Annotated in this window: 49 protein-coding genes, 1 tRNA gene and 1 pseudogene (2 of these 51 cut by a window edge); 19 read left to right on the forward strand and 32 right to left on the reverse strand. The window is 59.3% G+C overall.

All coding sequences use genetic code 11. The features are described 5' to 3' along the window. Positions 1-470, reverse strand: partial view of a ComF family protein gene (locus AC07VO_RS09345; RefSeq protein WP_086944444.1) — the 5' portion only. It extends 271 nt beyond the left edge of the window; only the first 470 of its 741 coding nucleotides appear in the window; it begins with the start codon at positions 468-470; its stop codon lies beyond the left edge, outside the window. Between the two features lie 90 nt (positions 471-560). On the opposite strand from AC07VO_RS09345, the gene bioB reads away from it, so the two are divergent. The 10 genes from bioB to AC07VO_RS09395 all read left to right on the forward strand — a co-directional run bounded on the left by bioB (position 561) and on the right by AC07VO_RS09395 (position 12,990). Continuing rightward, positions 561-1,616 (forward strand): biotin synthase BioB, encoded by a 1,056-nt coding sequence (gene bioB / locus AC07VO_RS09350; protein ID WP_008008198.1) that lies wholly within the window; start codon positions 561-563, stop codon positions 1,614-1,616. A 120-nt stretch (positions 1,617-1,736) separates the two neighbouring features. Further along, entirely contained in the window at positions 1,737-2,915 is a 1,179-nt protein-coding gene (bioF, locus tag AC07VO_RS09355) for an 8-amino-7-oxononanoate synthase (protein ID WP_086944445.1), read from the forward strand. Further along, positions 2,908-3,639 (forward strand): alpha/beta fold hydrolase, encoded by a 732-nt coding sequence (locus tag AC07VO_RS09360; protein ID WP_018928818.1) that lies wholly within the window; start codon positions 2,908-2,910, stop codon positions 3,637-3,639. The genes bioF and AC07VO_RS09360 overlap by 8 nt, the downstream gene beginning before the upstream one ends. Continuing rightward, positions 3,632-4,444, forward strand: a complete 813-nt coding sequence (gene bioC, locus AC07VO_RS09365; RefSeq protein ID WP_018928819.1) for a malonyl-ACP O-methyltransferase BioC — start codon at positions 3,632-3,634, stop codon at positions 4,442-4,444. The genes AC07VO_RS09360 and bioC overlap by 8 nt, the downstream gene beginning before the upstream one ends. Continuing rightward, positions 4,441-5,121: a dethiobiotin synthase gene (bioD, locus tag AC07VO_RS09370; protein WP_018928820.1), complete on the forward strand. Its 681-nt coding sequence runs from the start codon at positions 4,441-4,443 to the stop codon at positions 5,119-5,121. Before bioC ends, bioD begins: the two co-directional genes overlap by 4 nt. A gap of 120 nt (positions 5,122-5,241) precedes the next feature. Then, the gene (locus AC07VO_RS09375) at positions 5,242-5,538 is read left to right on the forward strand and encodes a hypothetical protein (protein ID WP_018928821.1); all 297 of its coding nucleotides are present in this window, start codon (positions 5,242-5,244) and stop codon (positions 5,536-5,538) included. Between the two features lie 277 nt (positions 5,539-5,815). Beyond that, a complete protein-coding gene (locus AC07VO_RS09380) occupies positions 5,816-7,621 on the forward strand; it encodes a phenylacyl-CoA dehydrogenase (protein WP_007936490.1) in 1,806 nt (601 codons plus the stop codon). A 226-nt stretch (positions 7,622-7,847) separates the two neighbouring features. Beyond that, on the forward strand, positions 7,848-9,137 hold the full coding sequence (locus AC07VO_RS09385) for a GGDEF domain-containing protein (RefSeq protein ID WP_018928822.1): 1,290 nt from the start codon (positions 7,848-7,850) through the stop codon (positions 9,135-9,137). Between the two features lie 90 nt (positions 9,138-9,227). Beyond that, entirely contained in the window at positions 9,228-11,024 is a 1,797-nt protein-coding gene (locus AC07VO_RS09390) for an acyl-CoA dehydrogenase C-terminal domain-containing protein (protein WP_064620793.1), read from the forward strand. Between the two features lie 187 nt (positions 11,025-11,211). Continuing rightward, positions 11,212-12,990, forward strand: a complete 1,779-nt coding sequence (locus tag AC07VO_RS09395; RefSeq protein ID WP_018928824.1) for an acyl-CoA dehydrogenase C-terminal domain-containing protein — start codon at positions 11,212-11,214, stop codon at positions 12,988-12,990. Positions 12,991-13,215: 225 nt separating this feature from the next. Here AC07VO_RS09395 and AC07VO_RS09400 read toward each other — a convergent pair whose 3' ends face one another. Continuing rightward, positions 13,216-14,136, reverse strand: coding sequence for a LysR family transcriptional regulator (locus AC07VO_RS09400; protein WP_028940266.1), 921 nt, complete (start codon positions 14,134-14,136; stop codon positions 13,216-13,218). Positions 14,137-14,305: 169 nt separating this feature from the next. Here AC07VO_RS09400 and AC07VO_RS09405 point away from each other — a divergent pair, with 169 nt between their 5' ends. After that, positions 14,306-15,589, forward strand: coding sequence for an aspartate aminotransferase family protein (locus tag AC07VO_RS09405; protein ID WP_086944446.1), 1,284 nt, complete (start codon positions 14,306-14,308; stop codon positions 15,587-15,589). 169 nt (positions 15,590-15,758) lie between these two features. On the opposite strand, the gene AC07VO_RS09410 is transcribed toward AC07VO_RS09405, so the two are convergent. The 10 genes from AC07VO_RS09410 to AC07VO_RS09455 form a co-directional block, all read right to left on the reverse strand. After that, positions 15,759-17,591 carry a S9 family peptidase gene (locus AC07VO_RS09410; RefSeq protein WP_086944447.1) on the reverse strand — a complete coding sequence of 611 codons (1,833 nt, stop codon included), beginning with the start codon at positions 17,589-17,591 and terminating at the stop codon, positions 15,759-15,761. After that, complete coding sequence (gene pqqE, locus AC07VO_RS09415; RefSeq protein ID WP_173861131.1) at positions 17,557-18,699, reverse strand: pyrroloquinoline quinone biosynthesis protein PqqE; 1,143 nt, start codon at positions 18,697-18,699, stop codon at positions 17,557-17,559. The genes AC07VO_RS09410 and pqqE overlap by 35 nt, the downstream gene beginning before the upstream one ends. Positions 18,700-18,703: 4 nt before the next feature. Beyond that, positions 18,704-18,979, reverse strand: a complete 276-nt coding sequence (pqqD, locus tag AC07VO_RS09420) for a pyrroloquinoline quinone biosynthesis peptide chaperone PqqD (RefSeq protein WP_018928829.1) — start codon at positions 18,977-18,979, stop codon at positions 18,704-18,706. After that, entirely contained in the window at positions 18,976-19,728 is a 753-nt protein-coding gene (gene pqqC / locus AC07VO_RS09425; RefSeq protein ID WP_086944449.1) for a pyrroloquinoline-quinone synthase PqqC, read from the reverse strand. The genes pqqD and pqqC overlap by 4 nt, the downstream gene beginning before the upstream one ends. Positions 19,729-19,855: 127 nt before the next feature. After that, the gene (pqqB, locus tag AC07VO_RS09430) at positions 19,856-20,767 is read right to left on the reverse strand and encodes a pyrroloquinoline quinone biosynthesis protein PqqB (protein ID WP_086944450.1); all 912 of its coding nucleotides are present in this window, start codon (positions 20,765-20,767) and stop codon (positions 19,856-19,858) included. A gap of 84 nt (positions 20,768-20,851) precedes the next feature. Next, entirely contained in the window at positions 20,852-20,926 is a 75-nt protein-coding gene (gene pqqA, locus AC07VO_RS09435; RefSeq protein WP_009045898.1) for a pyrroloquinoline quinone precursor peptide PqqA, read from the reverse strand. Between the two features lie 156 nt (positions 20,927-21,082). Continuing rightward, on the reverse strand, positions 21,083-23,521 hold the full coding sequence (gene pqqF, locus AC07VO_RS09440; RefSeq protein ID WP_086944451.1) for a pyrroloquinoline quinone biosynthesis protein PqqF: 2,439 nt from the start codon (positions 23,519-23,521) through the stop codon (positions 21,083-21,085). Between the two features lie 107 nt (positions 23,522-23,628). Next, the gene (locus tag AC07VO_RS09445) at positions 23,629-24,423 is read right to left on the reverse strand and encodes a carbon-nitrogen hydrolase family protein (RefSeq protein WP_019650322.1); all 795 of its coding nucleotides are present in this window, start codon (positions 24,421-24,423) and stop codon (positions 23,629-23,631) included. A 12-nt stretch (positions 24,424-24,435) separates the two neighbouring features. Beyond that, positions 24,436-26,118, reverse strand: coding sequence for a flavin monoamine oxidase family protein (locus AC07VO_RS09450; protein ID WP_018928833.1), 1,683 nt, complete (start codon positions 26,116-26,118; stop codon positions 24,436-24,438). Positions 26,119-26,335: 217 nt separating this feature from the next. Next, the gene (locus AC07VO_RS09455; RefSeq protein WP_007980298.1) at positions 26,336-26,797 is read right to left on the reverse strand and encodes an Lrp/AsnC family transcriptional regulator; all 462 of its coding nucleotides are present in this window, start codon (positions 26,795-26,797) and stop codon (positions 26,336-26,338) included. A gap of 138 nt (positions 26,798-26,935) precedes the next feature. On the opposite strand from AC07VO_RS09455, the gene AC07VO_RS09460 reads away from it, so the two are divergent. After that, entirely contained in the window at positions 26,936-27,580 is a 645-nt protein-coding gene (locus tag AC07VO_RS09460) for a peptidase M41 (protein WP_018928834.1), read from the forward strand. 70 nt (positions 27,581-27,650) lie between these two features. Here AC07VO_RS09460 and AC07VO_RS09465 read toward each other — a convergent pair. Beyond that, positions 27,651-27,958: pseudogene (locus AC07VO_RS09465) on the reverse strand (DUF3077 domain-containing protein). 452 nt (positions 27,959-28,410) lie between these two features. On the opposite strand from AC07VO_RS09465, the gene AC07VO_RS09470 reads away from it, so the two are divergent. Next, a complete protein-coding gene (locus tag AC07VO_RS09470) occupies positions 28,411-28,605 on the forward strand; it encodes a hypothetical protein (RefSeq protein ID WP_018928835.1) in 195 nt (64 codons plus the stop codon). A gap of 125 nt (positions 28,606-28,730) precedes the next feature. Continuing rightward, positions 28,731-28,916, forward strand: a complete 186-nt coding sequence (locus AC07VO_RS09475) for a hypothetical protein (RefSeq protein ID WP_007936539.1) — start codon at positions 28,731-28,733, stop codon at positions 28,914-28,916. Between the two features lie 742 nt (positions 28,917-29,658). Here AC07VO_RS09475 and AC07VO_RS09480 read toward each other — a convergent pair. From AC07VO_RS09480 to rpsU, 7 genes are all read right to left on the reverse strand, one after another. Further along, positions 29,659-29,901 (reverse strand): hypothetical protein, encoded by a 243-nt coding sequence (locus AC07VO_RS09480; RefSeq protein ID WP_018928836.1) that lies wholly within the window; start codon positions 29,899-29,901, stop codon positions 29,659-29,661. 10 nt (positions 29,902-29,911) lie between these two features. After that, complete coding sequence (locus AC07VO_RS09485; protein WP_019580724.1) at positions 29,912-30,412, reverse strand: hypothetical protein; 501 nt, start codon at positions 30,410-30,412, stop codon at positions 29,912-29,914. A gap of 514 nt (positions 30,413-30,926) precedes the next feature. After that, a tRNA-Ile gene (locus AC07VO_RS09490) sits at positions 30,927-31,003 on the reverse strand. A 15-nt stretch (positions 31,004-31,018) separates the two neighbouring features. Next, complete coding sequence (locus tag AC07VO_RS09495) at positions 31,019-34,765, reverse strand: bifunctional diguanylate cyclase/phosphodiesterase (RefSeq protein ID WP_086944452.1); 3,747 nt, start codon at positions 34,763-34,765, stop codon at positions 31,019-31,021. A 123-nt stretch (positions 34,766-34,888) separates the two neighbouring features. Continuing rightward, positions 34,889-36,736, reverse strand: a complete 1,848-nt coding sequence (rpoD, locus tag AC07VO_RS09500) for an RNA polymerase sigma factor RpoD (protein WP_007936542.1) — start codon at positions 36,734-36,736, stop codon at positions 34,889-34,891. A 67-nt stretch (positions 36,737-36,803) separates the two neighbouring features. Beyond that, positions 36,804-38,771, reverse strand: coding sequence for a DNA primase (gene dnaG, locus AC07VO_RS09505; protein WP_086944473.1), 1,968 nt, complete (start codon positions 38,769-38,771; stop codon positions 36,804-36,806). A 483-nt stretch (positions 38,772-39,254) separates the two neighbouring features. After that, positions 39,255-39,470 (reverse strand): 30S ribosomal protein S21, encoded by a 216-nt coding sequence (rpsU, locus tag AC07VO_RS09510; RefSeq protein ID WP_002551877.1) that lies wholly within the window; start codon positions 39,468-39,470, stop codon positions 39,255-39,257. Positions 39,471-39,669: 199 nt separating this feature from the next. Here rpsU and tsaD point away from each other — a divergent pair, with 199 nt between their 5' ends. Beyond that, on the forward strand, positions 39,670-40,695 hold the full coding sequence (tsaD, locus tag AC07VO_RS09515) for a tRNA (adenosine(37)-N6)-threonylcarbamoyltransferase complex transferase subunit TsaD (protein WP_018928841.1): 1,026 nt from the start codon (positions 39,670-39,672) through the stop codon (positions 40,693-40,695). A gap of 23 nt (positions 40,696-40,718) precedes the next feature. Here tsaD and plsY read toward each other — a convergent pair whose 3' ends face one another. Beyond that, on the reverse strand, positions 40,719-41,288 hold the full coding sequence (gene plsY / locus AC07VO_RS09520; RefSeq protein ID WP_018928842.1) for a glycerol-3-phosphate 1-O-acyltransferase PlsY: 570 nt from the start codon (positions 41,286-41,288) through the stop codon (positions 40,719-40,721). A gap of 74 nt (positions 41,289-41,362) precedes the next feature. Between plsY and folB the strand changes: the two genes are divergently transcribed. Then, a complete protein-coding gene (folB, locus tag AC07VO_RS09525) occupies positions 41,363-41,716 on the forward strand; it encodes a dihydroneopterin aldolase (protein WP_018928843.1) in 354 nt (117 codons plus the stop codon). Continuing rightward, complete coding sequence (gene folK / locus AC07VO_RS09530) at positions 41,707-42,225, forward strand: 2-amino-4-hydroxy-6-hydroxymethyldihydropteridine diphosphokinase (RefSeq protein ID WP_018928844.1); 519 nt, start codon at positions 41,707-41,709, stop codon at positions 42,223-42,225. The genes folB and folK overlap by 10 nt, the downstream gene beginning before the upstream one ends. A gap of 79 nt (positions 42,226-42,304) precedes the next feature. Here the strand turns inward: folK and AC07VO_RS09535 are convergent, their stop codons facing one another. The 11 genes from AC07VO_RS09535 to AC07VO_RS09585 all read right to left on the reverse strand — a co-directional run bounded on the left by AC07VO_RS09535 (position 42,305) and on the right by AC07VO_RS09585 (position 56,484). Continuing rightward, positions 42,305-43,528 (reverse strand): multifunctional CCA addition/repair protein, encoded by a 1,224-nt coding sequence (locus AC07VO_RS09535; protein WP_086944453.1) that lies wholly within the window; start codon positions 43,526-43,528, stop codon positions 42,305-42,307. Between the two features lie 63 nt (positions 43,529-43,591). After that, positions 43,592-45,154: a SpoVR family protein gene (locus tag AC07VO_RS09540; protein WP_018928846.1), complete on the reverse strand. Its 1,563-nt coding sequence runs from the start codon at positions 45,152-45,154 to the stop codon at positions 43,592-43,594. Next, complete coding sequence (locus AC07VO_RS09545; protein WP_018928847.1) at positions 45,151-46,422, reverse strand: YeaH/YhbH family protein; 1,272 nt, start codon at positions 46,420-46,422, stop codon at positions 45,151-45,153. Before AC07VO_RS09545 ends, AC07VO_RS09540 begins: the two co-directional genes overlap by 4 nt. A 203-nt stretch (positions 46,423-46,625) precedes the next feature. After that, the gene (locus tag AC07VO_RS09550; RefSeq protein ID WP_007904259.1) at positions 46,626-48,548 is read right to left on the reverse strand and encodes a PrkA family serine protein kinase; all 1,923 of its coding nucleotides are present in this window, start codon (positions 48,546-48,548) and stop codon (positions 46,626-46,628) included. A 296-nt stretch (positions 48,549-48,844) separates the two neighbouring features. Further along, entirely contained in the window at positions 48,845-49,174 is a 330-nt protein-coding gene (gene glpE, locus AC07VO_RS09555) for a thiosulfate sulfurtransferase GlpE (RefSeq protein ID WP_018928848.1), read from the reverse strand. A gap of 33 nt (positions 49,175-49,207) precedes the next feature. Continuing rightward, complete coding sequence (locus AC07VO_RS09560; protein WP_019580733.1) at positions 49,208-50,089, reverse strand: symmetrical bis(5'-nucleosyl)-tetraphosphatase; 882 nt, start codon at positions 50,087-50,089, stop codon at positions 49,208-49,210. Next, positions 50,089-50,469 (reverse strand): Co2+/Mg2+ efflux facilitator ApaG/CorD, encoded by a 381-nt coding sequence (gene apaG, locus AC07VO_RS09565; RefSeq protein WP_018928850.1) that lies wholly within the window; start codon positions 50,467-50,469, stop codon positions 50,089-50,091. Before apaG ends, AC07VO_RS09560 begins: the two co-directional genes overlap by 1 nt. Positions 50,470-50,584: 115 nt before the next feature. Continuing rightward, on the reverse strand, positions 50,585-51,403 hold the full coding sequence (rsmA, locus tag AC07VO_RS09570) for a 16S rRNA (adenine(1518)-N(6)/adenine(1519)-N(6))-dimethyltransferase RsmA (RefSeq protein ID WP_018928851.1): 819 nt from the start codon (positions 51,401-51,403) through the stop codon (positions 50,585-50,587). Continuing rightward, on the reverse strand, positions 51,400-52,389 hold the full coding sequence (gene pdxA, locus AC07VO_RS09575) for a 4-hydroxythreonine-4-phosphate dehydrogenase PdxA (protein WP_019580736.1): 990 nt from the start codon (positions 52,387-52,389) through the stop codon (positions 51,400-51,402). The genes rsmA and pdxA overlap by 4 nt, the downstream gene beginning before the upstream one ends. Next, a complete protein-coding gene (gene surA, locus AC07VO_RS09580) occupies positions 52,386-53,702 on the reverse strand; it encodes a peptidylprolyl isomerase SurA (protein ID WP_138866396.1) in 1,317 nt (438 codons plus the stop codon). The genes pdxA and surA overlap by 4 nt, the downstream gene beginning before the upstream one ends. Beyond that, on the reverse strand, positions 53,683-56,484 hold the full coding sequence (locus tag AC07VO_RS09585) for an LPS-assembly protein LptD (RefSeq protein WP_086944454.1): 2,802 nt from the start codon (positions 56,482-56,484) through the stop codon (positions 53,683-53,685). Before AC07VO_RS09585 ends, surA begins: the two co-directional genes overlap by 20 nt. 130 nt (positions 56,485-56,614) lie before the next feature. Between AC07VO_RS09585 and AC07VO_RS09590 the strand changes: the two genes are divergently transcribed. Next, positions 56,615-57,634, forward strand: coding sequence for an aminoglycoside phosphotransferase family protein (locus tag AC07VO_RS09590; RefSeq protein WP_086944455.1), 1,020 nt, complete (start codon positions 56,615-56,617; stop codon positions 57,632-57,634). Beyond that, positions 57,631-57,671 carry the beginning of an N-acetylmuramate alpha-1-phosphate uridylyltransferase MurU gene (murU, locus tag AC07VO_RS09595; protein WP_086944456.1) on the forward strand. The gene runs 631 nt beyond the window's last position, so 41 of the gene's 672 nt are visible here — the first part of the coding sequence; the start codon lies at positions 57,631-57,633; the stop codon falls past the right edge of the window. Before AC07VO_RS09590 ends, murU begins: the two co-directional genes overlap by 4 nt.

The following is a 57,671-nucleotide window of genomic DNA, read 5'->3' on the forward strand; positions in this document are numbered from 1 at the left end:
TCGAGGCCGGCACTGAGCCAGCGGGCGAGCATCACCGCCTGGTTGAAACCCCGCTGTCGCAGCCGCTTGGGGGCCAGCGGTACCGGTATCAGCGCGTCGGGCCGATCCAGATCTTCATCGAAGCGATGTTGCAGGAACTGAGCAAGAAGTTCGGCGAGCAGGCGGCCAAACGGCCATTTTGCGCTGTGCTTGAAGCGGGTGATCAAACTGTCGACGGGAAAGCTGTAAGTCCAGGGCGCGGCGACTCGCTCGAAGGCTGGCGGTTGTTTCAGGCATTGGCCGCACGTCAGACCGGTGGCGGGCAAGGGCAGGGCGCAGGTGTGGCATTGGTCGTCCAGCCAGGGCAGCTCGGTTTCGCAGGCCATGCAGATCGGTATGGTGTCGTCTGCGACCTCTGAGCAGAGCAAACAGGATTGTTTGTTTTTTAACCAGATGTAAACCGGTCCTTCGTATCGTGGTTGACAGTGCATGAGTCTTCCTTAAATATGCCGAACATCCGTGTCGCGTCTGTGGGCATTCCATTCCCCAGTCGCTTGCCAAGCATAACCAAGGAATCGCCCATGAGCGCCAGCACCACTGCCACCCTGCGTCACGACTGGTCTTTGGCTGAAGTCAAAGCACTCTTCGTTCAGCCATTCAATGACCTGCTGTTCCAGGCGCAGACGGTGCACCGCGCGCATTTCGACGCCAATCGCGTCCAGGTTTCCACCCTGCTGTCGATCAAGACCGGCGCGTGCCCTGAAGATTGCAAATATTGTCCGCAGTCGGGTCACTACAACACTGGCCTGGAAAAAGAAAAGCTGATGGAAGTGCAGAAGGTCCTCGAAGAGGCTGCTCGCGCCAAGGCGATCGGTTCGACCCGTTTCTGCATGGGCGCGGCGTGGAAACACCCGTCGGCCAAAGACATGCCTTACGTGCTGGAGATGGTCAAAGGCGTGAAAGCCATGGGCCTGGAAACCTGCATGACCCTTGGTCGTCTCGATCAGGACCAGACCGTCGCCCTGGCCGAAGCCGGCCTGGACTACTACAACCACAACCTCGACACCTCGCCGGAGTTCTACGGCAGCATCATTACCACCCGCACTTACAGCGAGCGCCTGCAAACCCTGGCCTACGTGCGTGATTCGGGGATGAAGATCTGCTCCGGCGGCATTCTCGGCATGGGCGAGTCCCTCGACGACCGCGCCAACCTGCTGATCCAGCTGGCCAACCTGCCAGAGCATCCAGAGTCGGTGCCGATCAACATGTTGGTGAAAGTCGCCGGCACGCCGCTGGAAAATGCCGACGACGTCGATCCGTTCGACTTCATCCGCATGCTCGCCGTTGCACGCATCCTGATGCCGAAATCCCACGTACGCCTGTCCGCCGGTCGCGAAGCGATGAACGAGCAGATGCAGGCTCTGGCGTTCTTTGCCGGCGCCAACTCGATTTTCTACGGCGAAAAACTGCTGACCACCGCCAACCCGCAGGCAGACAAGGACATGCAACTGTTCTCGCGTCTGGGCATCCTGCCGGAAGCCCGCGAAGAGCACGCCGACGAAGTGCATCAGGCCGCCATCGAACAGGCACTGGTGGAGCAGAAGAGCAGCGAGCAGTTCTATAACGCTGCTGTTTAACCCACGCAAAACCCTGTAGGAGCCTGCTTGCTGGCGATAGCATCACCACGGTCTGTCTGATGACCGTGGTGATGCTATCGCCAGCAAGCAGGCTCCTACACTCTGATCTTCGAGGCCTGCATGTCTTTCGATCTCGCCGCACGCCTTGCTGCCCGTCGTGCCGAAAACCTTTATCGCCAGCGCCCGCTTCTTGAAAGCCCTCAAGGCCCGGAAGTGGTGGTCGATGGTCAGCCATTGCTGGCGTTCTGTAACAACGATTACCTGGGCCTGGCCAATCACCCGCAAGTGATCGAAGCCTGGCGCGCCGGCGCGTCTCGTTGGGGCGTGGGCGGTGGTGCTTCGCATCTGGTGATTGGCCACAGCGGCCCGCATCACGCGCTGGAAGAAGCCCTTGCCGAATTCACCGGCCGCCCGCGCGCACTGCTGTTCACCACCGGCTACATGGCCAACCTCGGCGCGGTCACCGCATTGGTCGGGCAAGGCGATACGGTGCTGGAAGACCGGCTCAATCACGCGTCGTTGCTGGATGCCGGTTTGCTGTCCGGTGCGCGTTTCAATCGCTATCTGCATAACGATGCGGCCAGTCTGGCCAACCGCCTTGAGAAGGCCACCGGCAATACGCTGGTGGTCACCGACGGCGTGTTCAGCATGGACGGTGACATCGCCGATCTGCCGGCGCTGGCGCGGGAAGCCAAGGCCAAAGGTGCCTGGTTGATGGTCGATGACGCTCACGGCTTTGGTCCGCTGGGCGCCAATGGCGGTGGGGCCGTCGAGCATTTCGGCCTGAGTCAGGAGGACGTGCCGGTGTTGGTTGGCACCCTCGGCAAGGCGTTCGGTACGGCCGGTGCTTTTGTGGCTGGCAGTGAGGAGTTGATCGAGAGCCTGATCCAGTTCGCTCGCCCCTACATCTACACCACCAGCCAGCCGCCGGCACTGGCCTGCGCGACGCTTAAAAGCCTGGAATTGTTGCGCAGCGAACACTGGCGACGTGAGCATTTGCAGGCGCTGATTCGCCAGTTCCGCCAAGGCGCCGAGCAGATTGGCCTGGAGTTGATGGACAGCTTCACGCCGATCCAGCCGATCATGATTGGCGATGCCGGGCGTGCGGTCCGGCTGTCGCAGATGCTGCGTGAGCGTGGCCTGATGGTGACCGCGATCCGTCCACCGACCGTGCCCGCCGGCAGCGCCCGCTTGCGCGTTACCCTGACTGCCGCTCACAGCGAGGCGCAGGTGCAGCTATTGTTAAGTGGACTGGCCGATTGTTTTCAACAACTGGGACCGGAGCCAAGCCATGCGTGATCGTCTGATTCTGCTGCCGGGCTGGGGTCTCGGGATTTCTCCGCTGGAACCCTTGGCGGCTGCCTTGCAAGGCCTGGATGAGCATCTGCGCGTCGAAATCGAACCACTGCCGGAACTGGAATCGAGCAACCTTGAAGAATGGCTCGATGAACTGGATTCGACGCTGCCCCAGGATGCCTGGCTAGGTGGTTGGTCATTGGGCGGCATGCTGGCATCCGAATTGGCGGCGAAGCGCGGTGACCGTTGCTGCGGTTTGGTGACCCTGGCGAGTAACCCTTCTTTTGTCGCCCATGAGCAGTGGTCGAGCGGGATGCCTGGCGAGACCTTCGACGCGTTTCTGGCCGGTTGCAAAGCCGATCCGGGCATGACGTTGAAACGTTTCTCGCTGCTGTGCACCCAAGGTGCCGCAGACCCGCGCGGGCTATCGCGGCTGTTGCTCGCTGGCGCACCGCTTTCGTCTCCATCGGTGCTGATGAGCGGCCTGGAGTTGCTTGCACAGCTGGATACCCGGCAAGCGTTGCAGGCGTTTCGCGGTCCGCAATTGCACTTGTTCGGTGGTCTCGACGGATTGGTCCCGGCCGAAGCGGCGGGGGATTTGCTGGCGCTGCTGCCGGATGTCGAAATCGGTCTGATTGAACAGGCCAGCCACGCGTTTCTTCTGGAAGACCCCCACGGTGTGGCGGGGGCGATTCAGGCCTTTTTGCATGAGTCCGGTGATGACTGATTTGTCCTTTCCCAACCTGCCCGGCGGCTTGCCCGATAAACGCCAGGTAGCGGCGTCCTTTTCCCGAGCGGCGGCGAGCTACGACAGCGTGGCCGAGTTGCAGCGCGACGTTGGCAATGAATTGTTGCGTCGCTTGCCGGAGGATTTTGTCCCGGGTCGATGGCTGGACATGGGTTGTGGCACCGGGTATTTCAGCCGTGCGCTCGGTGAGCGTTTTCCTGCCGGCAACGGGCTGGCCCTTGATATCGCAGAGGGGATGCTCAATCACGCCCGTCCCTTGGGCGGCGCCAACCATTTCATCGCCGGTGATGCCGAACGCTTGCCGTTGCAGGATTCGACCTGCGACCTGGTCTTCTCCAGCCTGGCGGTGCAATGGTGCGCGGATTTCGCCTCGGTGCTCAACGAAGCGTATCGGGTGCTGAAACCGGGCGGTATTTTCGCGTTTGCTAGTCTGTGTGTAGGCACGCTGTACGAATTGCGCGACAGCTGGCGTCAGGTGGATGGCATGGTGCACGTCAACCGCTTCCGCGAGTTCGGTGTTTACCAGCAGCTTTGCGCGGGCAGTGGCTTGAAGGTCATCAGCCTTGAAACACATCCACATGTGTTGCATTACCCCGATGTCCGCAGCCTGACCCATGAGCTCAAGGCACTCGGGGCGCATAACCTGAACCCCGGTCGGCCGGGCGGTTTGACCGGCAGGGCGCGAATCCTCGGCTTGATCGAGGCTTACGAGCAGTTTCGTCAGGCACAGGGACTGCCGGCGACTTATCAAGTGGTTTACGCCGTGCTGGAGAAACCCTTATGAGCGCAGCCTATTTCATCACCGGTACTGACACCGATGTCGGCAAGACCACCGTCGCCGCAGGTTTGCTGCATGCCGCGCGATTGTCAGGCTTGAGCACAGCGGCGGGTAAGCCGGTAGCCTCCGGGTGTGAGCTGACGCCCAAGGGATTACGCAACGCCGACGCACTGGCACTGCTGGCCGAATGCTCGATACCGTTGACCTACGATCAGGTCAATCCGGTCGCGTTCGAGCCGGCGATCGCACCGCATCTGGCAGCGCGGGAGGCTGGCGTGGCGCTGACCGTGCAATCGTTGCTGGCACCAATGCGGCAGGTTCTCGATCTGCAGGCGGACTTCACCTTGATCGAAGGCGCTGGCGGCTGGCGAGTGCCGTTGGCGGATCAAGACAATCTGTCAGACCTGGCCATGGCGCTGGATCTGCCGGTAATCCTGGTGGTTGGTGTGCGCCTGGGCTGCATCAACCATGCGCTGCTGACGGCTGAGGCAATTGCTCGGGATGGTTTGCAGTTGGCGGGGTGGGTGGCGAACATCATCGATCCGAAGACCTCGCGCCTGGAAGAAAACCTGGCGACGCTGGCCGAGCGCATTCCCGCGCCGTGCCTGGGGCGGGTGCCGAAACTCAAGTCGGTGACGGCCGAAGCGGTAGCCGAGCATCTACAGCTGGATCTGCTGGACTGACGTTTCTGGCGTGGGTTTTACCTATGATAAGGCACTGTGCCATTAGTGTTTTTGTCGGGCCTTTTAGCGGCGTGTCTGGTTCAATGGCCGCTGTTGATCCTTTGTAGGACGAGTTCTCCCATGGAAATCTCAGGAAACACCGCTTTCTATGCCGGTCTGAGCACTATTCAGACAGGGCAGAGCCGCGTCGATCAGGCTTCGGGACAGATCGCCAACAACACCATCGAGCGTTCGGTCACCAGTCAGTCCTCCGAGGTCCAGGTCGATCGTTTGCGCTCGGTAGACCGCAGCCAGCAATCGGATCTGGCCAGCAATGTGGTCGAGATGTCTCAGGGCAAGTTCCAGGTGGAACTTGGCGTCAAAGTCGCCAAGGCCTCCGATGAAATGCTCGGTACGTTGATCGATACCTTCGCCTGATTCCTCATTGAATTCACTACCCCAGCGCCGCGCCTGTTCGCGGCGTTTTTCTGCGTAAGTCCTTCTCCCTCAACTAATCTCTCCTACATGACGTGTTGCTCAATCAACGACGTTGCGCCACTGCGCGCCCAAGATTTTCATAGATCGAAGACGAACGGCAAAAGATCGGCGCTTGACAAGGTTTGGGCGTAAACGTATGTTTCAAACAACTGTTTGACCGTCACAACAAATCACCACGGTCGTTCATTCCCGGTTACATCAGCAGAGGTTTATCGCTATGCCTGACTACAAGGCCCCCTTGCGTGATATTCGCTTCGTTCGTGACGAACTGCTCGGCTACGAAGCGCACTATCAGAGCCTTCCGGCTTGCCAGGACGCAACTCCGGACATGGTTGACGCCATTCTCGAAGAAGGCGCCAAGTTTTGTGAGCAGGTGCTGGCTCCGCTGAACCGCGTGGGTGACACCGAAGGCTGCACCTGGAGCGAGTCGGGCGTTAAAACCCCGACCGGTTTCAAAGAAGCCTACAAGCAATTCGTCGAAGGCGGCTGGCCTAGCCTGGCCCACGATGTAGAGCACGGCGGCCAGGGCCTGCCGGAGTCTCTGGGCCTGGCTGTCAGCGAAATGGTTGGCGAGGCCAACTGGTCGTGGGGCATGTACCCAGGCCTGTCCCATGGCGCGATGAACACTATTTCCGAGCACGGCACGCCTGAGCAGCAAGAGGCTTACCTGACCAAACTGGTTTCCGGCGAATGGACCGGCACCATGTGCCTGACCGAACCGCACTGCGGCACTGACCTGGGCATGTTGCGCACCAAGGCCGAACCTCAGGCCGACGGCTCCTACAAAGTGTCCGGCACCAAGATCTTCATCTCGGCCGGTGAGCACGATATGGCCGACAACATCGTCCACATCGTTCTGGCACGTCTGCCGGACGCACCGGCCGGCACCAAAGGCATTTCCCTGTTCATCGTGCCGAAATTCCTGCCGAACGCAGACGGCTCGATCGGTGCGCGCAACGCTGTGAGCTGCGGTTCGCTGGAACACAAGATGGGCATCCACGGCAACGCCACCTGCGTGATGAACTTCGATGCGGCCACCGGTTACCTGATCGGCCCGGCGAACAAAGGCCTGAACTGCATGTTCACCTTCATGAACACCGCACGTCTGGGTACCGCGCTGCAAGGTCTGGCACACGCCGAGATCGGTTTCCAGGGCGGCCTGAAATACGCTCGCGATCGTCTGCAAATGCGCTCCCTGACTGGCCCGAAAGCGCCGGACAAAGCCGCTGACCCGATCATCGTTCACCCTGATGTACGTCGCATGCTGTTGACCATGAAGGCGTTCGCCGAAGGCAACCGTGCGATGGTTTACTTCACCGCCAAGCAAGTTGACATCGTCAAATACGGCGTCGATGAAGAAGAGAAGAAGAAAGCCGACGCATTGCTGGCCTTCATGACGCCGATCGCCAAAGCCTTCATGACTGAAGTCGGTTTCGAATCCGCCAACCACGGCGTGCAGATCTACGGTGGCCACGGCTTCATCGCCGAGTGGGGCATGGAGCAGAACGTTCGCGACAGCCGTATTTCGATGCTGTACGAAGGCACCACCGGCATCCAGGCACTCGACCTGCTGGGCCGTAAAGTGCTGATGACTCAAGGCGAAGCGCTCAAGGGCTTCACCAAGATCGTCCACAAGTTCTGCCAGAGCAACGAAGGCAATGACGCGGTCAAAGAGTTCGTCGAGCCATTGGCTGCGCTGAACAAAGAATGGGGCGAGCTGACCATGAAGGTCGGTATGGCGGCCATGAAAGATCGCGAAGAAGTCGGCGCAGCATCCGTGGACTACCTGATGTACTCCGGTTACGCCTGCCTGGCCTACTTCTGGGCTGACATGGCGCGTCTGGCGGCCGAGAAACTGGCTGCCGGCACCACTGAAGAGGCGTTCTACACCGCCAAGCTGCAGACTGCGCGCTTCTACTTCCAGCGCATCCTGCCGCGTACCCGCACTCACGTTGCAACCATGCTGTCGGGCGCCAACAACCTGATGGACATGAAAGAAGAAGACTTCGCACTGGGTTACTAAGCCCTACGCAGTCTCTTCACAAAGCCGCTGCTTCCTCGGAAGCAGCGGCTTTTTTATGCCTGACGCAAACGATCACGTCTTTAAATATTCCTGACTAAAACGCTAAGAAGAACGACTTTGCTGCCGTTAAAGAGGCTGCGATGTGACGCCTGTCACGTTGCACGTGCTTAGCTGCGCCAAATGCAGGCACAATGCCATCTTTGTTTGCCGGGTCGGAGCTTTACCCTTGCCGCGTTCTTCCGCTGTACGTTTCAGCCATTTTTTGCCATCGCTGCTGTTGTTGCTCGCGGGGCTTGCGGCTGCCTACGTCAAGGATCTCAACGTCTTCTTCACTTCGCTGTTCAACGTGCTGCCCACTCTGGTGCTGTTGCTCGGCGGTGCGTATTGCGCGGTTTATCGACGTCAGCGTGAACTGTTTCTGATGGTCACGGTGTACATCGCCTACTTCCTGCTCGACACCCAGACCGACTATTACCGCGACAACGGCAAGGTTCGTGAAGACGCCGCGGTGGTGTTCCATCTGTGCTGTCTGTTGTTGCCATTGCTGTTTGGCTTGTTCGCTGCCTGGCAAGAGCGTACTCACCTGTTCCAGGACATGGTGGCGCGTTTCGCTGTGTTACTGGCGTTCGGCAGTGTGGCGCTGGGGCTGGAGCAAAGTTACCCACAGGCGCTGCTGATGTGGCTGTCGGAGATCCGCTGGCCGGCGTTGCATGGTGCGTGGATGAGCCTGATCCAATTGTCTTATCCCGTGTTCATCGCCTCGTTCCTGTTATTGGCCTGGCAATACTGGCGCAACCCAAGACCCTTGCACGCTGCGCAATTGGTGGGGCTGTTGGGATTGTTCTGGATGTTGCCGAAAACCTTCATCCTGCCCTTCACCCTCAACATCATGTGCAGCCAGGTGATGTTGATGATTGCCGCCGCGGTTGCCCATGAGGCCTATCAGATGGCTTTCCGCGACGAACTCACCGGCCTGCCGGGGCGCCGCGCCCTGAACGAGCGCATGCAACGGCTGGGGCGCAATTACGTGCTGGCGATGAGCGACGTCGATCACTTCAAGAAATTCAACGACACCCACGGCCACGATGTCGGCGACCAAGTGTTGCGTCTGGTCGCCAGCAAGCTGTCGAAAATCAGTGGTGGCGGTAGGGCATATCGCTACGGCGGTGAGGAATTTGCCTTGGTGTTCGCAGGCAAGACCCTCGAAGAGTGCATGCCGCATCTGGAGGTCATCCGCGAATCCATTGCCACTTACAACATCCAGCTGCGCAATCAGGACAGCCGTCCCCAGGATGACCAGCAGGGGCGCCAGCGTCGCGCGGGTTCGGGTGCCTCGAGTGTTTCGGTCACCGTCAGCATCGGCGTCGCCGAACGCCTGGAACAACGCACCCCCGAAGAAGTGCTCAAATCCGCCGACCAGGCGCTCTACAGCGCCAAGGGGGCGGGGCGAAACTGTGTGATGGCCTTCGGTCAGAACCGCCGTGGCGCAGTGCGCATGGACGCCGCTGCGGGTTGAGTGATGATGGCGCATTCAGCGTCTGGACTGTGATTGTGAGGTGTGATGCACGGCAGTAGGTTTGGGCCATCTGCTGCCGGAGAAATGAACATGCCCGAGTACAAAGCTCCCCTGCGCGACATGCGCTTTCTGATCGATCACGTGTTTGATTTTCACAGCAACTACGCCGCGCTGGGGGCCACCGATGCCAGCCCGGACATGGTCAATGCGATTCTCGAAGAAGGCGCGAAATTCTGTGAGAACGTTCTCGCACCGCTGAACCGCAGCGGCGACGAAGAAGGCTGCCATTTCGACAACGGTGTAGTCACAACGCCTACAGGTTTCAAGCAAGCATTCGCACAATACGTGGAAGGCGGCTGGCATGGTCTGGCGGCGGACCCGGCTTACGGTGGCCAGGGCTTGCCAAGTTCCTTGGGGCTGGTCATCAGCGAAATGGTCGGCTCCAGTAACACGTCCTGGGGCATGTACCCCGGCCTGACCCACGGTGCGATGTCGGCCATCCATGCCCATGGCACTGAAGAACAGAAACAGACCTACCTGAGCAAGCTCACCGCAGGCCAATGGACCGGCACCATGTGCCTGACCGAAGCCCATTGCGGCACCGATCTGGGCATCATCAAGACCCGCGCCGTGCCTCAGGCCGATGGCAGTTACGCGATCTCTGGCAGCAAGATATTCATCTCCGCCGGTGAGCACGACATGAGTGACAACATCATTCATCTGGTGCTGGCCAAACTGCCGGACGCGCCAGCGGGGACCAAAGGTATTTCGCTGTTTATCGTGCCCAAATTCCTACCCAATGCCGAGGGCGAGGCAGGCGAGCGCAACGGCGTTTCCTGCGGCTCGATCGAACACAAAATGGGCATCAAGGCCTCGGCCACCTGCGTGCTGAATTTCGACGATGCCAAGGGCTTCTTGATCGGTGAGCCGAATAAGGGCCTGAACTGCATGTTCACCATGATGAACCACGCGCGGCTCGGCACCGGCATGCAAGGTTTGTGTCTGGGGGAGGCGAGCTTCCAGGGGGCGGTCAAATACGCCAACGACCGTCTGCAAATGCGCTCGCTGACCGGCCCGAAAGCCCCGGAAAAACCTGCCGACCCGATCATCGTGCATCCCGATGTGCGCAGGATGTTGTTGACCATGAAGGCCTTCAATGAAGGCAACCGGGCGCTGACTTACTTCACCGCACAGTTGCTGGACGCTGCGCACCTGAGCCCGGATGAAACGGCGCGTCAGGACGCCGAGGATTTGCTGGCGTTCCTCACACCGATCTGCAAAGCCTTCATGACCGACACCGGGCTGGAGGTGACCAACCTCGGCATGCAGGTGTTTGGCGGCCACGGTTTCATTCGTGAGTGGGGCATGGAGCAGTTGGTTCGCGACTGCCGGATCGCGCCGATCTATGAAGGCACCAACGGCATTCAGGCGCTGGATCTGCTTGGGCGCAAAGTCCTTGGCAGTCAGGGAAAACTGCTGCGCGGCTTCACTAAAATCGTCCACAAGTTCTGTGCGGCAAACGCTGAGCACCCGCAACTCGGCGGTTATGTGGCGCAACTCAACGATCTGAATCAGCAGTGGGGTGAATTGACCACCAGGATCGGCATGGCTGCGATGAAAAATCCGGATGAGGTCGGCGCCGCCTCGGTGGATTACCTGATGTACTGCGGCTATATCATCCTCGGCTACCTGTGGCTACGCATGGCGCTGGTGGCTCAGTCGCAGTTGGAGGCGGGCAGCGGTGATGCCGATTATTGCCGAGGCAAGCTGGCGACCAGCGAGTTTTACTTCAAGCGCTTACTGCCGCGTACGGCTGCTCATCGGGCGGCCATCGAGGCGGGTAGCGACTGTTTGATGAAGTTGCCGGCGGAGTTGTTTGCACTTTAATCATTCAAATCGGCCATAAAGAAGCCCGCCTTGCTGCGGGCTTCTTTATGAAGAACAGGTCGGTGACTAAAAATAACAAATCGGTCATGGGCTGACCCTATGTGTCGTAAAAGTTGTTGAGGTACACTCGGACACAGCGAAATCACTATTCCTACGAACCACCTGTTTAGATCTTGCGAGGTTTGCCATGGCTGACTACAAAGCGCCCCTGCGCGATATGCGCTTCGTCCTCAATGAAGTTTTCGAGGTCGCCAAACTCTGGGCCGAACTGCCTGCGCTCGCCGAGACCGTCGATGCCGAAACCGTCGAAGCCATTCTGGAAGAAGCCGGCAAGGTCACCAGCAAAAGCATCGCGCCCCTGAGCCGTGCGGCTGACGAAGAAGGTTGCCACTGGGCCGACGGTGCCGTCACCACCCCGGCCGGTTTCCCACAGGCGTATCAGACCTACGCTGAAGGCGGTTGGGTCGGTGTCGGTGGCGATCCAACCTACGGCGGCATGGGCATGCCCAAGGCGGTTTCGGCGCAGGTCGAAGAAATGGTCAACTCCGCCAGCCTGTCGTTCGGTCTGTATCCGATGCTGACCGCCGGCGCCTGCCTGTCGATCAACGCCCACGCCAGCGAAGAGCTGAAAGCCGCGTACCTGCCGAACATGTACGCCGGTGTCTGGGCCGGTTCCATGTGCCTGACCGAGCCGCACGCCGGTACTGATCTGGGGATTATCCGCACCAAGGCCGAACCTCAGGCTGACGGTTCCTACAAGGTCAGCGGCACCAAGATCTTCATCACCGGCGGCGAACACGACCTGACCGAGAACATCATCCACTTGGTCTTGGCCAAGCTGCCGGACGCGCCAGCAGGGCCGAAAGGTATTTCGCTGTTCCTGGTGCCGAAGTTCATGGTCAATGCCGATGGCAGCCTCGGTGCGCGCAACCCGGCGACCTGTGGTTCGATCGAACACAAGATGGGTATCCAGGCATCCGCAACCTGCGTGATGAACTTCGACGAAGCCGTGGGTTACCTGGTCGGCGAGCCGAACAAAGGCCTGGCGGCGATGTTCACCATGATGAACTACGAGCGTCTGGGTGTCGGCATCCAGGGCCTGGCCTCGGGTGAACGTTCCTACCAGAACGCCATTGAATACGCTCGCGACCGCCTGCAGAGCCGTTCGCCGACCGGCGCGCAGAACAAGGACAAAGTGGCTGACCCGATCATCGTCCACCCTGACGTGCGTCGCATGCTGCTGACCATGAAAGCCTCGAACGAAGGCGGCCGTGCATTTTCCACTTACGTGGCGATGCAACTGGACACCGCCAAGTTCAGCGAAGACGCCACCACCCGCAAGCGCGCAGAAGACCTGGTCGCACTGTTGACGCCTGTTGCCAAGGCATTCCTGACCGATTTGGGGCTTGAAACCACAGTTCATGGCCAGCAGATTTTTGGCGGCCACGGCTACATCCGTGAGTGGGGCCAGGAGCAACTGGTTCGTGACGTGCGTATCACGCAGATCTACGAAGGCACCAATGGTATTCAGGCGCTGGACCTTGTCGGGCGCAAGATCGTCGGCAGCGGCGGGGCGTTCTACAAACTGTTCGCTGACGAGATTCGTCATTTCACCGCGACGGCCAGTGCTGATTTGGCGGAGTTCACCAAACCGCTGAACGATGCAGTGGGCACCCTCGACGATCTGACCGCATGGCTGCTGGACCGGGCGAAAAACAACCCGAACGAAATCGGCGCTGCTTCGGTCGAGTATCTACAAGCATTCGGTTACACCGCCTATGCCTACATGTGGGCACTGATGGCCAAGGCAGCCTTCGGCAAAGAAGCGCAGGACGATTTCTACGCGAGCAAACTGGGTACGGCGCGGTTCTATTTCGCTCGTCTGCTGCCACGTATTCACTCGTTGAGCGCGTCGGTAAAGGCGGGAAGCGAATCGTTGTTCCTGTTGGACGCAGGACAGTTCTGACTCTGTAACGTCATGTAAGCATTCTCTTACATGACGTGCTGCTGTTTTCCCATATGCGCAGATTGGATCCAGAGCTAATCTACTTCACATGGACGTCGCGCAGGAAGCGCAAAGCAACAACACGGACACGTAGGATTCTGCCAGGACGGCGGAGTGAAATGGATGTCAGGGAAACAGTCTGCAAAGCCCCGCTTCGGCGGGGTTTTCTTTTGCCTGCAAAAAAGTTCAGCTCAACCCATCCAGGGCCGTCGGGCTACGCAAGTGTTCATCCATCACCTCTTCCAGCAATGTCCGCAACAACGCCAGCGAAGCCTGTTGCCGCTGCACATCCCGACACACCAACCCCACTTTCAGCGGCACCCGCGGCTCACTCAGTGGTTTCCACAGCAACTCTTGGTCGCCATGGGTCTTTTGCGAGCGTCCGGGCAGCACAGTCGCCAGCCGCGTGTGCGGCAGGCTGTCGAGAATCCCCGCCATGTTGTTCAGCTCGGCCTGCACCTGCGGCCGGCGCCCAAGACTGGCCAGTTGTGCCTGCCAGATCTGCCGCACCTGGAACTCTTCACCCAACAGCAACATGGGCAACTCGGCCGCCTGGCTCATGGAGACCTTCTTGAATTCGCGCAACGGATGGTCCGCCGGGATGACAAGGGTCAGCTCATCTTCGTACAACGGCACGCCGTGCAAACCCGGCTGACGGGGCGGCAGGTAACTGATCCCGATGTCCAGCGAACCATTGAGTAGTCGCCGCTCGATTTCCAGGCCGGTCAGTTCATAGATCTGCACCACCAGATGCGGCTGTGCCTTGCGCACGCGTTCGAGCATTTGCGGCACCAGGCTGGAGTGGACGGTCTGCAGTACGCCAATGGCCAAGGTTCGCAGCGCCTTGCCCTTGAAATTGCCCAAGGCTTCGCGCGCGCGTTGCAAGCCATCGAGCAAGGGCAGGGCATGGTTGTACAACGTGTGGGCCGCCAGGGTTGGCAGCAGACGTTTGCTGCTGCGTTCGAACAGGCTTACATCGAGGTTCTGTTCGAGTTGGCGGATCTGCTGGGACAACGCAGGCTGGGAGATAGAAAGCCGCTCGGCGGCCCGACCGACGTGGCCCTCTTCGTAGACCGCGACGAAATAACGCAGTTGCTTGAAATCCATAAGTAATACTTATCGAAAATGCTGAGAAATCGAAATGGCTCAGTGCCTTGCCTACGCCTAGTCTAACCGCATTCACAAGGCTTACAGGGCCATAAAGCACGATGAATACCGTTTACAGCGATGGTGTTTACATAGGCAAGGCAAAAAACCTCGGACGAGGTTTTATCCGATGAATCTGTTCAACCTGCGACGCAAGCCACCGAGCCTTGATGACCTGGCGATGGACACTTCCCTGCCGGCCAGAAGCGACAACTTTTCCAGCGAGTGCCTGATGCCCAGTGTCGAACGACCGAAACAGATTTTCGTGCGTGGCCAAGGCTCCTGGTTGTGGGACAGCGATAACCGCGCTTACCTGGATTTCTCACAGGGTGGCGGCGCCAATAGCCTCGGACATAGCCCTTCAGCACTGGTCAAAGCGATTTCGGAGCAGGCTCAGTCGCTGATCAATCCGGGTTTCGGTCTGCACAACCGCGGCATGCTCAACCTCGCCGACCGGCTCTGCGCCGGTACCGGCAGTGACCAGGCGTACCTGCTCAACAGTGGCAGCGAAGCCTGTGAAGCGGCGATCAAACTGGCGCGCAAATGGGGCCAGCAACATCGTGGCGGCGCTTCGCGGATCATTGTGGCCAGCAAAGGCTGTCATGGCCGTAGCCTGGGGACGATTTCTGCGTCGGACAGTTCGAATCTGATCAACCGATTCGAGCCACAGTTGCCGGGCTTCAGCCATGTCCCGTTCAATGACCTGCCCGCCTTGCATGCGGCCGTGGATGCCCAGACGGTCGCGATCATGCTCGAACCGATCCAGAGCGAGGCCGGGGTGATTCCCGCTACCGAGCACTACCTCAAGGGCGTCGAGCGCTTGTGTCGTGAGCTTGGCATTCTGCTGATATTTGACGAAGTGCAAACCGGCGTCGGGCGCTGCGGCACATTGCTTGCCGAACACTCCTACGGCGTGCGGGCAGATATCGTGGTGCTCGGCAAAGGGCTCGGTGGTGGCGTGCCATTGGCGGCATTGTTGGCGCGAGGCAAGGCCTGTTGTTTCGAAATCGGCGAAATGAGCGGCACTCATCATGGCAATGCGTTGATGAGTGCCGTCGGGCTTGTCGTGCTCGACAGCGTGCAGGACAAGGGCTTTATCGATCATATGCGGGAAACCGCTCAGCATCTGGGCGAAGGCCTGAGTCGTCTGGCCCATCGCTATGGTCACGGCGAATTGCGTGGGCAAGGGCTGCTCTGGGGGCTCGATCTGTCCGACGATTCGGCCGACGCCGTAGTCAAGGCTGCATTGTACGAAGGCTTGCTGCTCAATGCGCCGCAAGCCGATTGCCTGCGCTTTACTCCGGCCCTTACGGTCAGCAAGGCCAATATCGACGAAATGCTCCTGCGTCTGGCCCGCGCCTTCTCCCGCGTGCGCACCGCGCAACTGCAGTGCCGCAAAGGTATTGCGGTCTGATCAGACCCGCCCTACACGAATTTCCGAACCGTCTCGCGGTATAACGCAGCGCCCCACGTTTGATTCTTTTCGCGTGGGGCGTTTTTTTGTCTCTGCGTTTTGCCGAAGACATTTCAGTGCTTGAGTGATAGCAGGATCAATGGTTGCCCGCGAATGGGGCGCTACGATTTCAGTCCGCCAACTCCATCACCCGCCGATAAAACATCCATTCCTGCTCCAGCACATGGGCCTGGTTGCCGGCCTTGCGAAAGCCATGGCGTTCGTCGGCATAGTAATGCGCTTCGACCAGAATGCCGTTGTCCTGTAATGCCTTGACCATGTCGCGGGTCTGTTGCGGCACCACCACGGCGTCCAGTTCACCCTGAAAGAAGATCATTGGAACGCTAATGTTGTTCGCATGCAGCAGCGGCGTGCGCGCGGCGTAGCGTTCAGCGTCCTCTACCGGGTCGCCGATCAACCAGTCCAGATAATCGCTTTCGAACTTGTGCGTGACGCGGCCCAGCGCAACGGGATCGCTGACGCCATACAGGCTGGCGCCCGCACGAAAGACCTTGTGAAAGGCCAATGCGCACAATGCGGTGTACCCGCCGGCGCTGCCACCACGGATAAACGCTTTATCGCCGTCGATCAGTCCGCGCCCGGCCAGGTAGCCGACCACTGCGCAGGCATCTTTCACGTCCACCTTGCCCCAGCTCAAATGCAGCGCCTGGCGATAAGCACGGCCGTAGCCGCTGCTGCCTCGGTAGTTGAGATCGGCCACGGCGAAGCCGCGTTGTGCCCAATACTGGATTCGCGGGTCGAACATCGGGTAGCAGGCCGAAGTCGGGCCGCCGTGAATGAACACCACCAAGGGCGGTTTCGTATCGTCGTTCATTGCCGGGTAGAAGAACCCGTGGGCCTCGCCCGAACCGCTCGGATAACGCAGGGTTTGCGGGCGGCTGATCTGATCGGCCGGCAGGGGGACAACACCACCGGCGAGGGGCTTCACCTGCCGGGTCTTGCGGTCAATGGCAATCACCGACGCCGAACTGACTGGTGAAGCGGCGATGCAGTAGATGAACTGGTCATCCTGTGCGAGATGGCGGAAGCGGCTGTAGTCGCCCGTGAAATCCTCACGGGAGCCATCGCCATGACAAAGCCCCAGTCGCCCAAAACCCTCTTCGGTCCAACTCGCCAGATAAGTGTCTTCGCTCAACGGTAACCAGGTGCAACCACCCAATTGCCAGGGCGCCGGTCCATGGTCGGCAGCAGCGCTCGGGAGTGGGCTCAGACCGTCGGCCGACTCCACCCACGGCTGCCAGAAACCGCCGCGATCGGTCAGACAATACAGACGGCCGCTGTCATCGAATCTCGGTTGTTGCAGTGACTCCTGAGCACCGTCACCTGCCACGCAACGCGGTTGCGCAAAGGTGTGATCGCGCTGGCGCTCGGCAACCATCAGGCGTGTTGCGGTCCAGGGCTGATCCGGGCGATTCCACTCGATCCAGGCCAGACGCCGACCATCAGGACTCAAGGTCGGTGCCGCGTAGAAATCAGCGCCTTCGGCCAGCAGATGGCGTCGGCCATCGGCCAGATCGATCGCCACCAGGCGATGCCGATCGCGGTTTTCTTCCACCGCCAGCACTTGCCCGTTGGCGAAGTGCAGATCGCCGTACCGGCATTCACTTGAAGTCAGCACCTCAGGCGTCTCATCGCTCAGCGATTGCCGATACAGCTGCTGATCGGCCTCGTTGACGAACACCAGCCCGTCATCGGTCAGACAAAACGCGCCACCGCCATATTCGTACACCCGGCTGCGCACACTGAAGGTGGGTGGCGTCAGGCAGTGGGCCTGACCGTCGCGCCACTGCCAGACTCGGCAGGCAGCATCTTCGGGGCGGTACTCGTTCCAGAACAGGCCATGTGGCCCGACCTGCAACTCGGCGAAGTCGATGCCGGCCGCGACGGCCCTGGCGGCGCTCAAGGGTTCAGCTTTTGGCGATGAGGCGTGAGTTTCGTTCATTGCGAAAGGCCAGTTGTTCGATGGTCTGGGTCGCGTGCTCGGCTTCTTCGCGGGCCTTGAGGATCACGCCGTGATGTTCCGACTTGCTGCACACCGGGTCGGCATTGCTCGCGTCACCCGTGAGCATGAACGCCTGGCAACGGCAGCCGCCGAAGTCCTTTTCTTTCTCGTCGCAGGAGCGGCACGGCTCGGGCATCCAGTCGTAACCGCGAAAGCGGTTGAAGCCGAACGAGTCGTACCAGATGTGCTGCATGCTGTGGTCGCGCACGTTGGGAAACTGCACCGGCAGCTGTCGGGCGCCATGACAGGGCAGGGCGGTTCCGTCTGGTGTGACCGTCAGAAAAATACTGCCCCAGCCATTCATGCAGGCTTTCGGACGCTCTTCGTAATAGTCCGGCGTCACGAAAATCAGCTTGCACGGATGCCCTTCGGCTTCCAGTTTCGCGCGGTATTCGTTGGTGATGCGTTCGGCGCGAACCAATTGTTCCTTGGTCGGTAACAGGCCGACCCGATTGAGCTGAGCCCAACCATAGAACTGGCACGTCGCGAGTTCGACGAAGTCTGCCTCAAGGGCAATGCACAGCTCGATGATCCGGTCGATTTTGTCGATGTTGTGCCGATGGGTGACGAAGTTCAGCACCATCGGATAGCCGTGCGCCTTCACCGCACGGGCCATTTCGAGTTTTTGCGCGAAGGCCTTTTTCGAGCCGGCCAGCAGGTTGTTCACCTGCTCGTCGCTGGCCTGGAAGCTGATCTGGATGTGGTCCAGGCCGGCCTTTTTGAAGTCGCTGATTTTCTGCTCGGTGAGGCCGATGCCGGAGGTGATCAGGTTGGTGTAGAACCCCAGTTTGCGCGCCTCAGCGATCAACTCGGCGAGGTCCTGGCGTACCAGCGGTTCACCACCGGAAAACCCCAACTGCGCCGCGCCCATTTCCCGGGCTTCGCGAAAGACCTTGATCCACTGCTCGGTGGTCAACTCCTGGCCTTGCTCGGCGAAATCCAGCGGATTGGAGCAGTACGGGCATTGCAACGGGCAGCGATAGGTCAGCTCCGCCAGCAGCCAAAGGGGCAGGCCGATTTCGGGCTTGGGCGGTAACTTGTCTGACACGGAATCAGGCAAGTTCGATCCAGTGCTGAGCACGGGCGACCTCCATGAATTGCTCGATGTCGTCACCGAGCTCGGGCACGCCGGGGAACTGTTTGTCGAGCTCGGCGATGATGGCCGCGACATCTCGCTGGCCATCGATCAAGCCGCCGATCAGCGCGGCGCTCTCATTGAGTTTGATCATGCCTTCGGGGTAGAGCAATACATGGCCCTTTTGCGCCGGTTCGTACTGGAAACGGTAGCCGGGACGCCAGGTCGGGGTTTTGCTGCGATCAAAACTCATAAGGTGATTCCTTTATGCCAGACCCGCTGTTCGGTCACGCTGTGGTACGGCGGGCGGTTCAGTTCGTAGGCCATGCTCATGGCATCGAGCATGCTCCAAAGAATGTCCAGTTTGAACTGGAGAATTTCCAGCATGCGCTCCTGGCCTTCCCGCGTAGTGTAATGCTGCAACGTGATTGCCAGACCGTGCTCCACATCCCGGCGAGCCTGGCCCAGGCGCGTACGGAAATATTCGTAACCGGCCGGGTCGATCCACGGGTAATGTTGCGGCCAACTGTCGAGGCGCGATTGGTGGATTTGCGGCGCGAACAGCTCGGTCAATGAGCTGCTGGCGGCTTCCTGCCAACGGGCCCGGCGGGCGAAGTTGACGTAGGCATCCACGGCGAAACGCACGCCGGGCAGCACCAGCTCCTGGGAGCGCAACTGATCCGGGGCGAGGCCGACCGCTTGCCCAAGACGCAACCAGGCTTCGATACCGCCGTCTTCGCCGGGGGCGCCGTCATGGTCCAGCAGGCGCTGAATCCACTCGCGACGAATCTCGCGGTCCGGGCAGTTGGCCAGGATCGCGGCGTCCTTGAGCGGGATGTTCACCTGATAGTAAAAGCGGTTGGCGACCCAGCCCTGGATCTGCTCGCGGGTCGCCCGGCCTTCATACATCGCCACGTGATACGGATGATAGATGTGGTAGTAGGCGCCCTTGGCGCGCAGGGCCGCTTCGAATTCGGCGGGGGACATTGGGGTATCAGTCATTGCGGTTCTCCGGGAACAACCGGTGGATTCTTTGGTGTCTGGTCTGACGCCTTCGCGGGCAGGCCTGCTCCCACAGAGATAGCGCTATCCCTGTGGGAGCGTGGCTGGCCCGCGAAGAGGCTATCCGCTACAGCACAATACTCATGCCGTCATAAGCCACTTCAACTTCACGACGGGCCAGCTCCGCACGCTCTGGCGAATCCTCATCGAGAATCGGGTTGGTGTTGTTGATGTGGATAAGCACTTTGCGCTGCTTGGGCAGTTGTTCCAGCACTTCGAGCATGCCGCCGGGGCCGTTCTGCGCCAGATGGCCCATTTCCCGACCCGTGCGCGTGCCGACACCACGGCGCCGCATTTCGTCGTCGTCCCACATCGTACCGTCCACCAGCAGGCAATCGCTGCTGGCCATGATCTTCAGCAGTGGTGCATCGACCTTGCCCAGGCCCGGTGCGTAGAACAGTTTACCGCCGGTGCTCAGGTCTTCGACGATCAGGCCGATGTTGTCGCCCGGATGCGGGTCGAAGCGGTGCGGCGAGTAGGGTGGGGCGGCGCTGCGCAGGGGCAGTGGGGTGAAACGCAGATTCGGGCAGGCCGGGACGGTGAAGCTCTGATCGAGTTCGATACGGTTCCAGTTCAACCCGCCGTTCCAGTGGGTCAGCATGGTGAACAACGGGAACCCGGTGCTCAGGTCTTCATGGACCATGTCGGTGCACCAGACCTGATGCGGGCAGCCTTCGCGCAAGCTGAGCAGGCCGGTGGTGTGGTCGATCTGGCTGTCCATCAGGATGATTGCGCTGATGCCGGTATCACGCAGCGCGCGGCCCGGCTGCATCGGCGCGAAACTCTGGAGCTGGGCGCGGATGTCCGGCGAAGCATTGCACAGCACCCAGTTCACGCCATCATCGGAAATCGCGATGGACGACTGGGTACGCGCTTCGGCCCGCAGGCTGCCGTCGCGAAAACCTGCGCAGTTCGCGCAGTTGCAGTTCCACTGGGGGAAACCGCCGCCGGCGGCGGAACCTAGAATCTGGACAAACATGGCCGCTCCATCATTGAAAACTGAAAATAAAAACGCCCCGGCAAGCCGAGGCGTAGCACTGCATTCTCTACCAAACGGCAGAGCTTAGCGGCTTGCGAAGTACATGGTGACTTCGAAGCCGATACGCAGGTCGGTGTAAGCAGGTTTGGACCAGGACATAGAAGCGCTCCTTCAGGTGGATGGGACAGTTGAGACCTACACATATAGTCCACCTCCAGCCGGAGATGTTCAGATAGTTAGGTGGCTATGTTACTCAAAATTACAGAGTGATTGGCTGCGAATCTTTGAGAAAGCTAATTGCAGCGCCGGTAATGATCATTTTGCCACTTGCCAGCGCGTAGTCGGGCAAGCTCCGCTGGCCAGACAGCGCCAGCCACCTTCGGCCCTATTCAGTCGCTGTGCCGCGGCCAGCAAGGCTTTGCGGTCGATCTTCAGAATCGCTTGAGGTAAAAGGCCCAGATAATCCGACGAGTGGCCGGCCAGTTTGCCTTGCCAGAGCAGTTCGGCGGCCTGGGTGTTGGGCAGGGCGGTGCTGTCGAATTGATCGGCCAGGGCTTGGCGTTGGGCGATGAAGGTCAGCTCATCGATGCTTTCGATCGTCCTTTCGAGCTCGCCGAGGAATTGTTCGATGTGCTGCAACAAGTCCAGAGGCGCGACGCTCGGCGATTGCACGCCGAACAACAGCCCGGTCTGACCGTTGATCTGGCGCAGGCCACTGAACACCGCGTAACCGAGTTGCAGCTCCACCCGCAAGCGTTGATAGAACGGTGTCTGGCACACGTGTGCGAGCAAGCGCCAGGCAGCTTCGTCGGCGATGTCATGGGTTGCTGTCGGACAAAAGAGTAACAGCGCGTGTTCGCTGGAGCCGGTATCGATGGCGCTCCAGAGATGCTGTGAGCCGATCGATAGAGGTGACGTCGATTGATGGTCTGGCGTTCCCGGCACACGACTCAACGCCAACCCCATCGCCGCTTGCGTCTGGGCCGACAGTCCGGTCGCCAGGCCATCCCAGCGCGCACTCGACCAGAGTTGCTGCAAGTCATCCGAGGCTGCGGTGTGCTCAGTGCATAGATCGGGCAACGCCTTGAGCAGCTGTCGAATCGGCATCAATGGGGTGGCCGTCGGTGCTTCCTGTAAGAAACGGGCATCAGGTTTTGTCAGCGCTTTCAGCACATGTTCGAGGACTGTTGGCATCGGCTCCTGCAGGCCCGTCAGTTTCAGCAGCCACTCATTGCCCGATGCGCTGAAGGAAACGTCGACACCGGCCTGACGTGCATCCTCGCGCAACGGCCCCAGGTTGTTTTCCAGATTGGTCTGAAGACGGCCGTGAGGCGCGGACTCCAGGCGCCAGCGCAGATAAACCGCGCCTTCATCCGTGTTATCCGGCAACGCCTGACTGAACTGCATCGGCGAACGTTCGCGGCGACTGCGCGAGCGATCCTGGGCAAAGGTCCGCAGGCCACGGTGGGCGCTGGTCTGGCCGCGAATCAAGCCGGCATTCGGGGCTGGAGTCTCGGTACGCAAAAACGGGTTGGGGGGCGGTAGTTGCCACTGGCCGGTGAAGTTATCCACAGCGCCGATTTGTTGCAGGATTGCCTTGAGGGCGACAACGCCCTGTTCGGACAACCCCGGTGCAAGTTGCTCGCTGTCCCGTTGGGCCAGTTGCAAGGCGCTGCTGACTTGTTGTTGGCGCTGCTGCAGGGCTGCGTATTCTTCGCGCAATTGGGCCCAATCCTGACGGGAGGCAAAAAAGCCCAGCCAATCCAGAAGCCGTTCGCGGATCACGTTGCCCGATTGCGTGGCGTTTGCGGGCAGCGTGAATTCGATGTGCAGCAAGGCTTGCCCGGCATAGCAGTAGAGCGGCGCAGCTTTCAGGTTGTCTGCCAGCCCGCTGTCTCGCAGCTGCGCCAACAGGCCGCCGGGCTTTGCGGCGGTCAGCCAATGGCACAGGAACGCCAGCGCTTCGGGCGATGAGTCGGGCAGCCCTTCGAAGGTGAACAGCAGATCCAGTCGACGTTCTCCAGCCTGTTGATAACTATTGGCCGATGAATCCATCAACAGGCTGGGCTTTGCCTGGGGGACTTTTTTACCTGCGGGAATGGCAAGGGCAAACGCCTGCGCCATCCCTTTCAATGCTTCGAGACTCTGCGGGCCGGCCAGGCTCAACGTCATTTGCCCGGTCTGATAAAACTGCTGATGGAAGTCCTTCAACGCTTGCTGAAACTCGGGCTGCGGAATCGGCAGGCTGTAACGGTTGCCAGCATGAAACGCCCGTAACGGGTGAGCCGCCGAGAGCCCGTCGAACAGCGCGAATTGCTGTTGGGCTGTGGCATCCCGCGACCAGGCGACAAATTCGGCGTGCAGCACTTCCCGTTCCCGCCGCTGATCGTCCGGATTCATACGCGGATGGGCGAGCATGTCTGACAGATGCTCCAGCCCAGCGCTGAACGCCTGGGGCGGCAGTTCGAAAAAGAAGTCCGTCGTCCGTTCGCTGGTGCGCGCATTCACCTGCCCGCCATGACCTTGCACATAGGCCATCAGCCCTTGTCCTGCGGGAAAGCGCTCTGTACCCAGGAACAGCAAATGCTCGAGAAAGTGCGCCAGCCCCGGCCAGGCCGATGGCACGTCGTGACTGCCGGCAGCGACCCGCAACGCAGCGGCGCCGCGCTTCAAACCGGGAGCATGACGCAGCGTCACCCGCAGACCGTTGGCCAGGGTTTCAGTGTGAAGGTGGGGGTGATTCAGCGCAGGCATGAGCACTTCCAGAACAGAGAAGCGCTAATGCTAGCGGATTAGGGGGCGTTCTCAATGAGTTTCCACACTGCGCCGGGGAAACATATTGAGAACGCCCCCTAAGTGGATCAGCGCTTGTTCAGCGCGTCGTAAAGCTCGGGACGGCGATCGAGGAAGTAGCGATTGGCTGCGCGGGAATCGATCATCAGCTGGCGATCCAGCTCACCGACAATCAGTGCTTCATCAAGGCCGGCCTGGGCGATACGGCTGCCATCCGGCGCGGCGATGCTGCTCTGGCCGCAATACTGGATCTCGCCCTCGCTCCCACAGTAGTTGGCGTAAGCCACATAACACTGGTTTTCGAAGGCCCGGGCGCGGACGGTGACGTCGGCGATGAAATCGTAGGGAATCATGTTCGCCGTCGGCACCAGGATCAGCTCGGCACCGGCCAACGCCAGACGCCGGGCGTTCTCCGGGAACTCCAGGTCGTAGCAGATCAAAAAGCCAAGCTTCCAGCCATTGAGTTCAACCAACGGAAACTCATCCGACCCGGGGCTGAACATCGAGTGATCGAGGTCACCGAACAGATGAGTCTTGCGGTAGTTGCACAGCCGCTCGCCATGGGCGTCGATCAACTGCACGGCGTTGTAGATCTGCCCATCCTCGGTACGCTCGGGGTAGCCATACAGAATGGCGATCCCGGCTGCCTTGGCAATGCGCGCGATTTGCTGCGCCGATTCACCGTTGTGCACCTCCGCCAGCACGCTGACGGCGTCTATGCCGATGTTGTAGCCGGTCAGGAACATCTCCGGCACCACCAGCAAATCCGCGCCCTTGGCCTCCAGCGCCAGTTGATGCAGGCGTTGCAGGTTGCCTGCGACATCCAGGGGCAGCGGTGGACATTGGTAAAGGGCTACGCGCATTTCGGATTCCTCTTACTCGGGCAGGGCGATCGGACCGATCTCGTTGAACACATCTCCTGGACCCGGGTTTTCAGCGTGAGTTTCACCGCCGAAGTGTTTCATGATGCCCCACACCGCGTTGAGCGAGGTCTGCACCGCGCCTTCAACCCACGCCGGCGTCCATGAAACGTCATCGCCGGCGATGAAAATCCCGCGTTGCTCGGGCGGCATGTCGTCCTGCATGAAGTGCGCGTACATGCGCTGGTTGTAGCGGTAGTGACCGGGCAGGGCGCCCTTGAAGGCCCCGAGGAAATGCGGGTCGGCTTCCCACGACACGGTGATCGGATCGCCGATGATCCGCGCGGCGATGTCGACTTTCGGGTAGATCTTCTTCAACGCATCCAGCGCCAGCTTCACGCGCTTTTCCACTGGCTGTGGAAGCATTTTCAGGGCGTCGCTCATCCATGAGTACGACAGGCAAATCACCCCAGGCTTGTCGTCGCCGTTATCGAACAAGTACGTGCCACGGGTCAGGCGATCAGTGAGGGTCATGCTCATCAGGTCGCGGCCGGTTTCCGGGTCTTTGTCCTTCCAGAACGGGCGGTCGACCATCACGAAAGTTTTCGACGACTGCATGTAGCGGGTACGGTCCAGGGCCATCCACATCTTTTGCGAGAACAGGCTCTCGTCGCATTCGATCTGGGTGGTCAGCAGCCAGCTCTGGCAAGTGGTCAGCACCGCTGCGTATTCGCGGGTGTCGCCCCAGTTGTCGGTGACCGCAAAACGGCCGCCTGCCGCGTGGGCAATTTTCTTCACGCCGGTACGCGGCGCGCCGTTGTGCAACGAGCTGAGGCTGGTGCCTTCAGGCCAGTGCACGCAACGCTCCGGCACATGGCGCCAGATGCCTTGCGGCACTTGTTCCACGCCGCCGACCACCAGGTGCTGGTGATCGTCGCAGTTGGTCATCACCACGCGGAAGATTTCCAGCATCGAGTTGGGGAAGTCCGAGTCCCAGCCACCGGTGCCGAAACCGACCTGGCCGAACACTTCGCGGTGATGGAAGGAGAGCTTGGCGAAGGCTTTGGAGGTGGCGACGAAATCGTAGAACGTGCGGTCGTCCCACAACGGCACCAAGGTGTTCCACAATTCCTTGAGGCGCGGCACGTCGCGATCGCGGATCGCCTGCTGGATCTCGCCGAAGCGAGAACCGTCTTCCAGGGCATCGGCCCAAGCGTCAGCCACTTCCTGGAACAGTGCAGGAAGATCCGCCAGTTTCTGTGCGTAATGGGTTTTGCCTTCCAGATCGATCACCGTGCTGCCAGACGCGGGGGTCAGCGGGTTTGGGAAGGGCTTGGTCTCGAGGCCGAGTTTGTCGACGTAGTGATAAAACGCAGTGGACGACACCGGGAAGCGCATGCCGCCGAGCTCGGCAATGATGCCTTCGGCACCGTTGAACGCCTGGGAGCGCAGACGACCGCCCATTTTCGAGGCTTCGTAGACGACAGGTTTCAGGCCCAGTTTCATCAGTTCATAGGCGGCCACCAGACCGGCAATGCCAGCCCCGACGATCGCCACTTCGGCGCCGTGATTGTGCGCTGGAATGCTGCCCAGCCCGGCCGGGTGCTCGATCCAGTCGTCGAAGGCGAAAGGAAAGTCCGGGCCGAAAATAGTGACTGGTTTTTTACCGTCTGCAGGATGGCGATTGTTCTTGTTCATGGCTGACCTTGCTGGCGACCCGACGCAGGATGCGCGTCTGAGTATAGGAAAAGATGGCAGCCATTCTAGAGAGCGTAGAACACGTTAATAAGACGCAATGTGTCGTCGTTTTGCTAATTGTTTTATCAATATGACGATGTGTCACTACATATTGTAGGTGTGAGCAGTGCAGCGATCCGACTTGCCCGCGAAGAGTCCCGACCAGACACCGAAGGCCTCAAACCGGCTGCCCCCGATCAATCTTGCTGCTCAGGATGATCGAAGTCGTCGTCTTCTCCACCCCATCCACACTGCCGATCTGATCCAGCAACTGATCCAGCTGCTCCGGCGAATCGGTGCGCAACCACGCCACATAATCAAACTCGCCACTCACCGCACACAGCTGCTGCACCTGAGCCATGGCGCTAAGTCGTCGCAGCACTTCCTTGCCAGACCTCGGTTGCACCGTAATCCCGACGTAAGCCTGCAATCCGCCATCCACCACACGCTGACCCAGTCGCACACCGTAACCGGTGATCACCTTGGCCTTTTCCAACCGGGCCAGGCGCGAAGTAACGGTGGTCCGGGCGATGCCCAGTTGTCGGGCAAGCATGGCCACACTTTCACGGGCATTGATCTGCAAGGCGGCGATCAATTGGCGGTCGATTTCGTCGAGAACGGGCGGGCGAGTGTCAGGCAAAGGGGCATCTCCAGCGGTACAGAGCAATGGGCTGGCATATTACAGGCAGTCCATGCCCTCAACGGGTTAATTGGATGGACACAAATTGTCACTCGTAGTCGAATGCGCAACCAGGGGCTGTGAAGCGAGGGGATCGAAATGAAGGGTATGCCTGCGGCTCTGCGCGACTATGCACTGCAGATTGCCAATCACGAAATGGGGCATTACGTCGTAGCCCGAGCCCTGGGTTTTGAAACGGGTGATGTGACCCTGAAAGTGACCATGGGCCTGACGCATCATGGTGGGGCCTCCATTACCTTGACGCGGTCCATTTCGTCGCTCGAAGCCATGAAGGAACATTTGGAAGCCCGGATAATGGTCCTCTTCGCTGGCGCCATGGCGCAGACCTTGCCTGCAAAGCACTCGCCCGAGAAACGCGTCCATAAGTCGAAAGCGGCAGCCATCCTGAACGGAGAGTTTGGAGCGGAACAGGATCACGCAAAAATAAGAGAATTGCGGTACTTGCTTCGAAATATCGCCTATCCCGATACGGATCCAGCGTTGTCTGATCGCATCATTGCTGAGCTGACAGACATTAATGATCGCTTGTGGTTGCGCACCCAAGAAATCGTCGAGGTGTTGGCCGATACGATTACTGGATTGGCGGGGCTTTTGGTGGAGCGCATGGTCATTGTGGAGCAGTGGGGGCGGCCGGCGGATACGTATGAGGTTGTGTTGACCGCTGAAGTGCTTGAGCGGCTGGGCCCCGTGCAGGCCATTCCAGCGTTAAGTGTTTGGGCTTAAGCATCCGAACTCCCGATCACGATCTGGAAGCCCCGAAAAATCGGGGCGTGTTTCAAATAATGTGCAGGCGCTATTCCTCGGACTCTGTCGCCGTCCGGGCAGGTCGCGGTGTCAGCACTTTCACCACATCATCAATCACCGCTTTGCTCATCGCCGTCAGGTAGTGTGCGGCCCAGGCGTGGCGGTCGGTGTCTTTTGCGTAGGCTGCGTCCTCGGCAAATGACTTGGCGAGGGATAGCAGATCGGAGGTTTGAGTCAATGCGTCGAGGATGGGGACGCCAACCTGACGTGGAACAGTGGCTGATCCGAGCAATAAGTGAACGGCGTGAGGCCGATGGTTTTCAGTTCGGAAGCTGCGGGCGAATCTGTTTTGCTCATTGTGTTGCTCCTTAACTCGAGGAGCTGCCGCATTCGTTACCACACGAATGGGTGGCAGCTGTACGCAGGGTGGTAAACCGGGAGCCAAGGAACCGGCAGACCCGAAGGTCTCCCACGCACAGCCGCCATAACACTGGATTGCAGGCGTAAAAAACGCCTGAAGTCGTGATGGGGGCGCTGTTGCGCTTAGCCTCGCCGGGTTACCACACCCGATCGCTGCATTGGCAGCGACGTCTGGAGAGTATCCCGTCGAAGAAAAGCCCAACAAGGCGGCAAAGTGCCCAAATGCGCCCATTACGCAATTCTCGGAGTTTGCCTACAACGTTAGCGGACGTCATCCGATAACCCACCATCCGCGCAAAATATAACCTAGACGGCAGACAGGAAAAATGACGCACGACCCGCCTCGGAGCAGCGCACATGGTGCGACCCGAGCTCCGACAGGATGACTGATGCTACAGAATGACCGCGATAATCTGGAACTCGATAAGCTCCAAGTCGAAATCCGGAAATTCATGGCCGAGACCCGCAAGTTTATGGCCGAAGAAAGCAAGCTTAGACAGGAAGCTTTTTGGTATCCGTTTGCGGTGGGCGCCGGTCTGGTCACCGCCTTCGTCGCCGCTGTCGGGCTGTGGTCCAAGCTCTAATACCGAGCCCGTCAGAGCGCAGCCAATCATCGGCGGCACTTGAGTTTTGCCACGGAGCAGCTCACCGTATCCAACTAGGGTAAGCGCATTAGGCAGAGCCCGTGATCCACACAGGAAGAAGCAGTATGTCCACACCCCCCACGACTCAAGCCAGCATTGAGCAGTTGCACCGAGACGTGGCCGCCTTGGCTGAAGACATGCGTAGCCCGGCCCCCACCGCGACCCGAGCGATACTACTGCCGTTCGGGCTCGGCGCCGCTCTGGCCCTGGTGACCTTTGCTGTCGTCGCCTTGGTGGCTCGGCTGGTCTGAACCCTAAAATCAAACCTCAATCTCAGAAAGCCAAAAGCCGCGCATTAGCGCGGCTTTCTTGTTTGGTGGGCCCACACGGACTTGAACCGTGGACCAAAGGATTATGAGTTGCCGGGCGAGCAGATAAGCCTAGAGAAAACGTTCGTAGGTGAACGTAGGTTGGCATAGCTGGAGGCCCCGTAATACGTGGTGTTAAGCGTAATTTTGAGAAGGTTGCTCAAGCTGAATACTGTACCGTGGTTGTACTGATTTTGCAGCCTTTGAGTTTCGCAATTCGCCCCGCAGTGAATTCTTCGCCCACGATCTTCTGTAGTGCCCCCGGGCTAATTCTCTCGCAGCGCCAAACCACGTTCCATTCACAGATCGAGAAGCAAAACGCGGCTTGGCCTAAGGCATGCGTATAGTCTGACTTTAAAGGTTGGCGATTGCGGTGACCTTTCATGTGCGCTAGATCCGTGCTGTCTAGGATCAGAATTAGGCCGCGCCCGCAGAGTTGGCAAGGCTGGTCAATGTGGCATTACACATTTCCGACTGCACCTGGCCTGCGTTACAGCCGCCACCGATCATTTAGCAGTGATTTTGGCGGCATCTAACCAACGTTAGGAGTTACCAGTATGTTCAAAGTAACCCCCAATCCGCCGGCAAGGTCCAACGCTAAGATCATCGATCAACGCGCTGTTGATCGACTGTTGTCCCATATGATTTTGGGTCAGAGACGGCACCGAGAAATCGTGCCAGGGCTTCAGTCCCCCTCCGTGAACCGCCGCCGCGTCAGGAAAAGCACCACGCCCAGCGGCACGGCCAGCAGTGCTAGCAGTTCCAGGTCAAAGCCCAGCACCTGCTGCTCACCAACCTTGAAGATGCTGACCAAGCCCGTTGCCAGCAGCGTCAAACCCAGCCACTTGCGCAACGGGTACGGTTTCAGAAACTGAACGAGGATCGCGCCCAGCACCAGAAGGACGATAGTTTGCATGATGTAGGGCATGTGCAGTTCCTCAGACCTTGATGACCAGCGTCACGACAGAGCGCTGTGGGCCAATCCCGCCATGGACCTCTCCCTCGATGCTGACCAGCACGTCACCTGCATGCAGGTTCGGCAGGGCCCCTTTGAGGTACCAGTTGACACCTGTCGTCACGACTGCACCTGAAGCCCAGCCAATGAGCGGCCCGCCCAACGCACCTACCTTCCCTGCAACGCCACCTGAGGCCGCAGCAATTCCCTTGGCGACGTTGCCGCGCATAGTGCTGATAGCATCGGCCTGCTGCCGGGTGAGGGGATTGGAAATGCAGACTGTCAGCAGGCATGGCAGGTTTCGAGCCTGCATTCGGTCGTACATATCGACGACTATGCTGTTGACTTGGTAATGGGCGCGTTTTGCTTCGCCAAAGTGCAGCTCGCGCAGGCGACCTCGGTCGCTTTCCATGAGGGTGATTTGAGACAGATTGAAGACGATCCCTTCCTCGGACCTGTACTGCGTGGTCTTCTCGAACTTCATGCGCGTATCCATTCGTGCAAAAAGACGATGATTTTCTACAAGCGGTGACTAAGATGCAAACCGTCTTTGATGTGAGGCCCCCAGGGAATTTGACGTCTGCACGGGTCTCATCGCCAGCTACCGCACCCCCGCAAGGTCAGTTTTCGGTCAGCGGCAACAGCGACGGCTCATTCGGCGTCCGAAAGTGTGCTGTGGGACCTGAAGCAAGAGAACAATAGCTTCGACCTGGATTCGGCTTACGATCAGTATGATCGTGCTCGGGAGATGTCAGCTGCGTTGGAGCTGGGCACTATGCTGGGACGGTACTCCTTCGCGGTGCCGGATGAGGTTGCACGCGGTGAGTTGCGGCTGTTGCGCAATCCAGAGGATGACCTGTAGGCCAAGGCACCTCCTTGAAGCGCCTTGGCGGCTGGCGAACCAGCACTGTACCTGAATTGTACCCTTGGACCCTGGGACTGTATCTGTGGTGGACCAGCCAGAAACGCGAAAGCCGCGCAATGCGCGGCTTTGGAGTTGGTGGGCCCACACGGACTTGAACCGTGGACCAAAGGATTATGAGTCCTCTGCTCTAACCAACTGAGCTATAGGCCCTCAGTAGGCCGCGGATTATAGCGATGGTTTCTCGGCTGTGCTATCCGAAAAATCCGATACGGTTATACGAAGAAACGTCGCGGCGAATTCGTCGGGGGGAAGTGGCAGGCTGACGATGTAGCCCTGGATCTGTTCGCAGCCTTCGGTGGTGAGGAATTGTTGCTGGGCATGGGTTTCGACGCCTTCGGCGATGACGGTGAATTGCATGCTGCGGCCCAGGGCGATGATTGCGCGGACAATCGCCGCGTCGTGCGGGTCGTCCGGCAAGCCGCGGACGAAGGACTGGTCGATCTTGAGGATGTCCAGCGGCAGGCGTTTGAGGTAGCTCAGGGACGAATAACCGGTGCCGAAATCGTCGATCGCCAGCTGCACGCCCAGGCGTTTGAGTTGGTGCAGGACCGTCAGCGCTTCTTCGGCCTGGCTCATGATGAAGTTTTCGGTAATCTCCAGTTGCAGAAAATCAGGTTTGAGGCGGTTGTCCTTGAGCAATTGCTCGATCCGGCCGAGCAGGTTCGGCTGGCGTAATTGAGCGCCCGCCAGGTTGACCGAGAGTGGGCCGAGGCACTCATAGACCTGATTCCACTCGTACATCTGCTGGCAGGCAGTCTCCAATACCCAATCACCGATTTGCAGGATCATGCCGTTTTCTTCGGCCAGGGGAATGAAGTGCTCGGGGGGCACATCGCCAAAGGTTGGGTGATGCCAGCGAATCAGCGCTTCGGCACCGACCAGCCGATGATCCTTGAGGCTGATTTTGGGTTGGTAGTACAAAAACAGCTCATTGCGCTCGATGGCGCGTCGCAGTTCATGCTCCAGTGCCACGCGTTCGCTGGCCTGGGCGGTGAGGTCGCGGGTGTAGCTTTCAACCCGGTTACGGCCCTTGGCCTTGGAGCGATACATCGCGGCATCGGCGTTCTTGACCAGCGTGGCAACGTCGCAGCCGTCCTTGGGATACAGGCTGGTGCCGATGCTGGCGCTGATGAAAAACTCGTGCTCGCCGGCCTGGAAAGGGGCGCTGAAGCAATTGAGCAGCTTGGTGGCAATGTTGTCGGCATCGCTGGCCTGTTGCAGGCCGGGGAGCAGGATGATGAATTCGTCGCCACCCAGCCGCGCCACGGTATCGATATCGCGCAACTGCTCCTTGAGGCGTACGGCGATGCCTTTGAGCAGCAGGTCGCCGACCGGGTGACCGAGGCTGTCGTTGATGTGTTTGAAACGGTCCAGGTCCAGGAATAGCACGGCGCCTTGGCCACCGTTTTCCTGCTGGTTGTTCAGCGCGGTCAGCAGGCGGCTTTCGAACAATGTGCGATTCGGCAGGCCGGTCAGCGGATCGTGGTGCGCCTGGTAGTCGAGTTTGGCTTGCGCATGCTTGAGGCTGGAAATGTCCGCGAACACCGCGACAAAGTGGGTGATGAGTTTGTCCCGGTTGCGCACGGCGCTGATGGTCAGCCAGCTCGGGTAGAGCTCGCCGTTCTTGCGCCGGTTGGAAATCTCGCCTTGCCAATGACCTTCGGCGGTCAGTTGATGCCACATCGCAGCATAGAAGGCGCTGTCGTGCAGGCCCGAGGCGAGCAGGCGAGGGGTGTGGCCCAGTGCTTCGGTCTCGCTGTAGCCGGTGATTTCGGTGAATGCCCGATTGACCGCGCTGATGTGCTGTTGGGTGTCGGTGATCAAGACGCCCTCGGCGGTGCTTTCGAACACGGTGGCGGCCTGTTGCAGTTTTTCCTGCATCAGGTGTCGCTCGGTAATGTCCCGGGCGATGGTCAGCATGCAGTCTTCATCGCCGATGGGCAGTGGCCGGCTTGAAACTTCGCAGAGCCGGATCTGCCCGTCCTTGCGGCGGATGTGGCAACTGAAATCGCGGACGAAACCATCCCGGTGCAGCAATTCGAGCATCTGTTTGCGCTCGTTGAGATTGACCCAGATCCCCAGGTCCAGCGCCGACCGATCTACCGACATCGCACTGTTGAACCCGGTTATACGGCTGAAACCTTCGTTGACCTCCAGCAGCAAGCCGTCGCTCTGCCGGGACAGCAGCAAGCCGTCGGGGGAGGCGTGGAAGGCCTTGGCGAATTTCTCTTCGGAGGTTTGCAGCTGTTGCTGGGTTTCCTTGAGCTGACTGATGTCTCGTACGACGACCACCAGGGCCGGGGTCGTGTCGAGGTCGAAAGGCTCGGCAGAGATCAGGCCGGTAAACACCTGGCCATTGTTGCGGCGAAAGGGCATCTCCAGGTTGCGGATACTGCCGGCCTGCAATCGCTGCAGCAAACCCGGTCCCACGCCAGGAACGCCCCAGATGTTCAGGTCGGTGGCCGTCTGGCCTATGACGTCTTCGGCCTTGAGGCCGATCTGTTCCTCGAACGCTTCGTTGACTTCCAGCAGGCAGCCATCGGAAAGCCGTGCGATCACCAGAATATCCGGGCATTGCTGGAACACTGAGGCGAACTTCTGTTCCGACAGGCGCAGCGCCTCTTCGGTGCGTTTGGCTTCGCTGATATCGATCATCAGCCCGCGCAGGACCGGTTCACGGCCATGTTCGATCAGGCTGACGATATCGCGGACCCACAGGCAACGGCCATCAGCGGTGATGACCCGGTAATCGACGCTGTGATCGCGCCCGGCCGCCACTTCACGGTCGCAGAACGCCTGGGCCCGAGTGAGGTCCGCGGGGTGGATGATGTTGCGCCAGAAGCCCGGAATCAGCCAATGGGACAGGGGATAACCGAGGAGGTCCTGGGCGTGGGGCGACACGTAACTGTAGGTGTAATCGCTGATCTGCGCTTCCCAGGCGATGGCTGAAAGACTCTCCACCAGCCCGCGGTAATGGTATTCGCTGCTGCGCAGCTCCTGTTCCAGGTCGACCCTGCGGGCAATTTCCGAACTCAGTCGGCGATTGATACGGATCACCACTGCCAGCACGATCATCAGTGCCAATAGTCCTGGCAGGCCGTAAATCAGCACGTCGGACCAGAAGGTCCGATGATCCAGGACGTTACCGACCCAATGTTCCTGGATGGCGCTGATTTCACTCGGGCTCATGTCTGCCAGGACTTTGTCCAGGATACTGACCAGCAGCTTATTGTTCGGGGGGACGGCCATCGCCAATTGATAGCGGTAGGGCGTCTCACCGCTGACGTAGAGCCCTTCGAGCTTGAGCTGGCGCAGGCTCCAGACACTGGAGGCGAGATCGCCCACGACCGCGTCCACTTCGTCGGTAGCCAGCGCTTGCAATGCCGAGCTGACATTGGGCATCGCCACCAGATTCAGGTCGGGATGTTGGGTGCGCAACAGTTCATGGGGGGCGTAGTTTTCCACCACGGCGATCTTCAGTCCGTACAGATCTTTGAGTTTGCGCGGTTGGGGGCCTCCGACGTGGGCCAGAATGACAATCGGAAAATCGAGGTAGGGGCGGGTGAACGACAGATAGGTCTGGCGCTCGGGGGTCGACATGATGCCCGGCAAGATGTCTAGCTTGCCTTGTTTGGCCTGCTGCAGCACTTCGGTCCAGCTGACCGGTTCGATGGGCGTGAGTTTGATGGCCAGCCGTTGCCGGATGACGTTGATATAGTCCGCTGCCAGGCCCTGATAACGCCCATGATCGTCGCGAAACTCAAACGGCGGCCAGGACGCATCGACGCCCAGGCGCAATTCCGGGTGAGCCGCCAGCCAGCTACGTTCTTCGTCGGTCAGAGTCAGCGCGCCAGCCGTTGCGGTCCAGGTCATCAGCGACAGCAAAAAAAGCACGGTCGACCATCTGGGCATAACGGTCTCGTTATGGCTTTGGGGGAATGCTTCGAGTGTAGACGGGCTATTCGGCGGGTGGGACGTGCGGGGCATTTAATCTGCATAAAGCAAAACCCCCGGCCTGGGCCGGGGGTTCTGTGATCACTCGTCGAGGAAGGAGCGCAAATGCTCGCTTCTCGTCGGGTGGCGCAGCTTGCGCAGCGCCTTGGCTTCGATCTGACGAATCCGTTCACGGGTCACGTCGAACTGCTTACCAACCTCCTCGAGGGTGTGGTCGGTATTCATGTCGATACCGAAACGCATGCGCAAAACCTTGGCTTCACGGGCAGTGAGGCCGGACAGGACTTCGCGAGTCGCTTCTTTAAGGCTCTCAACGGTGGCGACATCGATTGGCGACTGCATGGTCGAGTCTTCGATGAAGTCACCCAGATGGGAGTCTTCGTCATCACCGATCGGGGTTTCCATGGAGATCGGCTCTTTAGCGATCTTCAATACCTTGCGGATCTTGTCCTCAGGCATTTCCATGCGTTCGCCCAGCTCTTCCGGGGTCGGTTCGCGACCCATTTCCTGCAACATCTGCCGGGAAATACGGTTGAGCTTGTTGATCGTCTCGATCATGTGCACCGGAATACGGATGGTGCGGGCCTGGTCGGCGATCGAGCGAGTGATCGCCTGACGGATCCACCAGGTGGCATAAGTCGAGAATTTGTAGCCGCGGCGGTATTCGAACTTGTCTACCGCTTTCATCAAGCCAATGTTGCCTTCCTGGATCAGATCGAGGAACTGCAGGCCACGGTTGGTGTACTTCTTGGCGATGGAGATCACCAGACGCAAGTTCGCTTCGACCATCTCTTTCTTCGCGCGGCGGGCCTTGGCCTCACCGATCGACATGCGACGGTTGATGTCCTTGATCTCGGCAATCGTCAAACCGGTTTCGGTTTCCAGCGCGGTCAGCTTCTGCTGGCAACGAATGATGTCCGGTTGCAGGCGACCAATGGCTTCAGCGTATTTGCTTTTGCCTTTGGCCAGTGCATCGCTCCAGCTTTCGTCGACTTCATTGCCCGGGAACTGGCGCAGGAAGTCGGCACGCGGCATGCGGGCATCACGAACGCACAATTGCATGATCGCGCGCTCTTGCTGACGCAGACGATCCAGGGCACTGCGAACACGCTCGACCAGGCCTTCGAATTGCTTCGGCACCAGTTTGATCGGCATGAACAGCTCAGCCAGGGCCAACAGCTCGGCAATCGCAGCCTTGTTGTAGCGACCGTGCTTTTTCAGCGCCTTGCGGGTGATTTCCATCTGATCGGCGACAGCGCCAAAACGCTGTGCGGCGATGACCGGATCCGGACCGCTTTCGGCTTCTTCTTCGTCATCGCTTGCTTCGGCGTCATCGTCGTCGGTGTCGTCGTCCGCTTTCACGGCTTTCGGGTCGACAGGCGGTGGCACTTCGGCTGCAGGCGGCGCAATGCCGTCGTCCGGGTCGATATAACCGCTCAGGACGTCGGACAGGCGGCCACCTTCGGTGGTGACGCGAGTGTACTCGGAGAGAATATGGTCAACCGTGCCAGGGAAGTGCGCGATTGCGCCCATCACTTCGCGGATGCCCTCTTCAATACGCTTGGCGATTTCGATTTCGCCTTCACGTGTGAGGAGCTCTACCGTACCCATTTCACGCATGTACATGCGCACTGGGTCGGTGGTGCGACCAATGTCGGTCTCGACCGCTGCCAACGCTGCTGCTGCCTCTTCGGCCGCGGCTTCGTCGGTATCGGCGTCGGCCAGCATAAGGGAATCCTTATCTGGCGCAACCTCGAATACGTTGATCCCCATGTCATTGATCATGCGGATGATGTCTTCCACCTGTTCCGGATCTGAAATATCCTCCGGCAGGTGGTCGTTGACCTCCGCGTAAGTCAGGTAGCCCTGCTCACGACCAAGTGTGATCAACTCTTTGATACGAGACTGCTGTTGCGCTTTTCCGGACATAACACCCTATCCACTGAAGGTCTTGGCGGGCAAAAAACAAGCCGAGGATTATACCTGAGCTATGACCTCACGCGCCAGTTGAGGTCGGGTTTGATGCGCAAACATTGCGGCTTAAAAGGTCGCGCAGTTGATTTTTCTCTTCGGCACTCAACTCACTTTGACGCGCTTTTCGAAGAAGTTGTTCCAGATTTCGCTCGCGTTGGCGGGCTGACAAGCTAGTAATGGTGTCGAAAAACTGTTGTTCAAGGTTATCTCCATCAATCAGCCATTCCTTTTCTGCCAGCGCTTTCAGCAGTCGGCCCTGTTCAGTGCCGTGCCAACGCGCAATCAGTTGAAATGAGTTTAGCTTGGGATTCTTCTGTACGGCTTCGAGCAGGGCGACCAGCAGTTGCGTGTTAGTGTGGTCTTCGGCCGCAAAGTGCCCGGCATCCTCGACTTTTTCGGCCAGTTGCGGGTGATGCAGCAACGTGCGCAAGGCGGCCAGGGTGGGTGGCTCTACAGCAGCCGGTACCCGTGGCGCGCGCGGTTGATCGCGATCGCCGCCACGTTTGCCGTTCTTGTCCCACGGCTTCTTGTCCCATTTCTTGCCGCCAGCGCCGGGTTTTTTCGGCGTCCACTCCTGCTGCGGCACATACATCTCTTGTGCCTGCGGCTGATGGTAGTCGCTGTAATCGGGCATGGCGTCGTAATCAATGCCCGGGTCGTAAGCCGGTGGTGCTTCCTGAGGTGCGCTTTGCACCAGTTGACTCACGGCTTCGCCACTGAGCCCGGTAATTTCGGTCAGGCGCTGGCGCATCAGAATGCGTAGGTTGGCGCCCGGAACCTTGTCGATCAGTGGCGCGGCGAGGGTAGCCATGTGGGCCTTGCCTTCAAGCGAGCGCGGGTCCGATTCCTCGGTCAGCTGTTGGAAAAAATAATCGGCCAATGGCTGTGCATGCTGATTGATCCGCGCGCGGAAGGCGTCAGTGCCTTCGGAGCGGACCAGCGTGTCCGGGTCTTCGCCTTCGGGCAGGAATAGAAAGCGTGCGCGCCGTCCGTCCTGCAGGCTCGGCAACGTCGCTTCCAGTGCACGCCAGGCAGCGTTGCGGCCGGCCTGGTCGCCGTCGAAGCAGAACAGTACGTTGGGTACGACGCGAAACAGTCGCTTCAAGTGCTCTTCGCTGGTGGCGGTGCCCAGGGTTGCCACAGCATTGCGCAGGCCTTGCTGGGCGAGGGCGATGACGTCCATGTAGCCTTCGACGACGATGATTTCGTCGAGGTTGCGGTTGTTCTTGCGCGCTTCGTAAAGGCCATAGAGTTCCTGGCCCTTATGGAAAACCGGGGTTTCCGGTGAGTTCAGGTATTTCGGCTTGTCGTCGCCCAGTACCCGGCCGCCGAAGGCGATGATGCGCCCGCGACTGTCGCGGATCGGGAACATCACGCGATCGCGGAAGCGGTCATAGCGCTTGCCGGTTTCGGTGTTCTCCACCAGCAGGCCGGCATCGATCATGGCCTTTTGCTGCAGGGTGTCGCTGCTCAGATGCTTGAACAGATTATCCCAGCCGGGCGGAGCGAATCCGAGGCCGAAATCCCGAGCAATTTCGCCGGTCAATCCACGACCTTTCAAGTAATCCACGGCCGCTTTGCGCGCCGGATGGCTTTTCAGGGCCTGGCGGTAAAAATCGGCGGCAGCGGTGAGCAGCGGATACAGCGGCGAATCGGTGGGCTGCCGCGGTTTGTGCGGTCGGCCGCTTTCTTCGCGGGGGATTTCCATGCCGGCGGCTTTGGCCAGTTCTTCGACTGCCTGGGGGAAGTCCAGGTTGTCGTGGTCCATGATGAAGCCGAGGGCGTTACCGCCAGCGCCGCAACCGAAGCAGTAATAGAACTGTTTGTCGGGGCTGACGCTGAAGGAGGGGGTTTTCTCTTTGTGAAACGGGCAGCAGGCAGTGTAGTTCTTGCCGGCCTTTTTCATTTGCAGGCGCGAGCTGACCACATCGACGATGTCGGTGCGGTTCAGAAGGTCGTCAATGAAGCTCTGGGGAATTAGCCCGGCCATGGCGTTCTCGTCATCTGCGCTGAAATGGACCCGAAACGAAGTGCGGCCGAACGCAGGTCGTTGTTTGAGGCGCGCAGGGTGTGCGGCTCGACCGGTGTCGTCTGCGTAATCGCTGTCGGGAAGTGTATCTGCCGAAAATCCACTGACGTTAGTACCAATCAGCATTCGACTATTCGAAAGTGTTTCGCTGAGTCCGGCGACGGCCAATCTATGGCCTCGGATAGCTCAATAAGCGGGCACGCAAGAAGGTGCCTTGGGCTGATCGTCGTGAGAGGAATCAGTGGGTGTGCTCGTCAGTAGCCTTGAAAGGCTCGTCAGAAAAGACGTGCACCGCTGGCAAAAGAGCCAGGTCTGACGCTGTGAAGCAGGTTTGTCTCGGTCGCGTCTGCGGCTTTGACGGTGAAGCATCAAGCGTTGTCCGCAAATGCCATTAGCCCGGCTGAGGGCCGGGCTTGGCAGAAGCTTGCTACGATCGTCTGTGTATTAGTACAGACGAACGGCGCGGCGCTGTTCGCGCTGTACTTTCTTGGCGTGACGCTTAACAGCGGCTGCTGCTTTGCGCTTACGCTCAGAAGTAGGCTTCTCGTAAAATTCGCGGCTACGAACTTCAGCCAGTACACCGGCTTTTTCGCAGGAGCGCTTGAAACGACGCAGAGCTACGTCGAAGGGTTCGTTCTCTTTAACTTTGACGGCTGGCATCCAGAGCTACCTTCATTCATTACCGGGGTCAACATCCTCGCGGCAAAAGAGCACTTGAAGACGTCGGTTTTTAAGGGTTGCGGATGTTAACCCCTCATCGCTCGGAATGCAAAGCCTCTGATCGAAAACCGCTGGTCGGGGCATCACGCGACGACTATTATGCGCGCCTTCGAATTCAGCCTCTACAAGGCGCAAACCCATGCTAGTACTGGGATTAGAAACCTCTTGCGACGAAACCGGTGTCGCACTTTACGACAGTGAACGCGGGTTGTTGGCCGATGCGCTGTTCAGTCAGATCGACCTGCATCGCGCTTATGGCGGCGTTGTGCCGGAGCTGGCTTCGCGCGATCACGTCAAACGCATGCTGCCCTTGATCCGTCAGGTGCTGGCGGAGGCCGACTGCGTGCCGACCGAGATCGACGCCATCGCTTATACCGCCGGCCCCGGCCTGGTCGGAGCTCTGCTGGTAGGGGCTTCCTGCGCGCAGGCGCTGGCTTTTGCCTGGGGTATCCCGGCCCTGGGCGTGCACCACATGGAAGGTCACTTGCTGGCGCCGATGCTGGAGCCGCAGCCACCGGAGTTCCCGTTCGTCGCTTTGTTGGTCTCGGGCGGTCATACGCAGCTGGTTCAGGTCGACGGGATCGGTCAGTACACGCTCTTGGGCGAGACCCTCGACGATGCCGCCGGCGAAGCGTTCGACAAAACTGCAAAAATGATGGGCCTCAATTACCCGGGCGGTCCGGAGATCGCTCGTCTGGCGGCGCAAGGCGTTGACGGACGTTTCGTCTTCCCGCGTCCGATGTGTGATCGTCCGGGCCTGGCGTTTAGCTTCAGCGGTTTGAAAACTTTCGCCTTGAACACCTGGCAGCAATGCGTCAGCGCCGGGGACGACGGCGAGCAAGCCCGTTGCGACATCTCGCTGGCGTTCCAGCAGGCCGTGGTGGAGACTTTGACCATCAAGTGCAAGCGTGCCCTGAAACAGGCTGGCATGAAGCGTCTGGTGATCGCTGGTGGCGTCAGCGCCAACAAGGCGTTGCGTACGTCACTGGAAAAAATGCTCGGCGACATGAGGGGCGATGTGTTTTATGCCCGTCCGGAGTTCTGTACCGACAACGGTGCGATGATTGCGTTTGCCGGCTGCCAGCGCTTGCGGGCCGGTCAGCACGAAAGCCTGGCAATCAGCGTGCAGGCGCGCTGGCCGATGGAGCAGTTGTCGGCTCTGTGATGAGTGGCGCTCACGTGCGGTATTTAAAAATGCCGTTCGCGCCCGGCAAACAGGTCGCGTAGATTGCCGCGATGACGCCAGACGATCAGCCCCGTGAGTGCGCTCATGGGCAGCAGTGCCGCCGGTTCTTGCCAGGCGAGCAGCGGCAGGGTCAGGGGTGTGGCAATCAGGGCGGCGAGTGAGCTGGTGCGGGTCAGGTAGAACGTCAACAGCCAGGCACAGACCGCCAGCAGCGCAGCGGGTGGATAGAGCCCCAGCAGCATGCCGGCCGCGGTGGCGACACCCTTGCCGCCGCGAAAGCGGAAGTACAGTGGAAACAGGTGACCGATGACGGCGAAGACGCCGATCCAGGCCTGTTCCTGCAGTGAAAGGCCCATTGCACCTGCGACCAGCACTGGCAGCAGGCCTTTGCAGAGGTCGCCGAGCAAGGTCAGGATGGCGAGTTTTTTGCCGGCCAGACGAAACATATTGGTGGCACCGGCATTGCCCGAGCCACTCATTCGCGGATCGGGGTTACCGGTCAGGCGGCTGAGCAAAATGGCGAAGGACAGAGAGCCGAGCAGGTAGGCGAAAATCGCCAGTGACCAAAACATGCTAACTATTCCGGGCGAGGACGCCCTGATTCTAACGGCGCATTGCGCCCTTGTCGTGCAGCGGAGAGAAGTGCTTGGACAGAGTGTTTATCGAGGGCCTGGAAGTCGACACCGTGATTGGTGCCTACGACTGGGAACGAGGCATCCGACAGTGTCTGCGACTTGATCTGAGCTTCGCCTGGGACAATCGTCCGGCCGCTGCTGGTGATGACCTGACTCTGGCGCTCGACTACGCGAGCGTTTCGTCACGCATCCAGGCTTTTGCCGAGCAGGCGCAGTTCCAGCTGGTCGAGACGTTTGCCGAGCGTCTGACAGAAGTGCTGATGAGTGAGTTCAAGATCACCTGGATGCACCTCAAGCTGACCAAGCCAGGTGCCGTTCCGGCGGCCAAGGGCGTGGGTGTGGAGATCGAGCGCGGATGTCGCTGACTCAGGTGTACCTCGGGCTCGGTAGCAACATCGAGCGCGAATCCCATTTGCAGGCTGGCCTGGACGCCCTGGCGGGTTTCCTGGTGGATATGCGCTGCTCGGCGGTGTTCGAAAGCCAGCCGGTGGGGATCAAGAGCGGGCCGTTTTTCAACTTTGTGGTCTCGGCCTATACCGATCTACCGTTGATGGAGCTGGATCGACGGCTGAAATTCATCGAAGCGGATAACGGCCGTTACGCGCCGGACCGCAAGGGCTTGCCGCTGGATATCGACGTGCTGCTGTTCGGCGATCTGGTGGGCAATTTCGATGGTTTGGTCTTGCCGCGGGCAGAGATTCTGAAAAACGCATTCGTGCTGTGGCCGTTGTCGCTGATTGCGCCGGACAGAGTGCATCCGGGCGTAGGCAAAAGCTTTGCGACCTTGTGGAGCGAGGCGCGGATCGATCAGGTGTTGGCGCCGGTGGCTTTTGAGTGGCGCGGTGAGCAGTTGACCCCTTCCGATATGCTGTAAAGCAAAAGATCGCAGCCTGCGGCAACTTCTACGCCGATCTCTGTAGGAGTTGCCGCAGGCTGCGATCTTTTGCCCTTGCTTATGCTTTTTCTTTGTAGGCCTTCAGCGCCTTGAGCCGCTCGCGCTTGATGGCCTCGCCCAATTCCGGCCCCTTGAATCCCTTCTCCAGCAACGGCTGAACCGCCACGCTTCGCGCTGTAGTCGCCGCACCGCGCAAATAATCCGCCTGTGGATAACTTCGCTGCTCCAGGCCTTTGCGCCCTCGAGCGTCCATCTCGCACGCCGCAATAAACTCCTCAAAGCGCTGAGGTCGACGATAGACGTCGAAACTCTGCAGCAACTCCAGCAAGGTCGACGGTTTCAGTTCCAGAGCCCGGTGGCCATGGGTGTGATACTCGCCCACCAGCAGTGCCAATTCCTGACAATCCTTCGGTGCCTTGAAGCGCTCGTTGACCGCTTTGATCAGCTTCAGGCCTTTTTGCTCGTGGGCGATGTGGCGGGGCCATTCCTCCTCGGGCGTCAGTCCTTTGCCCAAGTCGTGCAGCAGGCAGGCCCAGCGCACGGTCAGCGGTTGTTTGTGCTGTGCCGCTTGCTCCAGCACGCTCAGGGTATGCACGCCTGTGTCGATTTCCGGGTGATGGGCCTCGGGTTGCGGTACACCGAACAGCGCATCGACTTCCGGCATCAGCACTTTGAGCGCACCGCACTCGCGCAGCACCTGGATGAACACCTGGGGTTGGTCTTCCATCAGCGCACGGGCGATTTCTTTCCAGCTGCGTTCCGCGGTCAGTGCCTCCAGTTCACCCGATTCGCTTAGTTGCCTCATCAGCGCCAGTGTCTCGGGGGCGACGGTGAAGCCCAGTCCTGCATAACGCGCGGCGAAGCGGGCAACGCGCAGAACGCGGAGCGGATCTTCGGCGAACGCGGGGGAAACGTGACGAAGCAGGCGAGCCTCGAGATCCCGCTGGCCATGGTAGGGGTCGGTCAGGTTCTGCTGATCGTCTTCGGCCATGGCGTTGATCGTCAGGTCACGACGAATCAGGTCTTCTTCGAGCGTGACTTCGGGGCTGGCGTGAAAGGTGAAGCCGCCGTAACCGCGCCCGCTTTTGCGTTCGGTGCGGGCGAGGGCGTATTCCTCACCGCTTTTGGGGTGAAGAAATACCGGAAAATCCGCACCCACCGGGCGAAAGCCCTTGGCGAGCATTTCTTCGGTGGTGGCGCCTACCACGACCCAGTCGATATCGGTGACAGGCCTGCCCAGCAGGCGATCGCGTACCGCACCACCGACTTTATAAATCTGCATAAAAAACCTCCGTTAGCCCGACAGAATAACCTTTGCGTCGAACTTCCGGAGGCCGAAACAGGATCAAAGATGAATGACAGCCAAGTCTAGCCGGCCGTAGTCTCCCTCGCCGTGTTCGCTTCTGGGTGGAACATGGTGGGTTTTCACCACCTGATCCCCTTGCAGGGTTTCCAGGTGAATGTCGAAGCCCCAGAGCCGGTGCAGGTGCTTGAGCACTTCCTCGGTGGAATCGCCGAGCGGCTTGCGGTCGTGCTGCTGGTGACGCAGGGTCAGCGAGCGGTCCCCGCGCCGGTCGATGCTGTAGATCTGGATGTTGGGTTCGCGATTGCCCAGGTTGTATTGCGCCGCCAGGGTTTCGCGGATGGTTCGATAGCCCTCTTCGTCGTGGATCGCCGGAACCAGCAGATCATCCTTTTGGTCGTCATCGAGGATGCTGAACAGCTTCAGGTCGCGGATCACCTTGGGTGACAGGTACTGCAGGATGAAGCTCTCGTCCTTGAAGCTGCTCATGGCGAATTTGATGCTGGACAGCCAGTCTGTGCCGGCGATTTCCGGGAACCAGCGGTAGTCCTCTTCGGTAGGCTGTTCGCATATCCGCCGGATATCGCGATACATGGCAAAACCGAGGGTGTAGGGGTTGATTCCGCTGTAGTAGGGACTGTCGAAGCCCGGCTGGAACACCACGCTGGTATGGGACGTCAGGAACTCCATCATGAAGCCATCGGTGACCAGGCCTTCGTCATACAAGTCGTTCATCAAGGTGTAGTGCCAGAAGGTGGCCCAGCCTTCGTTCATCACCTGTGTCTGGCGCTGTGGATAAAAATACTGGGCGATCTTGCGCACGATCCGCACGATTTCACGTTGCCATGGCTCCAGCAGCGGGGCGTGTTTTTCGATGAAATACAGGATGTTTTCCTGAGGCTCGGCGGGGAAGCGTGCGTTGTCCTTGTCGCTGAATTTGTCCGCGCCTTTTGGAATGGTCCGCCACAAATCGTTGATCTGCTTTTGCAGATGTTCTTCCCGATCCTTCTGCCGACGGCGTTCTTCTTCGGCGGAAATCGGATAAGGGCGTTTGTAACGGTCGACCCCGTAATTCATCAGCGCATGGCAGGAATCGAGCAAGTCCTCTACCGCGTCGATACCGTGGCGTTCTTCGCACTGCATGATGTACTGCTTGGCGAACACCAGGTAATCGATGATCGAGCTGGCGTCGGTCCAGGTGCGGAACAGGTAATTACCCTTGAAGAAGCTGTTATGGCCATAGCAGGCGTGAGCCACCACCAGGGCCTGCATGCAGATGGTGTTTTCTTCCATCAGATAGGCGATGCAAGGGTCCGAGTTGATCACAATCTCGTAGGCCAGCCCCATCTGGCCGCGGCTGTAGGATTTTTCGGTACTTAGGAAGTGTTTGCCATAGGACCAATGGTGATAACCCAGGGGCATGCCCACAGAGGCGTAGGCGTCCATCATCTGTTCGGCAGTGATGACTTCGATCTGGTTGGGGTAGGTATCGAGCGCATAGCGGGCCGCGAGACGACTGATTTCGCGGTCGTAGGCCTGGATCAGCTCGAACGTCCATTCGGAGCCGGTGGAAATGGGTTGGCGCTTTTGCTCTTTGGCGGTCATGTCACTAACCTGCGCTGGAAGAGTTCACGGAAGACCGGATAGATATCCCCGGCCGAGACCAGTTGCTGCTGGGCAAAAGTGTCAGAGAAGGCTTCGGCGATGCGTTCGTACTCGAACCACAGGGCCTGGTGTTCGCGCGGGGTAATCTCTACATAAGTGTAGTACTGCACGAACGGCATGATCTGATTGATCAGAATGTCGCGGCAGATCGGCGAGTCGTCGTTCCAGTTATCGCCGTCGGACGCCTGGGCGGCATAGATATTCCACTCATTGCTCGGATAACGCTCGGCCATGATCTCCTGCATCAGTTTAAGGGCGCTGGAAACGATGGTACCGCCGGTTTCCCGGGAGTAGAAAAACTCCTCCTCATCCACTTCGCGGGCACTGGTGTGGTGGCGGATGAACACAACGTCGATTTTGTCGTAGTTCCGCTTGAGGAACAGGTACAGCAGGATGAAGAAGCGCTTGGCGATGTCCTTGGTCGCCTGGGTCATGGAGCCGGACACGTCCATCAGGCAGAACATCACTGCTTTGGAGCTCGGGTTCGGCTGTTTGATCAACAGGTTGTACTTGAGGTCAAAGGTGTCGAGAAATGGCACTCGGTGAATGCGCGCACTGAGCTTCTCGATTTCCGCTTCGAGTTCCTGGATGTCGCCGAAGTTGTCCGGCTCCTCCCGTCTAAGCCGGGCGAGCTCCTCTTTGACTTCGCGCAGTTTTGCCCGGCTGCTGCCGGACAGGGCGATTCGCCGGGCATGGGCCGAACGCAACGTACGGATAATGTTGATCCGTGACGGGTTGCCCTCGTTGCTGATGCCCGCGCGTACGGTCTTGAAGGTGTCGGTGCCGGTCAGGTGACGTTTGACCAGGTTAGGCAGTTCAAGGTCCTCGAACATGAATTCGAGGAATTCTTCCTGGGTGATCTGGAAGACGAACTCGTCCATCCCTTCACCCGAGTTACCGGCCTTACCGGGGCCTCTGCCGCCGCCACCTCCGGGCGGACGGGCAATGTGCTCGCCGCTGGTGAACTCCTTGTTGCCCGGGTGCACGATGGTCTGCTTGCCGCCCCGGCCATGGTGAAGCACCGGCTCGTCGATGTCGCGGCCGGGAATGCTGATTTGCTCGCCGTGTTCCATATCGGTAATGGAACGCCGGCCTACCGCCTCTTCGACGGCCTTTTTGATGTGATCACGGTAGCGCCGCAGAAACCGCTGACGGTTTACCGTGCTCTTGTTCTTGCCATTGAGACGTCGGTCGATCACATAGCTCATGACTGCTCCTTAGAAGCTGTCCTGAAAGGGGCGAGCGGTTATGCAGCATCGACCTGTGCCGAGGGATGTTCACGCTCCCCCAAGCGCTTCTGGATGCTGCCTGAACCTCGTTACCGACTTTCGAACACCTCCCAGAGGTCTGTGTAACAGAAAATGCGTACACAGGCCTCTGGCTAACGACAACCGGTCTGACCGGCAGCGGGTTACTGTGATTTTCTGACCCGCAAGTACCACTCGGACAGCAGTCGTACCTGTTTGTCGGTGTAGCCCCGCTCGACCATCCGTGTGACGAAGTCGTTGTGCTTCTGCTGGTCCTCTTTGCTGGCCTTGGCGTTGAAGCTGATGACCGGCAGAAGGTCCTCGGTGTTGGAGAACATTTTCTTCTCGATGACCACCCGCAGTTTTTCGTAGCTGAGCCAGGTTGGGTTCTTGCCGTTGTTGTTGGCACGGGCGCGCAGTACGAAGTTGACGATTTCGTTGCGGAAATCCTTCGGATTGCTGATGCCGGCCGGTTTCTCGATTTTCTCCAGTTCCTCGTTCAGGGCTACGCGGTTGAGGATCTCGCCGGTTTCCGGATCGCGGTATTCCTGATCCTGAATCCAGAAGTCGGCGTACAGCACATAGCGATCGAAGATGTTCTGGCCGTACTCGCTGTAAGACTCGAGATAGGCAGTCTGGATCTCCTTGCCGATGAACTCGATGTAACGCGGCGCCAGGTACTCTTTCAGGAAGCGCAGATAGCGTTCGCGGGTCTCGGCCTGGAATTGTTCCTGTTCGATCTGCTGTTCCAGCACGTAGAGCAGATGCACCGGGTTGGCGGCGATTTCGTGCGGATCGAAGTTGAAGACCTTCGACAGGATCTTGAAGGCGAAGCGGGTCGACAGACCGTTCATGCCTTCGTCGACACCTGCAGCATCGCGGTATTCCTGGATCGACTTGGCCTTCGGATCGGTGTCCTTGAGGTTTTCGCCGTCATACACGCGCATCTTGGAGTAGATGTTGGAGTTTTCCGGCTCTTTAAGGCGCGAGAGCACGGTGAACTGAGCGAGCATTTTCAGCGTGTCGGGTGCGCAATGGGCCTTGGCCAGAGAGCTGTTGAACAGCAGCTTGTCGTAGATCTTCACCTCGTCGCTGACGCGCAGGCAATACGGCACTTTGACGATATAGATCCGGTCGATGAAGGCTTCGTTGTTCTTGTTGTTCCGGAAAGTGTGCCATTCCGATTCGTTGGAGTGGGCCAGCAGAATCCCGGTGAACGGAATTGCCCCCAAGCCTTCGGTGCTGTTGTAGTTGCCTTCCTGAGTGGCCGTCAGCAATGGGTGCAGCACCTTGATCGGTGCCTTGAACATTTCGACGAATTCCATCAGGCCCTGGTTGGCCCGGCACAGCGCGCCCGAATAGCTGTAGGCATCGGCGTCGTTCTGCGGGAACTCTTCCAGTTTGCGAATATCGACCTTGCCCACCAGTGCCGAGATGTCCTGGTTGTTTTCATCGCCCGGCTCGGTTTTCGCAACTGCAATCTGGTTGAGGATCGACGGGTAGAGTTTCACCACGCGGAACTGGCTGATGTCGCCGCCGAATTCGGCCAGGCGCTTGGTGGCCCATGGCGACATGATGGTGTTGAGGTAGCGCCGGGGAATGCCGAAGTCTTCCTCGAGGATCGCGCCATCTTCAGTGGCGTTGAACAGACCCAGGGGCGACTCGAAAACCGGCGAGCCCTTGATTGCGTAAAAGGGCACTTTCTCGATCAGCTGTTTGAGCTTTTCGGCCAAAGATGACTTACCGCCACCGACTGGGCCAAGCAGGTAGAGGATCTGTTTCTTTTCTTCCAGACCCTGAGCGGCATGGCGGAAATACGACACGATCTGGTCGATGCATTCTTCCATCCCGTGGAAGTCTTCAAAGGCCGGATAGCGGCGGATCACCTTGTTGGAAAAGATGCGCGACAGCCTCGAGTTGGTTGAGGTGTCGAGCAGTTCCGGTTCGCCGATGGCCAGCAATAGACGCTCGGCCGCGGAAACGTAGGCGCTGCGGTCCTTTTTGCACAGTTCAAGATACTCTTGCAGCGAGAGTTCTTCCTGGCGCGTGGACTCGAAGCGTTGTTGGAAGTGGCTAAAGATACTCATGACGTCACCTCGCTCGATACGTGGAGCCGACGCCGGATCACTCAGTCGATGCTGGCAGCAACCGAACAGGCAGTTGCTGTTTACCCCCCAGAACTCTTCCGGAGCTGACTACTCCGAAAGCTACTCCCGATGACCCGTGCGCCGGTGTACCGGCTCTCCCCTGTTTTGGATGGCCTGCGCTTAAGGATAGTTGGGAATTTGGGAGGTAAAGGCAAGATACGTAATTAGTTGTGGCAGACCGTTCGTCTGTAATCGCGCGAGCCCACGGGGGCCGGGGCTTGCGCATTACAAAATAATTATTCGGAAGTGCCTTGCGCCGTTTCCGAAGGATAGGTCGTACGCCACAGCTCAAAACCGCCGTCCATGCTGTAGACGTCGGAAAAGCCCTGGCTGATCAGATAAGCAGCTGCGCCCTGGCTGGAATTTCCGTGATAGCAGACCACTACCGTTGGCGCATCCAGATCGGCGCCCTGGATGAAAGCATGCAGAGAATGGTTGTCCAGATGCTTCGAACCGGTGATGTGCAGCGCGGCAAATGTTGCCGGGTCGCGGACATCGACCACCACCGCGCCTTGTTCGCGCAGGGCCTGGGCCTGTTCTGGGGGGATACGTTTGAATTCGCTCATGGCGGGCTCCTGTGGCTCGGCTGAAAGCGCAGTCTAGCGCGGGGCGCTGGCTGACGTTTGTTCGGGAATAGAGGTGGCGACTGCCGGTCGAAGGTGGCCATGGGCGTCGCATTTGCATTGCAGGCGCTCAAAGGTGTCGACATTCATCAGGGTCATGGCACCACCCCAGACGCAACCGCTGTCGAGGGCAAAGAGCCCCGGTTCGTTGCACTGGCCTTCGAGCGCCGCCCAATGGCCGAAGATGATCTTCAGGCCTTTGGTTTTACGCTCCTTGTGCGCGAACCACGGTGCATAGCCCGGCGGTGCGGTGTCGATGCCTTCCTTGCCCTTGAGGTCGAGTTTGCCGTCGCTGGTGCAAAAACGCATCCGGGTGAAATAGTTGGTGATGACTCGCAGGCGGGCGGCGCCTTTGAGGTCGCTATTCCATTTCACCGGCTCGTTGCCGTACATGCCGTCAAGGTAAGGCGCGAAGCGGTTGTCATCGTGAAGGGCTTCTTCGACTTCGGCGGCGCACTTCAAGGCTTTGCGCAGCGACCATTGCGGCGGGATACCGGCATGGACCAGGGCGATATCGCGTTGTTCATCGTAGTGCATGAGCTTTTGCTGGCGAACCCACTCCAGCAGGTCCGCGCGATCGGGTGCTTCGAGGATCTCACGCAAGGTATCGGCTTTCTTCAGGCGCTCGATGTTTTGCCCGACGGCCAGCAAGTGCAGGTCATGGTTGCCGAGTACGCATACCAGCGACTCGCGGATGCCATAGAGGAAGCGCAGGGTTTCCAGCGACTGTGGGCCACGGTTGACGAGATCACCCACCAGCCACAGGCGATCTCGGGCAGGGTCGAAGGCCACTTGCTCGAGCAGGCATTTGAGCGGTTCAAGGCAACCTTGCACATCACCGACGGCATACGTCGCCATCAGTGCAACGCCCCGGGAACCGCCAGACGGAACGGCGCGATGATGGCGTCGAAGTGCTTACCGTCTTCGGCGAGCATCTGGTAGGTGCCCTGCATCGTGCCGACCTTGGATGTCATGACGGTGCCGCTGCTGTACGTGTGGCTCTTGCCCACCTCGATCAACGGCTGCTGGCCGACGACGCCCGCACCGCGAACCTCCTCGACATGGCCGTCACCGTCGGTGATGACCCAATGCCGTGAAAGCAGTCTGGCGGGTAGCAGGCCATTGTTTTGCACGGTGATGGTGTAGGCGAAGGCAAAGCGGTCTTGCTCGGGTTGCGATTGTTCTGCCAGATAGCGGGTGACGACGCTGACGTCGACCTGGTAACGAGGATCGGACATGCAAAAGGCCTTAGAAACGAAGCGGAACGCGGGGCGTAGCTGATAGAACTCAGTCTAGGCCAAGTATCGGGTAGTAAACCAGAGTGGCGTCCTACCCGATAGCGCTCATCGCCTGTCAGTCAGTGGCAGGCTTTTGTAGGGCTTGTTCACTGAGCTTGTCGGCCAGGCGTACGAAGGCGGCCAGGTCGAGTTGCTCGGGGCGCAAGCTGCCATCGACGCCGGCAGCTTCGATTTCGGCATTGCTCAGCAAAAGTTTCAGTGTGTTGCGCAGGGTCTTGCGGCGCTGGTTGAAGGCTTCACGCACAACGCGCTCCAGCAGGCGATGATCCTTGGCCGGGTGCGGCAGTACCGCGTGGGGCACCAGGCGCACGATCGCGGAGTCGACTTTCGGCGGAGGATTGAACGCGCCCGGGCCGACGTTGAACAGATGCTCGACCCGGCAATGGTACTGAACCATGATCGACAGGCGACCCCAGTCACCGCCACCCGGACCCGCAGCCAGACGTTCGACCACTTCCTTTTGCAGCATGAAGTGCATGTCGCGAATCAGGTTGGCGTTGTTCAGCAGATGAAAGATCAGCGGCGTCGAGATGTTGTACGGCAGGTTACCGACCACTCGCAGGCTGTTTGGCGCAGCGTTCAGGCTGTTGAAGTCGAACTTCAGCGCGTCACCCTGATGCAGGTTGAAGTTGCTCTTGCCGGCGAACTGCTGATTGAGAATCGGGATCAGGTCCTTGTCCAGCTCTACGACGTCCAGTTGAGCGCCGCTGTTGAGCAGGCCGGCGGTCAATGCACCCTGGCCCGGACCGATTTCCAGCAGGCGGTCTTCAGGTTTGGCGTGAATGGAGCGCAGGATGCGATCGATAACGCCGGCATCGTGCAGGAAGTTCTGGCCGAAGCGCTTGCGCGCCCGGTGTTGGTAATGCTCGGTCATAAACGGGTCTCGGCCATCTGGTAGGCGGTTTCCAGGGCGACTTGCAGGCTGCCGGTGTCGATGTTGCCGCTGCCGGCCAGGTCCAGGGCGGTGCCGTGGTCGACCGATGTGCGGATGATCGGCAAGCCGAGGGTCACGTTGACTGCCGCGCCGAAGCCTTTGTATTTCAGCACAGGCAAGCCCTGGTCGTGGTACATCGCCAGCACCGCGTCGCAGTGCTCCAGATATTTGGGGGTAAACAGAGTGTCGGCGGGCAGGGGGCCGCGAAGGTCCATGCCCTCGCCGCGCAGGCGCTCTAATGTAGGTTCGATGATGTCGATTTCTTCATGGCCCAGATGACCGCCTTCACCGGCGTGCGGGTTGAGCCCGCAAACCAGGATGCGTGGCTGGGCGATGCCGAATTTTTCTTTCAGATCGGTGTGCAGGATCCGCGTGACCCGCTCCAGCCGCTCCGGCGTGATCGCGTCGGCAATCTCGCGAAGAGGCAGGTGAGTGGTGACCAGCGCCACGCGCAAACCGCGGGTGGCGAGCATCATCACCACTTGCGCGGTGTGGGTCAGGTCAGCGAGAAACTCCGTGTGCCCGGAAAAGGCGATCCCGGATTCGTTGATCACGCCCTTGTGCACCGGCGCGGTGATCATGCCGGCGAAATGCCCATCCAGACAGCCCTGGCCAGCACGGGTCAGGGTTTCCAGAACGAAAGCCGCATTGGCTTTGTCCAGTTGCCCGGCGGTGACCTTGGCGTTGAGGGGCGTATCCCACACATACAGGCTGTTGGCGGGTGCAGGAGCATCCGGCCAGCTGTCCGGCGTTACCGGCAGCAGATCGACAACCACGCCCAGCTGCGCGGCCCGCTCAAGGAGCAGGTCGCGGCTGGTAATGGCAATCAGGGGATGTGGCTGGGCTTGCGAGGCGAGCAGCAGGCACAGGTCGGGACCTATGCCGGCTGGTTCGCCGGGGGTCAGCGCGAAACGCTTGGGTTTCACTGCGCTGCCTGGTCTGCACCAGGGAGTTTGATTTCTACGTACGCTTCGTCACGGATCTGACGCAGCCAGGTTTGCAGCTCTTCGTCGTATTTGCGGTTACGCAGTACGGTCATCGCTTGCTGCTCACGGGCCTGGGCGGTGCTGTCGGTGGCGCGGCGGCCAAGAACTTCCAGTACGTGCCAGCCATATTGGGTCTTGAACGGCTTGGACAGCTGACCTTGGGGGGTCTTGGCCATCACTTCGCGGAATTCAGGCACCAGCGCGTTCGGGTCGATCCAGTTCAGGTCGCCACCGTTGAGGGCGGAACCCGGATCCTCCGAGAAGCTTTTCGCCAGCTCGCCGAAATCTTCGCCCGCTGCGATACGGGTATAGAGCGACTGAGCCAGGGCCTTGGTTTTTTCTTCGTCGCGAATCGGACTCGGTTTGACCAGGATGTGCCGCACGTGGACTTCGTCACGCACCTGGGATTCGCCGCCACGCTTGTCGAGGATCTTCAGGATAATGAAGCCGCCCGGTGTGCGCATTGGTTGGGTCACGTCGCCAACGGCCATGGTGCCGAGCAAACGATCGAACGGAGGTGGCAGTTGAGCGGCTTTACGCCAGCCCATGTCGCCGCCTTCCAGCGCGGTTTCGCTGGCGGATTTGGCGATTGCCAACTGACCGAAGTCAGCGCCTTGCTTGAGTTGCTGGTAAACCGCGTCGGCTTGCTTGGCGGCATTCTGAATCGCGTCGGAGTTGGCGCTTTCCGGCGTAGGAATCAGGATGTTGGCCAGGCGGAACTCTTCGGACAGCTGCATTTTGCCCAGATCGGATGCCAGGAAGTTCTTCACTTCCTGCTCGGACACCTGGATGCGCTCCGCCACACGGCGCTGACGCACACGGCTGATGATCATTTCACGGCGGATCTGGTCACGGGCATCGTCATAAGACAGGCCGTCGCGAGCCAAAGCGGCGCGGAATTGTTCGATCGACATGTTGTTGCGCTGGGCAATGGTGCCGACAGCCTGGTTCAGCTCTTCATCGGTAATGCGGATGCCGGAACGCTCGCCGATCTGCAATTGCAGGTTTTCGACGATCAGACGCTCGAGCACCTGCTGATCCAGTACGCCGGTAGGCGGTACGGCAGCACCGCGTTTGGCGATGGTTTGCTGAACTTCGTGAACGCGCCGGTCCAGTTGGCTCTGCATGACCACGTCATTGTCGACGATGGCCACCACTTTATCGATGGACTGTACCGCGGCGTTGGCCGCGGTACCCAGGAACAGCGCGCCCAGCATCAGCGGGCGCAGACAATCAGAAAGCTTGGTCTTCACGTTCACGATAACCTTGGATGCCTTTGTCGAGGAAACTCTCTACTTTGGCGCCGGTGAGGCCGCCGAGTCCCTTCAGAACAATTTGGAGGAAGACGCCGTGGTCGCCTTTTTCGTTTTGTGGAGCTTCCTGACTGAATTCGTCATAGGAAACCCAGTAACGGTTGATCAGGCGTAGTTTCCAGCAGCAGTTGTCGTACTCGAAACCACCAAAGGCTTCCAGGGTACGGTTGCGGTTGTAGTCATACTGCCAGCGGCTGATGGCGTTCCATTGCGGCACGATCGGCCAGATCACCGAGAAGTCGTGCTGTTTGATCTTGTAGTAGTCCTTCACGTAGCCAGGTTGGCCCGGGGTGCCGTAATCGCCACCGCCCACCGACCATTTACCGGTGTTCTGGTCATAACGGACCTGGTCATTGCGATAGCGATAGCCGGCGTTGATGACCTTGTTCGGGTTGTCTTCAGGCTGGTAGTGGAACATCGCGCTGCCCGAGCGAGGGCTGCGGCTGTCCGGGTCCCAGTTGTAGTCGGCCGTGGTACGCCAGTCGCGGTTCCAGCGGTATTCGTATTCCAGTGCATATGGCGAAACGTTGGCCTTGGCATCGTCACGATCATCGAAAGCAATGCCTGGCAGTTGGACTTTACGGTCCTTGAAGTACAAGGCCTGGCCGACGCTGATGCGTTGACGTTCGAAACCATTGTCTTCGATCCAGCGGCTGGTCACGCCCAGGGACAGTTTGTTCTCGTCGCCGACACGGTCGGAGCCGGAGAAACGGTTGTCACGGAAGAGCGACGCGTAATTGAAGGTGTATTCGCTGGTGTCGAACACTGGAATATCCTTCTGGTCTTCCTCAGGTACATAGAGGTAGAACAGACGCGGTTCCAGGGTCTGACGGTAGTTTTTTCCGAACCAGGAAGTGTTGCGGTCAAAGTAAAGACCGCTGTCGATGCTGGCGATCGGTACCCCACGGTTCTGGTTGCTGCTGAATGTGCCGTTGAGCCTGTCCTGCTCCGCGCTTTGCGAAGCGATTTCGCTTTTGCCGCGGCCGTCCAGATCCAGTTGATACTGTGTGTACTGGTACTTGAGCGATGGCTTGAAGAAACCATAGGTCCAGTACAGCGGCAGGCTGACACCTGGTTTGAGATTCAAACGGTCGCCGTTGGCGCGTGCCAGACCAAAGATGTTGTTATCCAGACGTGACTCAGTGGTAATCCCGTCCTGCTGGACGAATGTTCCAGTCTTCAGATCCCGGTCAAATCGAACGATCTCTGTCTCGTAATCGAAGTCCAAACCTTCCGGATGATACGGCAGCTGACCATTAAAGGTGATCTGCGGCAAACGGTCATACGGCGTGATGTTCGAAACGGTCGCCAGCTGATAAGCCTGGGCGTTCAAGCGAGCGACGTAGCTGTCGCCACGATAGGTGACGGAGCCCTGCTGGTTCACGTAGTCAGCGCTTTTCACGCCAATCTGGTCAGTCTGCAGATCCTGGAAGTAATACGGATCGCTGATCTTGGTGTAGTCGACTTGCGTAAAGACGCGCGAGTCGAGGCCACCCTTGTGCTGCCAGTTGTACATGTAGCGGTTTTTTTCGTAGTCGGTCTGCTTGCTGCGTTCGGTATCTTCGTCGTTGAGGTAGGCGGCGCCGAACTGACCTTCGCTGGACTTGGTCAGGTAGCGGAATTCGCCTTCCATCAACAAACCGTGCTTGTCCATGTAGCGCGGGTACAACGTGGCGTCGTAGTTTGGCGCCAGGTTGAAGTAGTACGGAGTGACCAGCAGGAAGCCGGTATCGCTGCCGGTACCGATGGTCGGCGGCAGGAAGCCGGACTGGCGACGGTCATCGATCGGGAAATAGATGTACGGCGTGTACAGAACCGGAATGTCCTTGACCCGCAACGTCACGTTGGTCGCGGTACCGAAACCGGTGGCCGGGTTCAAGGTGATGTTGTTGCCCTTGAGCTGCCAGGCGTTGCTGTTCGGTTCGCACGTGGTGTACGTACCATCCTTGAGGCGGATGATCGCGTTCTCGGCACGTTTGGCATATAGCGCGTTACCGCGGATACGCGACTTGTGCATCACGTACTCGGCGTTGTCGACCTTGGCTTCACCGGTGTCGAGCTGTACGTCGGCGTGATCGCCCACGATCAGCGCGCCATTGTCGCGAATGCGCACGTTGCCGGCCAGTTCGCCACGGCTCTCGGCCTGGTACAGGTTCGCTTCGTCGGCTTCGACCTGCATGCTGCCCTGACGCATGACCACGTCACCGGCCAGGGTCGCGACCTGCTCTTCCTGCTTATAGCGGGAGGCCTTGGCGCCGATAAAGGTTGGAGCGTCACTTTTATTCGTCTTGTCGTTCATGCCAGGACGAATCGGTTCGATATAGGAACCAGAGCAGTAAGGACCGGTTTCGGCCAATTGCGCTGCGGTGAGCTTCTCGCGCGGAACCCAGTCGAGGTGGCTGTAGTCTTCACTACGCGACTTCAGGCCACGGCCCTTGGACTCGGTAACCAGCACAGGCTTGGCACCGGTGTCTTCGCTGGAGGCGGTGCCTGCCGGGGTTTCTCCAGTAGCGGAAACTGCGCTGCCTTCATGCACGGGGCGCGGCGGCAATGCAGCGGCCGGTGCCTTTGGCGCACAGTCCCAGGCACCCGAAGCAGATACTGAGCAGTCATACTGTTCCGCGGCGACCACGAACGACGTGGCCAGGGGTTGCAGGGCCAGCAGACTGCCGGTAACCAACAACGGAAATTTTTTACGAAACGCGGGGGATTTCAATGCCATCTTATTAGTCCGGGCTTCCTGCGTGCCATCTGCCCGCGGTGTGGGCCGCACGCCTCTCGATGGTCTGAAAAAGATGCTGGATAATAAAGCATGACCCGCTTGACGGCTAGCGCCGTCGGAGACCCTTGCAATGCCTGACCAAGATGTACGCTTGCAACACCTGAAAGTTTGGCTCGATGAACAGTTGGCTATCCTCTTTGCAGAACAAGGTTGGGGCACCGTGCCCCCGGCCACGTTGACCGCGGCCAGTAGCGACGCGAGTTTTCGGCGCTATTTCCGCTGGGAAGGCGCAGGCAGAAGTTTCGTCGTGATGGACGCGCCACCGCCCCAGGAAAACTGCAAACCCTTTGTGGATATCGCTTTTCTGCTGGCGAAATCCGGCATAAACGTGCCGAAAATTTATGCCGAGGACCTCGAGCGCGGTTTCCTTTTGCTCAATGACTTGGGCAACAAGACTTATCTGGACGTGATCGACAGCGAAAATGCCGACGATTTGTTCAAGGATGCCCTGCAAGCGTTGTTGGCTTTCCAGCAATTGCCGATGGTGGCGCCGCTGCCGAGTTATGACGTCGCGCTGCTGCGTCGCGAGCTCGAACTGTTCCCCGAGTGGTACGTGAAGCGCGAACTGGGTATCGAGTTCGATGCTGCGCAGCAGGTGCTCTGGCAGCAGGTCAGCGACCTGCTGATCGACAGCGCTCTGGCTCAGCCTAAAGTCCTGGTGCATCGCGACTACATGCCGCGCAACCTGATGATCAGCGAGCCGAATCCCGGCGTGCTGGATTTCCAGGACGCAGTCTACGGGCCGGTGACCTATGACGTGACCTGCCTGTTCAAGGACGCCTTCCTCAGCTGGCCTGAAGAACGCGTACGCGGCTGGCTGGAAGATTACTGGCAGCAAGCCGGTGCGCTCGACATCCCGGTTCAGCCGGACTTTGAAGACTTTCTGCGCGCCAGCGACCTGATGGGCGTGCAGCGTCACTTGAAAGTCATCGGCATCTTCGCCCGTATTTGCCATCGCGACGGCAAGCCACGCTATCTCAGCGATGTGCCGCGCTTCTTTGCTTATATAGACGCGGTCATTGCCCGTCGCCCCGAATTGGCTGAGCTGGATGTGTTGCTGGCCAGTCTGCGTGCTGGAGTGAAGGCATGAAGGCAATGATTCTGGCGGCGGGTAAAGGCGAGCGCAT

The sequence above is a fragment of the Pseudomonas sp. GW821-FHT03E01 genome (genome assembly GCF_059420765.1).

Excerpts from the sequence above, each read along its gene's own strand:
- bioB (WP_008008198.1), top strand. The coding sequence starts at position 561 with ATGAGCGCCAGCACCACTGCCACCCTGCGTCACGACTGGTCTTTGGCT.
- bioF (WP_086944445.1), top strand. The coding sequence starts at position 1,737 with ATGTCTTTCGATCTCGCCGCACGCCTTGCTGCCCGTCGTGCCGAAAAC.
- AC07VO_RS09360 (WP_018928818.1), top strand. The coding sequence starts at position 2,908 with ATGCGTGATCGTCTGATTCTGCTGCCGGGCTGGGGTCTCGGGATTTCT.
- bioC (WP_018928819.1), top strand. The coding sequence starts at position 3,632 with ATGACTGATTTGTCCTTTCCCAACCTGCCCGGCGGCTTGCCCGATAAA.
- bioD (WP_018928820.1), top strand. The coding sequence starts at position 4,441 with ATGAGCGCAGCCTATTTCATCACCGGTACTGACACCGATGTCGGCAAG.
- AC07VO_RS09375 (WP_018928821.1), top strand. The coding sequence starts at position 5,242 with ATGGAAATCTCAGGAAACACCGCTTTCTATGCCGGTCTGAGCACTATT.
- AC07VO_RS09380 (WP_007936490.1), top strand. The coding sequence starts at position 5,816 with ATGCCTGACTACAAGGCCCCCTTGCGTGATATTCGCTTCGTTCGTGAC.
- AC07VO_RS09390 (WP_064620793.1), top strand. The coding sequence starts at position 9,228 with ATGCCCGAGTACAAAGCTCCCCTGCGCGACATGCGCTTTCTGATCGAT.
- AC07VO_RS09395 (WP_018928824.1), top strand. The coding sequence starts at position 11,212 with ATGGCTGACTACAAAGCGCCCCTGCGCGATATGCGCTTCGTCCTCAAT.
- AC07VO_RS09400 (WP_028940266.1), bottom strand. The coding sequence starts at position 14,136 with ATGGATTTCAAGCAACTGCGTTATTTCGTCGCGGTCTACGAAGAGGGC.
- AC07VO_RS09405 (WP_086944446.1), top strand. The coding sequence starts at position 14,306 with ATGAATCTGTTCAACCTGCGACGCAAGCCACCGAGCCTTGATGACCTG.
- AC07VO_RS09410 (WP_086944447.1), bottom strand. The coding sequence starts at position 17,591 with ATGAACGAAACTCACGCCTCATCGCCAAAAGCTGAACCCTTGAGCGCC.
- pqqD (WP_018928829.1), bottom strand. The coding sequence starts at position 18,979 with ATGAGTTTTGATCGCAGCAAAACCCCGACCTGGCGTCCCGGCTACCGT.
- pqqC (WP_086944449.1), bottom strand. The coding sequence starts at position 19,728 with ATGACTGATACCCCAATGTCCCCCGCCGAATTCGAAGCGGCCCTGCGC.
- pqqB (WP_086944450.1), bottom strand. The coding sequence starts at position 20,767 with ATGTTTGTCCAGATTCTAGGTTCCGCCGCCGGCGGCGGTTTCCCCCAG.
- pqqF (WP_086944451.1), bottom strand. The coding sequence starts at position 23,521 with ATGCCTGCGCTGAATCACCCCCACCTTCACACTGAAACCCTGGCCAAC.
- AC07VO_RS09445 (WP_019650322.1), bottom strand. The coding sequence starts at position 24,423 with ATGCGCGTAGCCCTTTACCAATGTCCACCGCTGCCCCTGGATGTCGCA.
- AC07VO_RS09450 (WP_018928833.1), bottom strand. The coding sequence starts at position 26,118 with ATGAACAAGAACAATCGCCATCCTGCAGACGGTAAAAAACCAGTCACT.
- AC07VO_RS09460 (WP_018928834.1), top strand. The coding sequence starts at position 26,936 with ATGAAGGGTATGCCTGCGGCTCTGCGCGACTATGCACTGCAGATTGCC.
- AC07VO_RS09470 (WP_018928835.1), top strand. The coding sequence starts at position 28,411 with ATGCTACAGAATGACCGCGATAATCTGGAACTCGATAAGCTCCAAGTC.
- AC07VO_RS09475 (WP_007936539.1), top strand. The coding sequence starts at position 28,731 with ATGTCCACACCCCCCACGACTCAAGCCAGCATTGAGCAGTTGCACCGA.
- AC07VO_RS09480 (WP_018928836.1), bottom strand. The coding sequence starts at position 29,901 with ATGCCCTACATCATGCAAACTATCGTCCTTCTGGTGCTGGGCGCGATC.
- AC07VO_RS09485 (WP_019580724.1), bottom strand. The coding sequence starts at position 30,412 with ATGAAGTTCGAGAAGACCACGCAGTACAGGTCCGAGGAAGGGATCGTC.
- AC07VO_RS09495 (WP_086944452.1), bottom strand. The coding sequence starts at position 34,765 with ATGCCCAGATGGTCGACCGTGCTTTTTTTGCTGTCGCTGATGACCTGG.
- rpoD (WP_007936542.1), bottom strand. The coding sequence starts at position 36,736 with ATGTCCGGAAAAGCGCAACAGCAGTCTCGTATCAAAGAGTTGATCACA.
- dnaG (WP_086944473.1), bottom strand. The coding sequence starts at position 38,771 with ATGGCCGGGCTAATTCCCCAGAGCTTCATTGACGACCTTCTGAACCGC.
- rpsU (WP_002551877.1), bottom strand. The coding sequence starts at position 39,470 with ATGCCAGCCGTCAAAGTTAAAGAGAACGAACCCTTCGACGTAGCTCTG.
- tsaD (WP_018928841.1), top strand. The coding sequence starts at position 39,670 with ATGCTAGTACTGGGATTAGAAACCTCTTGCGACGAAACCGGTGTCGCA.
- plsY (WP_018928842.1), bottom strand. The coding sequence starts at position 41,288 with ATGTTTTGGTCACTGGCGATTTTCGCCTACCTGCTCGGCTCTCTGTCC.
- folK (WP_018928844.1), top strand. The coding sequence starts at position 41,707 with ATGTCGCTGACTCAGGTGTACCTCGGGCTCGGTAGCAACATCGAGCGC.
- AC07VO_RS09535 (WP_086944453.1), bottom strand. The coding sequence starts at position 43,528 with ATGCAGATTTATAAAGTCGGTGGTGCGGTACGCGATCGCCTGCTGGGC.
- AC07VO_RS09540 (WP_018928846.1), bottom strand. The coding sequence starts at position 45,154 with ATGACCGCCAAAGAGCAAAAGCGCCAACCCATTTCCACCGGCTCCGAA.
- AC07VO_RS09545 (WP_018928847.1), bottom strand. The coding sequence starts at position 46,422 with ATGAGCTATGTGATCGACCGACGTCTCAATGGCAAGAACAAGAGCACG.
- AC07VO_RS09550 (WP_007904259.1), bottom strand. The coding sequence starts at position 48,548 with ATGAGTATCTTTAGCCACTTCCAACAACGCTTCGAGTCCACGCGCCAG.
- glpE (WP_018928848.1), bottom strand. The coding sequence starts at position 49,174 with ATGAGCGAATTCAAACGTATCCCCCCAGAACAGGCCCAGGCCCTGCGC.
- AC07VO_RS09560 (WP_019580733.1), bottom strand. The coding sequence starts at position 50,089 with ATGGCGACGTATGCCGTCGGTGATGTGCAAGGTTGCCTTGAACCGCTC.
- apaG (WP_018928850.1), bottom strand. The coding sequence starts at position 50,469 with ATGTCCGATCCTCGTTACCAGGTCGACGTCAGCGTCGTCACCCGCTAT.
- rsmA (WP_018928851.1), bottom strand. The coding sequence starts at position 51,403 with ATGACCGAGCATTACCAACACCGGGCGCGCAAGCGCTTCGGCCAGAAC.
- AC07VO_RS09585 (WP_086944454.1), bottom strand. The coding sequence starts at position 56,484 with ATGGCATTGAAATCCCCCGCGTTTCGTAAAAAATTTCCGTTGTTGGTT.
- AC07VO_RS09590 (WP_086944455.1), top strand. The coding sequence starts at position 56,615 with ATGCCTGACCAAGATGTACGCTTGCAACACCTGAAAGTTTGGCTCGAT.